This is a genomic window from Streptomyces sp. PA03-5A, from assembly GCF_033792725.1.
GTDB lineage: Bacteria > Actinomycetota > Actinomycetes > Streptomycetales > Streptomycetaceae > Actinacidiphila.
In genome coordinates this window covers 167,152-207,811 of the sequence record NZ_JARAVL010000015.1, presented here as the reverse complement: position 1 = coordinate 207,811, position 40,660 = coordinate 167,152, and the positions used below count along the sequence as shown (strand labels likewise).

At 74.2% G+C, this 40,660-nt stretch carries 38 protein-coding genes (1 of these 38 cut by a window edge); 15 read left to right on the top strand and 23 right to left on the bottom strand.

What is annotated here, in order from left to right; translation table 11 throughout:
* Positions 1–286 precede the first annotated feature (286 nt).
* Positions 287–949 carry a class F sortase gene (locus PV410_RS20655; protein ID WP_500326522.1) on the top strand — a complete coding sequence of 221 codons (663 nt, stop codon included), beginning with the start codon at positions 287–289 and terminating at the stop codon, positions 947–949.
* 30 nt (positions 950–979) lie between these two features.
* On the opposite strand, the gene PV410_RS20650 is transcribed toward PV410_RS20655, so the two are convergent.
* The gene (locus tag PV410_RS20650; RefSeq protein ID WP_500326520.1) at positions 980–1,768 is read right to left on the bottom strand and encodes a glycerophosphodiester phosphodiesterase family protein; all 789 of its coding nucleotides are present in this window, start codon (positions 1,766–1,768) and stop codon (positions 980–982) included.
* Positions 1,765–2,445 carry a membrane protein YczE gene (gene yczE, locus PV410_RS20645; protein ID WP_500326518.1) on the bottom strand — a complete coding sequence of 227 codons (681 nt, stop codon included), beginning with the start codon at positions 2,443–2,445 and terminating at the stop codon, positions 1,765–1,767. Before yczE ends, PV410_RS20650 begins: the two co-directional genes overlap by 4 nt.
* A gap of 98 nt (positions 2,446–2,543) precedes the next feature.
* Between yczE and yczR the strand changes: the two genes are divergently transcribed.
* Positions 2,544–4,034 carry a MocR-like transcription factor YczR gene (gene yczR, locus PV410_RS20640; protein ID WP_500326516.1) on the top strand — a complete coding sequence of 497 codons (1,491 nt, stop codon included), beginning with the start codon at positions 2,544–2,546 and terminating at the stop codon, positions 4,032–4,034.
* 87 nt (positions 4,035–4,121) lie between these two features.
* Here yczR and PV410_RS20635 read toward each other — a convergent pair whose 3' ends face one another.
* Entirely contained in the window at positions 4,122–4,508 is a 387-nt protein-coding gene (locus PV410_RS20635; RefSeq protein WP_499515581.1) for a hypothetical protein, read from the bottom strand.
* A 203-nt stretch (positions 4,509–4,711) separates the two neighbouring features.
* On the bottom strand, positions 4,712–6,031 hold the full coding sequence (locus PV410_RS20630) for a M28 family metallopeptidase (protein WP_500326515.1): 1,320 nt from the start codon (positions 6,029–6,031) through the stop codon (positions 4,712–4,714).
* 167 nt (positions 6,032–6,198) lie between these two features.
* Here PV410_RS20630 and PV410_RS20625 point away from each other — a divergent pair, with 167 nt between their 5' ends.
* On the top strand, positions 6,199–6,576 hold the full coding sequence (locus PV410_RS20625) for an RNA-binding S4 domain-containing protein (protein ID WP_499515583.1): 378 nt from the start codon (positions 6,199–6,201) through the stop codon (positions 6,574–6,576).
* 17 nt (positions 6,577–6,593) lie between these two features.
* Here the strand turns inward: PV410_RS20625 and PV410_RS20620 are convergent, their stop codons facing one another.
* From PV410_RS20620 to PV410_RS20610, 3 genes are all read right to left on the bottom strand, one after another.
* Positions 6,594–7,070: a hypothetical protein gene (locus PV410_RS20620; RefSeq protein WP_500326513.1), complete on the bottom strand. Its 477-nt coding sequence runs from the start codon at positions 7,068–7,070 to the stop codon at positions 6,594–6,596.
* A 161-nt stretch (positions 7,071–7,231) separates the two neighbouring features.
* Positions 7,232–9,544 carry an ABC transporter permease gene (locus PV410_RS20615; protein ID WP_500326511.1) on the bottom strand — a complete coding sequence of 771 codons (2,313 nt, stop codon included), beginning with the start codon at positions 9,542–9,544 and terminating at the stop codon, positions 7,232–7,234.
* Positions 9,541–10,248 carry an ABC transporter ATP-binding protein gene (locus tag PV410_RS20610; RefSeq protein ID WP_499515586.1) on the bottom strand — a complete coding sequence of 236 codons (708 nt, stop codon included), beginning with the start codon at positions 10,246–10,248 and terminating at the stop codon, positions 9,541–9,543. The genes PV410_RS20615 and PV410_RS20610 overlap by 4 nt, the downstream gene beginning before the upstream one ends.
* Positions 10,249–10,379: 131 nt before the next feature.
* On the opposite strand from PV410_RS20610, the gene PV410_RS20605 reads away from it, so the two are divergent.
* Positions 10,380–11,291 carry a sensor histidine kinase gene (locus PV410_RS20605; RefSeq protein ID WP_500326509.1) on the top strand — a complete coding sequence of 304 codons (912 nt, stop codon included), beginning with the start codon at positions 10,380–10,382 and terminating at the stop codon, positions 11,289–11,291.
* Positions 11,288–12,001 carry a response regulator gene (locus PV410_RS20600; protein WP_500326507.1) on the top strand — a complete coding sequence of 238 codons (714 nt, stop codon included), beginning with the start codon at positions 11,288–11,290 and terminating at the stop codon, positions 11,999–12,001. Before PV410_RS20605 ends, PV410_RS20600 begins: the two co-directional genes overlap by 4 nt.
* 547 nt (positions 12,002–12,548) lie before the next feature.
* Here the strand turns inward: PV410_RS20600 and PV410_RS20595 are convergent.
* The gene (locus PV410_RS20595) at positions 12,549–12,992 is read right to left on the bottom strand and encodes a YchJ family protein (RefSeq protein WP_500326505.1); all 444 of its coding nucleotides are present in this window, start codon (positions 12,990–12,992) and stop codon (positions 12,549–12,551) included.
* Positions 12,993–13,106: 114 nt separating this feature from the next.
* Between PV410_RS20595 and PV410_RS20590 the strand changes: the two genes are divergently transcribed.
* Positions 13,107–13,985, top strand: a complete 879-nt coding sequence (locus PV410_RS20590; protein ID WP_500326503.1) for a DcsG N-terminal domain-containing protein — start codon at positions 13,107–13,109, stop codon at positions 13,983–13,985.
* Positions 13,986–13,988: 3 nt separating this feature from the next.
* Here the strand turns inward: PV410_RS20590 and PV410_RS20585 are convergent, their stop codons facing one another.
* The 6 genes from PV410_RS20585 to PV410_RS20560 form a co-directional block, all read right to left on the bottom strand.
* Complete coding sequence (locus PV410_RS20585; protein WP_500326502.1) at positions 13,989–14,750, bottom strand: uracil-DNA glycosylase; 762 nt, start codon at positions 14,748–14,750, stop codon at positions 13,989–13,991.
* A gap of 137 nt (positions 14,751–14,887) precedes the next feature.
* Complete coding sequence (locus tag PV410_RS20580; RefSeq protein ID WP_500326500.1) at positions 14,888–17,134, bottom strand: MMPL family transporter; 2,247 nt, start codon at positions 17,132–17,134, stop codon at positions 14,888–14,890.
* 49 nt (positions 17,135–17,183) lie between these two features.
* Positions 17,184–17,807: a TetR/AcrR family transcriptional regulator gene (locus PV410_RS20575; RefSeq protein ID WP_500326498.1), complete on the bottom strand. Its 624-nt coding sequence runs from the start codon at positions 17,805–17,807 to the stop codon at positions 17,184–17,186.
* Between the two features lie 136 nt (positions 17,808–17,943).
* On the bottom strand, positions 17,944–19,098 hold the full coding sequence (locus tag PV410_RS20570; RefSeq protein ID WP_500326496.1) for a spore photoproduct lyase family protein: 1,155 nt from the start codon (positions 19,096–19,098) through the stop codon (positions 17,944–17,946).
* Positions 19,099–19,209: 111 nt separating this feature from the next.
* Positions 19,210–20,004 (bottom strand): DUF3152 domain-containing protein, encoded by a 795-nt coding sequence (locus tag PV410_RS20565; protein ID WP_500326494.1) that lies wholly within the window; start codon positions 20,002–20,004, stop codon positions 19,210–19,212.
* A gap of 202 nt (positions 20,005–20,206) precedes the next feature.
* The gene (locus PV410_RS20560) at positions 20,207–20,917 is read right to left on the bottom strand and encodes a TetR/AcrR family transcriptional regulator (RefSeq protein ID WP_500326492.1); all 711 of its coding nucleotides are present in this window, start codon (positions 20,915–20,917) and stop codon (positions 20,207–20,209) included.
* Positions 20,918–21,033: 116 nt separating this feature from the next.
* Between PV410_RS20560 and PV410_RS20555 the strand changes: the two genes are divergently transcribed.
* Positions 21,034–22,254 (top strand): saccharopine dehydrogenase family protein, encoded by a 1,221-nt coding sequence (locus PV410_RS20555; RefSeq protein WP_500326490.1) that lies wholly within the window; start codon positions 21,034–21,036, stop codon positions 22,252–22,254.
* On the opposite strand, the gene tgmB is transcribed toward PV410_RS20555, so the two are convergent.
* The 5 genes from tgmB to PV410_RS20530 form a co-directional block, all read right to left on the bottom strand.
* Positions 22,221–23,177, bottom strand: coding sequence for an ATP-grasp ribosomal peptide maturase (gene tgmB, locus PV410_RS20550; RefSeq protein ID WP_500326489.1), 957 nt, complete (start codon positions 23,175–23,177; stop codon positions 22,221–22,223). The genes PV410_RS20555 and tgmB overlap by 34 nt on opposite strands.
* Before the next feature lie 14 nt (positions 23,178–23,191).
* Complete coding sequence (tgmA, locus tag PV410_RS20545; protein WP_018562451.1) at positions 23,192–23,383, bottom strand: putative ATP-grasp-modified RiPP; 192 nt, start codon at positions 23,381–23,383, stop codon at positions 23,192–23,194.
* A 243-nt stretch (positions 23,384–23,626) separates the two neighbouring features.
* Complete coding sequence (locus PV410_RS20540; protein WP_500326487.1) at positions 23,627–25,114, bottom strand: cryptochrome/photolyase family protein; 1,488 nt, start codon at positions 25,112–25,114, stop codon at positions 23,627–23,629.
* Between the two features lie 318 nt (positions 25,115–25,432).
* A complete protein-coding gene (locus PV410_RS20535) occupies positions 25,433–25,987 on the bottom strand; it encodes a GNAT family N-acetyltransferase (RefSeq protein WP_500326485.1) in 555 nt (184 codons plus the stop codon).
* Positions 25,984–26,889, bottom strand: coding sequence for an amidohydrolase family protein (locus PV410_RS20530; RefSeq protein ID WP_500326484.1), 906 nt, complete (start codon positions 26,887–26,889; stop codon positions 25,984–25,986). Before PV410_RS20530 ends, PV410_RS20535 begins: the two co-directional genes overlap by 4 nt.
* Before the next feature lie 140 nt (positions 26,890–27,029).
* On the opposite strand from PV410_RS20530, the gene PV410_RS20525 reads away from it, so the two are divergent.
* From PV410_RS20525 to PV410_RS20510, 4 genes are all read left to right on the top strand, one after another.
* The gene (locus tag PV410_RS20525; RefSeq protein WP_500326482.1) at positions 27,030–28,229 is read left to right on the top strand and encodes a CaiB/BaiF CoA transferase family protein; all 1,200 of its coding nucleotides are present in this window, start codon (positions 27,030–27,032) and stop codon (positions 28,227–28,229) included.
* A 30-nt stretch (positions 28,230–28,259) separates the two neighbouring features.
* Positions 28,260–29,402: an acyl-CoA dehydrogenase family protein gene (locus PV410_RS20520; RefSeq protein ID WP_500326480.1), complete on the top strand. Its 1,143-nt coding sequence runs from the start codon at positions 28,260–28,262 to the stop codon at positions 29,400–29,402.
* An 82-nt stretch (positions 29,403–29,484) separates the two neighbouring features.
* Positions 29,485–30,699, top strand: a complete 1,215-nt coding sequence (locus PV410_RS20515; RefSeq protein ID WP_500326479.1) for an acetyl-CoA C-acetyltransferase — start codon at positions 29,485–29,487, stop codon at positions 30,697–30,699.
* A gap of 37 nt (positions 30,700–30,736) precedes the next feature.
* A complete protein-coding gene (locus PV410_RS20510) occupies positions 30,737–32,920 on the top strand; it encodes a 3-hydroxyacyl-CoA dehydrogenase NAD-binding domain-containing protein (RefSeq protein ID WP_500326477.1) in 2,184 nt (727 codons plus the stop codon).
* A 53-nt stretch (positions 32,921–32,973) separates the two neighbouring features.
* On the opposite strand, the gene PV410_RS20505 is transcribed toward PV410_RS20510, so the two are convergent.
* The 3 genes from PV410_RS20505 to PV410_RS20495 form a co-directional block, all read right to left on the bottom strand.
* Positions 32,974–33,750 carry a MerR family transcriptional regulator gene (locus PV410_RS20505; RefSeq protein WP_499515605.1) on the bottom strand — a complete coding sequence of 259 codons (777 nt, stop codon included), beginning with the start codon at positions 33,748–33,750 and terminating at the stop codon, positions 32,974–32,976.
* 221 nt (positions 33,751–33,971) lie between these two features.
* Positions 33,972–35,558 carry a PP2C family protein-serine/threonine phosphatase gene (locus PV410_RS20500; RefSeq protein ID WP_500326474.1) on the bottom strand — a complete coding sequence of 529 codons (1,587 nt, stop codon included), beginning with the start codon at positions 35,556–35,558 and terminating at the stop codon, positions 33,972–33,974.
* Positions 35,559–35,788: 230 nt separating this feature from the next.
* Complete coding sequence (locus tag PV410_RS20495; RefSeq protein WP_500326472.1) at positions 35,789–36,946, bottom strand: PP2C family protein-serine/threonine phosphatase; 1,158 nt, start codon at positions 36,944–36,946, stop codon at positions 35,789–35,791.
* 136 nt (positions 36,947–37,082) lie between these two features.
* Between PV410_RS20495 and PV410_RS20490 the strand changes: the two genes are divergently transcribed.
* The 3 genes from PV410_RS20490 to PV410_RS20480 all read left to right on the top strand — a co-directional run bounded on the left by PV410_RS20490 (position 37,083) and on the right by PV410_RS20480 (position 39,571).
* Positions 37,083–37,577 (top strand): MarR family winged helix-turn-helix transcriptional regulator, encoded by a 495-nt coding sequence (locus PV410_RS20490; protein WP_500326470.1) that lies wholly within the window; start codon positions 37,083–37,085, stop codon positions 37,575–37,577.
* Between the two features lie 208 nt (positions 37,578–37,785).
* A complete protein-coding gene (locus tag PV410_RS20485) occupies positions 37,786–39,003 on the top strand; it encodes a PP2C family protein-serine/threonine phosphatase (protein WP_500326469.1) in 1,218 nt (405 codons plus the stop codon).
* A gap of 130 nt (positions 39,004–39,133) precedes the next feature.
* Positions 39,134–39,571 carry a response regulator gene (locus PV410_RS20480; RefSeq protein ID WP_499517013.1) on the top strand — a complete coding sequence of 146 codons (438 nt, stop codon included), beginning with the start codon at positions 39,134–39,136 and terminating at the stop codon, positions 39,569–39,571.
* Between the two features lie 30 nt (positions 39,572–39,601).
* Here PV410_RS20480 and PV410_RS20475 read toward each other — a convergent pair whose 3' ends face one another.
* Complete coding sequence (locus PV410_RS20475) at positions 39,602–40,429, bottom strand: DUF1206 domain-containing protein (RefSeq protein ID WP_500326467.1); 828 nt, start codon at positions 40,427–40,429, stop codon at positions 39,602–39,604.
* 169 nt (positions 40,430–40,598) lie between these two features.
* Between PV410_RS20475 and PV410_RS20470 the strand changes: the two genes are divergently transcribed.
* Positions 40,599–40,660: the 5' end (the start) of a GlsB/YeaQ/YmgE family stress response membrane protein gene (locus PV410_RS20470; protein ID WP_500326465.1), read on the top strand. The gene runs 202 nt beyond the window's last position; 62 of the gene's 264 nt are visible here — the first part of the coding sequence; it begins with the start codon at positions 40,599–40,601; its stop codon lies beyond the right edge, outside the window.

The window sequence follows — 40,660 nt, the reverse complement described above, 5'->3', positions numbered from 1 at the left end:
CCCCCCCCCGCCCCCCGCCCCGCCCGCCGCGCCGGCGGGACCGCCGCCCGCGAAGAAGCGGAGGGCGAAGGACACATCCACCGCGAAGGCACAGCCTCCGGCGAAGGGCCCCGCGAGGAACCCGGCTCCGGAGCCCGCGAAGCCGCCGGCGTCGGTTGCAGGGAAGCCTGCGGCCCGGCCCGCGGCCAAGGACGCCCGCCCGGCCGCCGGCGCGGCTCCGGCGCGGACCCGGCGTCGTCTCGTGCGCCGTCCCGGTCCTCCGCGCGGTGGCACCGCCGGGCGTACCGTGACCGGGCGTCCCGGGCAGCTGAAGCTCACGCGGCGCGGCCGCGGCGCGGTCGGGGTGCTCGTGTGCTCGGTCCTCGTCGCGGGCGTGGTGCTGACCTTCGAGGGCTTCGCCGGGATGGACGGCCCGCCCCAGCCGTCCGCCGCCTCGGCGGCGCAGTCCGACGCGGCGGCGATCAAGGCGCCGCCGCCCCTCCCGCCGGCCCAGCCGACACGCATCCGCATCCGCTCCGTGAGCATCGACGCGCCGATCATGAACGTGGGGCTGGACAGCCGTGGCGTGATCGCGGCCCCGCCGCTGGAGAAGGCGGGCGAGGCCGCCTGGTTCAAGGACTCGGTCAGCCCGGGGGCCCGGGGCTCCTCCGTCATCGTGGGGCACGTCGACAACGAGAGCGGGCCCGCGGTCTTCTACAGCCTGGGGGCGCTGAAGAAGGGCTCGACCATCGACGTCGTGCGGGACGACGGCACCACGGCGATCTTCACCATCTACGGCATCGAGGTGTTCACCAAGGCCGAGTTCCCCGCCAAGCGCGTCTACGGGGACACCAAGGACCCCGAGCTGCGCGTGATCACCTGCGGCGGCACCTACAGCAAGGACTCGGGGTACTCGGGCAACGTCGTGGTCTTCGCCCGCATGTCCAAGACGAAGCAGGCCAAGGTGTGACGGGTCCGGGCGGGCGGCGGGGACCGGTCGTCAGGTCCAGGCCCCGCGTTCGGTGTACACCGCGCGCAGGGCCTCCAGCCGGTCCGTCATGATCCCGTCCACGCCCAGGTCCAGCAGGGCGCGCATCCGGGCCTCGTCGTTGATCGTCCACACGTGCACCTGCAGGTCCAGTCCGTGCGCCGCCGCGAGGAACGCGGGGTCGACGACCCGGATGCCGTACGCCTGCTCGGGGACCTGCACGCACACCGCGCCGCGCCGCCGCGCCGCGGCGAGGAGCAGCCGTTGGGCGGCACGGCCCCCGCGCGAGAGCAGCCGTAGCTCCGCCACGCCCCGGGTGCCCAGCGAACTGGCCAGCCGCGGGCCGCCCAGCGCGCGGGCCCGGACCAGCCGGGCCTCGGAGAACGAGCCCACGCACACCCGGTCCCAGGCGTCCGCGCGGCGCACCGCCTCCACCAGGGGCTCGACCGCGGCGTCCGACTTGGTGTCCACGTTCCATCGGGCGTCCGGGAACTCCTCCAGCAGTTCCTCGAACAGCGGCACCGGCTCGCGGCCCGCCACGCGGGCCCGGCCCACCTGGCTCCAGGGGAGGTCCGCGATCCGCCCGCCGGTGTCGGTGACCCGGTCCAGGGACGGGTCGTGGAAGGCGACCAGCACGCCGTCCGAGGTCAGGTGGACGTCGGTCTCCAGGTAGCGGTAGCCGAGGTCGACGGCCCGCCGGAAGGCCCAGGCGGTGTTCTCCAGGCCGTCCGCCGTGCCTCCGCGGTGGGCGAAGGCGATCGGGGCCGGGCTGTCCAGGTACGGATGGCGTATGGCGCTCACTCCGGCAGTATGGCGCGCCCCTCCGGGGTGTCCGCCACCGGCCGCCCCCCGCGGGCGACGACCACCGATTCGTCCTCCGGCCGCGACCGCGGCAGCTCGAAGAGCCGCAGGAAGAGCTGGGCCAGCGGCCCGATCGACACCGCGTACACGACCGTGCCGATCCCGACGCTGCCGCCGAGCACGAAGCCGACCGCCAGCACGGTCACCTCGATCGCGGTGCGCACCAGGCGGATCGAGCGACCCGTGCGGCGGTGCAGGCCCGTCATCAGGCCGTCGCGGGGGCCGGGGCCGTACCGGGCGGTGATGTAGAGGCCGGTCGCCACGCCGTTGAGCACCACGCCCGCCACCAGCAGCGGGATCCGCACGCCGAGACCGTGCGGCTGGGGCAGAAGGGCGAGGGTCGCGTCCATCGACAGGCCGACGACGAAGACGTTGGAGACGGTGCCGAGGCCCGGCCGCTGCCGCAACGGCCACCACAGCAGCAGGACGAGCGCGCCCACCGCCACCGAGACCAGGCCGATGCTGACCCCGGTGTGCCGCGAGATGCCCTGGTGGAGGACGTCCCATGGGTCGAGACCCAGTGCGGCGCGCACCTGCAGGGCCGCGCTCGCGCCGTAGAGGGCCAGTCCTGCGTACAGGTGCAACAGGCGGCGTGCGGTTCTGGATTGGCCCTCCACGGGACCCCCCTATGGCCATGACGAGTGGATGCGCGACACTATGTGGCATGGTCCTGGGAGAAATCCATGGCCAATGTGCGGAAGGTGGACCGGAAACCATGTCGCAGTGGACCGCAACGGTAGGGGTCACTCATCTCGCGCGTCTGCTCGAGCCCCGTCCGGCGCAGCGCGCCACCGGCCGCCGTGTCCCCGCCTACCGGGGGCTCGCCGACGGCATCCGGGTCCTGGTCCTGGAGGGGCGCGTGCCCGTGGCCGCGCGGCTCCCCGCGGAACGCGAGCTGGCGCTCGCCCTGGCCGTCAGCCGTACCACCGTCGCCGCCGCGTACGAGGCGCTGCGCGCCGAGGGCTTCGCCCGGTCACGGCGCGGCGCCGGCACGTGGACCGCGGTCCCGGAGGGCCACGCCCTGCCGACCCGCGGTCTGGAGCCGCTGCCCCCGGACGCCGCGGGCACCGTCATCGACCTCGGCTGCGCGGCGCTGCCCGCACCCGAGCCGTGGCTGACGCGTGCGGTCGAGGGCGCCCTGGCCGACCTGCCGTCCTACTCGGCCACCCACGGCGATTTCCCCGCGGGGCTGCCCGTGCTGCGCGAGGCCATCGCGGCCCGCTACACCGCGCGCGGCATCCCCACCCTGCCCGAGCAGATCATGGTGACCACCGGCGCCATGGGTGCCATCGCGGCCGCCGTGCGCCGGCTGGGCGCCCCCGGTGAGCGTGTCGCCGTCGAGTCGCCGAGCTACGCCAACGTCCTGGAACTGCTGCGCGAGAACGGTGCCCGGCTCGTCCCGGTCGCCATGCGCGAAGGGCTCGGCGGCTGGGACCTCGACGCCTGGAAGCGCGTCCTGCGCGACGCGGCTCCCCGCATGGCCTACGTCATGCCCGACTTCCACAACCCCACCGGCACCCTCGTGCCCGACGACCAGCGCCGCGCCCTCGTCGAGGCCGCCCGCGCCGCCGGGACCGTCCTCGTCGCCGACGAGACCATGGCCGAGCTGCCGCTCGACGCCGCGGCCTCCGCGCCGCGCCCGATGGCCGCCTTCGACCGCGGCGGCAGCGTCATCACCGTCGGCTCCGCGAGCAAGGCCATCTGGGCCGGGCTGCGCATCGGCTGGGTACGCGCCGCGCCCGACGTCGTGCGCCGCCTCGTCAGCGCCCGCGCCTACCTCGACCTCGGCTCGCCCGTCGTCGACCAGCTCGCGGTGGCCTGGCTCCTGCGCACGGGGGCGTGGGACGACGCGGTCGCGGCCCGTCGCGAACGGGCCCGCGCCCACCGCGACGACCTGGTGGCGGCGCTGCGCGAGCGGCTGCCCGACTGGGAGTTCGCCGTCCCGTCCGGCGGCATGACCATGTGGGTGCGGACCGGCGACGTCTCCGGCTCACGCCTCGCCGTCGCGGGCGAGCGCCTCGGCGTCCGCGTCCCCTCGGGTCCGCGCTTCGGCGTCGACGGCGCCTTCGAGGGCTACGTCCGGCTGCCCTTCACCGTCGGGGGGCCCGTCGCGCGTGACGCCGTCGAGCGCCTGGCGGCGGCCGCGCAGACCGTCCGCGACGGAGGCGGCTCCGAGGGCGAGGGCGCTGGGCTCTTCGTGGCCTGAGGCGGCCTGACGTGGCCTGATGGGCCCCCGGACAGGAGCCGGGACGGCTCGCCTGGCGAGCCGTCCCGGTCGGGGACGCCGTCCGGCTCAGCGGCCGTCGGGGAGCTCCGTGAGGCGGAGACGGAGCTCGACCTCCTGGTCGCCGGAGACCGATCCCTGCTCCTCGAGGCGGAAGGAGTCGCCGAGCACCTTCTTGACCTCGCGTACGTGACGGGGCCCGCCGGAGAGGTCCGCGGTCAGGGAGCCGTCGAGGTGGACGGGGCCGAGTTCGTGGCCGTGGCTGCGGGTGTCGACGGAGGCGGCCCACACGGTCGGGTGGGAGGACCCGGGGCGGGGCTCCACGGCCTCGGTGAGCGACTCGCCGGGACGTGTCGGGAAGGCGGCCTCCAACGCGCCGAGCACGGCTCCGGCGTCCTGCCGCTCGCAGCCGGTGAGGAGGACGTCGACGTGGGAATTGGTGTGATGACTGCTCATCAGCGGTTCTCCTCTCGCAGGAGGCCCGGCACGGTGCGTCGGGCACCGCAAGCCGCGCCCCCCTTCAGCGTAGGACGGCGACCGGGTACGCGCAGCGGGCGCCCTGCGCACCCGGCGCGCAGAGCGAGGGCCGGGTCACGTTCCGTCGCGGCGCACGGGGGTGGCCCCCGCGCGAGGGCGGGGGCCACCACGGTCGCGGGCGCCTAGAAGGTCAGCTTCCAGCTGTTGATGTAGCCGGTGTCCTGGGAGGCCACGTCCTGCACGCGCAGCTTCCACGTGCCGCCTGCGACCTCGCTCGACGCGTTGACCGTGTACGTGGCGATGACGTTGTCAGCGGAGTCGCTGCTGCTGGAGTTCTTCAGCCGGTAGCTGCTCCCGTCCGGGGCGACCAGGTCCACGACGAGGTCGCCGCGCCAGGTGTGCCGGATGTCCACGCCGACCGCGAGGGCCGCCGGGGCGTTGCCGCTGACGCCGCTGACGGTGATCGAGGACGTCACGGCCGCGCCGTTGTCGGGGACGCTGACGTCCGCGGTGTTCTCGAAGACCGTGCCGGGCGGGGGAGCGGTGGCGGTGCCCAGGGTCCAGATCGCGTTGGCGATCGCGTCGCTGTTGTTGTCCAGCGCGGTGTCGTTGATGTTCGACGCCGTGTCGCAGGAGGAGTGGTAGCAGCGGTCGAAGGCCTGCCCGGCCGTGCCGCCCCACTTCTGCGCCTGTGCCGAGGTCTTGGTGTAGTCGGCGCCGGAGAACAGCCCGCCGACCGGGATGCCCGCGCTCTTGAAGGGCGCGTGGTCGGAGCGGCCGTCGCCCTCGGTCTCGATCTCGGTCGCGAGCCCCTTGGCGGTGAAGAAGTCCTTGAAGACCTTCTCCAGCGCGGCGTTGTCGTCGTAGACGAAGTAGCCGGGGTTGGGCGAGCCGATCATGTCGAAGTTCAGGTAGCCGTCGATCTTGGCCCGGTCGGTGCCGGCCAGGCCGTTGACGTACGCCTTGGAGCCGATCATGCCCAGTTCCTCGGCGCCCCACCAGCCGAACCGCAGGTGCTTCGTGGGCTGCAGGTTCTCGCGTGCGACGGCCAGGGCGGTCTCCAGGACGGCGGCGGAGCCGGAGCCGTTGTCGTTGATGCCGGGTCCCGCGGTGACCGAGTCGAGGTGCGCCCCCGCCATGATCACGTGGTTGGTGTCGCCGCCGGGCCAGTCGGCGACCAGGTTCCAGCCGGTGGCGCCGCTGGAGGTGAACTGCTGGAGCGTGGTGGTGTAGCCGGCGGCGTCCAGCTTGGCCTTCACGTAGTCGATCGAGGCCCGGTACCCGGCTCTGCCGTGGGCACGGTTGCCGCCGTTGGCGGTGGCGATCGACTGCAGCTGGCTCAGGTGCGCCTTGACGTTCGCCACCGGGATGTCGGGGGCTGCCGCGAGTGCGGCGGGCCGTGCGGAGGCGGGTGTCGCGGACGCGGGTGTCGCGGAGGCGGTGAGCAGGGCCGCGGCGAGCGCGGTGGCGGCCCCGGCCGCGACGATCTTGAATGCGGGCACAGGTCACTCCGGTGTGTGGGGGATGGAGTTGCGCGGGACTGTGCGGGCGTTACGGAGGCGTGCTTGACGTGTGCATGCCTGGGCGCATCCTGTGGGTCGCGGGGCCTTCCGTCAAGAGCGCATACCGGACGCCGCGTTCCGGGAACCGGGCGCGCTAGGGTCGTGACATGGCTGACGACGAAGGCCCCGTGCGGGTCGACGCCTGGATCTGGTCCGTCCGGCTCACCAAGACGCGCTCCATGGCCGCCACCGCGTGCCGTGCCGGGCACGTGCGGGTCAACGGCGAGCGCGTCAAGCCCGCGCACGCGGTCCGCCCCGGTGACGAGGTGCGGCTGCGCGGTGCGGGGCACGAGCGGATCGTCGTCGTCACTCGCCTGGTGCGGAAGCGGGTCGGCGCGGCCGTCGCGGCGGAGTGCTTCGTCGACAACAGCCCTCCGCCGCCCACCCCCGAGCAGGTGCCGGCCCCCGTCCTCCGCGACCGCGGCACGGGCCGGCCGACCAAGCGGGACCGGCGGGACATGGAGCGGCTGCGCGGCACGCGCTGAGACGGGACGATGGGCGGTCAGCCCGTGGCGGTGGCCGGCAGGCCGAGGGCGGTGAGGCGCGCGCGTGCCTCGTCGAGCTGCGGCCAGCCGTCCGTTCCGGCCGGCAGCGCCTCGCCGCAACACTGCTCCCGGGCGGCGCCCACGGGGTCACCGGCGAGGGCCAGCGCCTCGGCCAGGTGCAGCCGGCACGGCCCCTCCGCCACGGGATGGCGCAGACCGCTCAGCACCGTGAGGGCGGCCTCGAACTCCCGGACCGCCCCGGCGGGATCGCCCAGCAGGACGAGCAGGCCACCGAGGTCCCCGCGGGTGTAGGCGGTCCCCGGTGCGTTGCCCGGCTCCTCGAACAGGCGCAAGGCCGTACGGTGGCAGGCCGGCGCGGTCGCCGTGCCCCCCTCCTCGCGGGCCACCAGGCCCAGGCCGTGCAGGCCGTGCAGGCCGTACGCCTCGCCCAGCCGGTTGCCGGCGCGACCCCGCACGGTACCGGCGGCCGGCATCGCCGGACGGGCCACGGCCTCGGCCCGGGGTATGCCTCGGAGCCGCCAACGCCCGGTCCCTGGGCTCTCGTTCCGGGGCGGCGTCAGGAACCGCCGTCGCCGGGGCGCCTTGTGCGGCCGACGGGTGGGCGTGGCGCGCACGGGCGGCTCCGGCCGAGCCGTCACTCGTTGTGGAGGACCTGCGCGATGGTCAGGCGGGCCGCGCGGCGGGCGGGGAGGTAGGCGCCGAGGACCGCGATGGCGATGCCCGTCAGGGCGAGGGCGGTCAGGGCCGGGGGGTGCCAGACGTCCGTCATGTACGGGGGGAGGGTCAGGTCGACCGCGTCCACCATGCGCGGGATGACCTGCCGGTAGCCCCAGATGCCCAGCGGGACGCCGAGTGCGGAGCCGAGGGCGCCGAGGACGGCCATCGAGGTCGTCATCATCACCGTGACCTGCCGCGGGGTCATCCCGATGGACTTGAGCATGCCCAGGTCTCGGCGCCGGTCGCGGGTGTTGAGGACGACCGTGTTGAAGACGCCGAGCGACGCGACGACGGCCAGCATCGCGGTGAGCACCGAGGCGGAGCCGACGACGGTCTGGGTGATGGCGTTCGGGCCCGTTACGGTCGGGCTGACGCCCGGGTCGGCGGCCGCGGCCGCGCGGGCGTAGGCGGCCGGGTCGGTGCCGTCGCGGAGCTTGACGTGGTAGGCGATGGGCTTTTCCCCGGGGGCGAGCGCCGTGAACGTCGGCCAGTCGGCGACGAGCAGTTGGCCGTCGCTCTCCATGAACGCGCCGACGACCGTCACCTCCTCGCTCCGGTCGCCCTTCCGCAGCCGCACGGCGTCGCCGACGCGCAGGCCGGACTGCCGGAGCCAGGCCGTCCCCGCGACGACTTCTCCGGCCCGCCGCATCCAGCGGCCCTCGGTGAGCACGCTGCCCAGTTCGGGCCCGTCGCCGCGGCGGCCCTCGAGCATGGCCTCGCGCGTGGAACCGGCTACCGTCACGTCCACGTCCCCCCGGGCGGTGATCCCGGCGGCTCCGGGCAACGAGCCGAGCAGGGAGGTGAGTTCGGGGTCCGAGTGTTCCGGGTCGACGACCTCGCCGTGCCGCACGTTGCTCGCGTACACGGTGACCTGGTACGCGTCCCGGCCCGCGGTGCCGAACCGGGTCATCGTCGTGGCCAGGCCGGACGCGAACGTCACCGTGGTCACGCCCAGGACCACCGCGGCCACCGTGAGGGCGCTGCGGCCGGGCCGGGCGAACGGCAGCCCTATGCCCAGGCTCACCGAACGCGGCAGCCGGCTGCCGGCCAGGTGTCGCTGGACGCCCAGGGCGCGCCCCGTCCGCGGGGCGGTGCCCGCGCTGATCGCCCGCGCCGCGGAGAGCCGGTGCGCGCGCAGCGAGGGGGCCAGCGCGGCGAGGACGCAGACGGCCGGCATGCCGAGCAGGGCGAGCACGTTCACCCACGGCGCGATGCCGACGCTGTCGTGGAACACGCCCGCGTCGGGTCCGGTGAAAGTGAACTCGAAGAAGGGCCCCGCCAGCAGGTTCCCGGCGACCACACCGACGGCGCAGCCCAGGACCGCGGGCGCGGTCACCATCACCAGGTACACGGCGAGCACTTGTCCCGGTGTGAACCCCAGGGCCTTGAGGATGCCGATGTGCCGGAAGCCGGAGATGACGGCGCCGCTCACCACGTTGGCGACGATCAGCACGGACACCACGATGCCGAGGATGCCGAAGGCCATCAGGTACGGCGCGTACGCCCGCGCCGCCCCGCCGATCCGGTGCTTGAGCGTGAGGTACGACTCGGAACCGGCGAGCGCGCCCTGCGGGAGCCGTGCGGTCACCGTCCCGAGCTGCTCGCGGAGCCGGGCGTCCGACGAGGCGTCGGAGAAGCGCAGGAGCAGCTGCGTGGTGGCCGGGTGCAGCGCGTCGATCTGGGCGGGCGCCACCCAGGCGTCGGCGGTGCGGCTCAGGTCGAAGGCGAAGCCCACGATGGTGAGCGTGGGACCGGAGGGGACCCGGATGCGTTTGCCCAGGTCGTCGGCGGTCCAGTCCGGCTGACGGTTGAGGACCACCTCGCCGGGCGCCGTCGCCCAGCGGCCCGCCCAGAGGTCCAGCCGGTCCACCGCCCCGCCCGGCTCCGCCCGGCCGACGACGGTGACCTCGCCGAAGACCCCGTACGTGGCGGTGTCCCGCGGCAGCTCGACCGTGGCCTGCGGGAAGGGTCCGCCGACGGCCTCGACGCCGGGTTCCCCCACCGCCTGGGCCAGTTGGGCGTCCGAGGTCCTGGACCGGTCGAACGCGGCGACGACATGGGGTCCGTGCTGCTTGCCGAAGGCCTTGTCGAAGGGCGCGGAGGCCGCGTCGACCAGTCCGAGCGCGACGACGATCGCCCCCGTCGAGGTCAGGGTGACCAGCGCGATGACGAGGGTCTGGAGCCTGCGCCGCCGTACGGCCGCCCGCGCGGCCCGCCACACCGCCCTCATGCGGACGGCTCCAGGGTGTGCTGCCCGGTCACCCGGCCGTCGGCGAGGGTGACCAGGCGGCTGGCGCAGCGGCGCGCGAGGTGCTCGTCGTGCGTGACCAGGACGAGCGTCTGCCCGATCTGGTTGAGGTCGAGGAGCAGGTCCATCACCTGCTCGCCCGCGCGGCTGTCCAGGGCGCCGGTCGGCTCGTCGGCGAGCAGCAGGGCGGGCCGGTTCATCAAGGCGCGTGCCACGGCGACGCGTTGCCGTTCGCCGCCGCTCAGCACGGCCGGATAGGCGTTCGCGCGGTCCGCGATGCCGAGTTCCTCGAAGAGTTCCAGGGCGCGGCGCCGGGCCGGCCGGGCGGGGGTGCCGGTCAACTGGGCGGCGAGCGCGACGTTGTCCAGCGCGGACAGGTCGTCGACGAGGTTGAAGAACTGGAAGATCATGCCGATGCGCCGCCGCCGGTACAGGGCGAGGCCCCGCTCGCTCAACCGCCCCACGTCCTCGCCGTGCACCAGCACCGTGCCGGACGTGGGCCGGTCCAGGCCGGCGATCATGTTGAGCAGGGTGGACTTGCCGCACCCGGAGGGGCCCATCACCGCGACCGCCTCCCCGGCGCGGATCTCCAGCGTGACGCCGTTCAGGGCGGTCGTCTCGCCGTATTCCTTGCGTACGCCGTCGAGCCGTACGACGGTCTTCCCGCTGCTGTCCTCAGTGACCATGAACAGGACGCTAGGGGCGAGGCGCGGCCCGGACATCCCTCCCCGGATGGCACATTGCCGGGGATCTCATCCTGGGGATGCAGGAACCCTGCATCCAGGGGCTGATGCGTCCGGGGTGGTCGTCTGCGAAGGTGATCCCGTGGCGAGAGGGGGAGCCGGACGTGCTGGTCGTGGCGCTGGGGGTGGCGTGCTTCGCCGCCGTGTGCCTGGCGGTGGCCCTGGTGCGCACGCGGCGCCGCTGGCAGGCGGCCGTGGGGGAACGCGGCTGGCTGGTCGAGCGGGAGCGGGAGAGCGCGGCGCGCGCCGCGGTGGCGGCCGAACGGGACCGGATCGCGCGGGAGTTGCACGACATCGTCAGTCACAACGTCAGCCTCATGGTGGTCCAGGCCGGCGCGGCGCGTGAGGTGATGGGCACGATGCCGGACGAGGCCGCGGCGGCGCTCCGGGCGGTCGAGGACGCGGGGCGCGGCGCCATGACCGACCTCCGGCACCTGCTGGGACTGCTGGCGCCGTCCCCGGACGGCGTGGACGGCGAGGACACCGGGGGCGGGGAGCCTGCTCCGGGTGGGCCCGGCGACGAGGGCGTCGAGGCGCTGGCCCCGCAGCCCGGCCTGGACCGGCTGGGGGCGCTCGTCGACCGGGTCTCCTTCGCCGGGCTGCCCGTCGAGGTGCGCGTATCCGGCGAACCACGCCCCCTGCCGCAGGGCATCGACGTGACGGCGTACCGCATCGTCCAGGAGGCGCTGACCAACGCGCTCCGGCACGGCGACGGCGGGAAGGCGGAGGTGACGGTGCGGTACGCGGAGCGCGCGCTGCGCGTCGAGGTGCTCAACACCGGCCCCAGCGTGCTGGACGGAGCCGGGAGCACGCAGTCCGCGCAGTCCGTGGCGGCCCGCGCCGTGGCGCGCCGCCGTGCGGGCACCGGACGCGGTCTGCTGGGCCTGCGCGAACGGGTCGCGGTGTACGGCGGAGACCTGGACGCCCGGCGCCGCCTCGGCGGCGGTTACCGGGTCAGGGCGCGCATCCCGCTGGACCGGCCGTGACGGCGGCCGCGGACGGGGCGGCCCCCCGCGTGCTCATCGCCGACGACCAGACCCTCATCAGGACGGGCTTCCGGCTCATCCTCACCGCGCGCGGCATCACGGTGGTCGGCGAGGCCGCGGACGGCGCGGAGGCGGTCGCCGAGGCACACCGGCTGCGGCCGGACGTCGTGCTGATGGACATCCGCATGCCGGCCATGGACGGCCTGGAGGCCACGCGCCGCATCCTGGAGCGGACCCCGCAGTGCCGGGTGCTCATCCTGACCACCTTCGACCTGGACCGCTACGTCTACACGGCGCTGTCGTTGGGGGCGAGCGGCTTCCTGCTCAAGGACGTCACGCCGGAGCACCTGGCGGCGGCCGTACGGCTGGTCGGCACGGGGGACGCCCTGTTGGCGCCGTCGATCACTCGGAGGCTGGTGGAACGCTTCGCCTCCGGGTCCGCGGCCGCGCAGGACGGGCCTTCGGTCCACGCCGACCTCGCCGCCCTGACCCCTCGTGAGCTGGAGGTCCTCACGCTGCTGGGCCGCGGCCTGTCCAACCTCGAACTGGCCGCGGAACTGACGCTGAGCGAGGCGACGGTGAAGTCGCACGTCGCCCGCATCTTCGCGAAGCTCGCGCTGCGCGACCGGGCCCAAGCGGTGGTGCTGGCCTACGAGACGGGCTTGGTGCGGCCGCGCGGCCTGGATGCCGGGGGCTCCCCGGAGCGGTGACCCCGCGGCTTTCGGAGGGCCGGTGGGGCGCCTGGTCTGCGAGGTACGGATGCCGTCCCGCAGCCCGCGTGCGGGTCGGTGCTGCAGGATCGGGCTCAGGTGCCGGGCGTGGTCGGCGGGGTGAGTGCCCCGGAGCGACGCCGAGGGGTGCCCGGGACCGGTGACGGTGGTGTGTCGCCGGAGCGGTGAACCTCCGCGGCGTCGCGGTCCGCCGCACGGACGGGTTCCGGCACGGCGAGGTGCGGCGGAGACGGTGATGCCGCACGTCGACCGCCTGCTTGCCCCATCGGCTTGTGCGATCGCGTACCGGCAAGCGTGCCGGCCGACGGGACGGCGCGGGCGGCCTCGGCGCCGGGTACCGCCGAGCGGAAGCAGGCGATGGGGACGCCGCCGGGGCTCCCGGGCGATGAGCCCCGGCGGTCGGCGCGGGCTCCGCGGTGACGGCGCGTGCGCGTACCACGGTTCGGGCCTGCGGACGGGTCTGGTCAGGCCCCGGGGTCTTCGGTACCGAGGGTTCCCCGGGCGGTGCGTTCCCGCCGCGATGCGCTCAGGGCAGGGGCGCCACGTAGACCCAGGCGCCGTCATGGCGGACGAAGCGGCTGTTCTCCTGCATCGCGTCGTGCTCGCCACGCAGGCTGTAGTGCGCGCGGAAGGCGACGGTGCCCTCGCTGTGGAAGGCGCTGCCGTCGGTCGTGGCGAGGATCTCCAGCCGCTCCCAGCGCAGATGGTGGTCGAGGTCCAGGTCCGCGGGCCGGGTCTCCGGGTGCCAGGTGCGCAGTACGTACGCCGCGTCGTGCACCGCGTAGGCGCTGTAGCGGGAGCGCATCAGGGCCTCGGCGGTGGGGGCGGCGGCGTGGCCGGAGTGGTAGCGGCCGCAGCAGTCGCCGTACGTGGCGGGCAGCCCGCAGGGGCAGGGCGTTCCGGGGGAGTGCGGCACGGGACGGGAGTGGGGGCGCGGGGCGGAACGGCGGCCGGGGCGGGACTTGGGCATGCCGCCATTGTGCACGGCCGCTGCGGGCGTGCCCGCAGGCCCCGTGACCACCGGCGATTCCTCCCGGGTAGCCTGCGGGACGGCAAGATCTCCGCCCGACCCCGAGGAGCCCCCGTGCCGCAGCCGAGGATCGCCCTGGTGACCACCGCGCACCTTCCGGCGGGCGCCGTCGACCGCGACCTGCCCCTGCTGCGGGACGCCGTCGCGGCGGCGGGCGCCGAGGCCGTGATCGTGCACTGGGACGACCCGGACGTCGACTGGGCCGGGTTCGACCTGGTGGTCATACGGTCGACCTGGGACTACACGGTGCGCACCGAGGAGTTCCTGGCCTGGGCCGACCGCTGCGGCGCCGCCACCACCCTGTTCAACCCGCCCGCGGTCGTGCGCTGGAACTCCGACAAGCGCTACCTCGGCGAGCTGGCCTCACTCGGCGTGCCCGCGGTCGCCACCCGCTACCTCCCGCCGGGCGGCGGCACCGGCGGGCTGCCCGGCGACCGGGATTTCGTGGTCAAGCCCGCCGCGGGCGCGGGCGCCCGCTACGCCGCGCGCTACCGCCCCGGGCAGCACGAGGAGGCGCGGGCGCACGTGGCGCGGATGCACGAGGAGGGCCTCACCGCGATGGTCCAGCCCTACATGCCGCGGATCGACACCACCGGCGAGCGCGCCCTGGTCTTCCTCGGCGGCCGGTTCCTGCACGCCATCGCCAAGAACGCCGTGCTGTCCCCGGACACGCGCTACGACCAGCGCAAGGTCGCCCACCCCGGGGTGCGTCCCTGGACCCCGACCGAGGCGGAACTGGCCGCCGCGGAGCGGGCGCTGGCCGCCGTACCGGGTACGCCGGAGCTGCTCTACGCCCGGGTGGACCTCGTCGACGGCGAGGACGGCGCCCCGTGCGTGATGGAGCTGGAGCTCATCGAGCCCAACCTGTTCCTGACGGACCACCCGGACTCGTTGCCCGTGGTCGCCGGCGCGATCGTTGCGGCCGCGGGCTGAGTCTCAGCGGGTCACGGGCAGCCCGGCACGCGCGGCGGCCGTCGCGAGGACCTCGCGCAGCATGGCGGGGGTGAGCCGCCCGGTGAAGGTGTTCTGCTGGCTGACGTGGTAGCAGCCGAACAGGTGCAGCGGCGGCTCCCCTTCCGCGGGGGCCGCCAGTTCCACGTGCGCGCCGTGCCCGAACCGGGGGAGCGGCCGCGGCAGCCGGTACCCGGCGCCGCCGAGCACGGGCAGCAGCGCCTGCCAGCCGAACGCGCCGAGGACGACGATCGCGCGCAGCGTGGGCCGCAGCAGTTCCAGTTCGCGCACCAGCCACGGGCGGCAGGTCAGCCGCTCCTGCGTGGTGGGCTTGTTGGCGGGCGGCGCGCAGTGGACGGGCGAGGTCACCCGTACCCCGTACAGCTCCAGGCCGTCGCCGCGTTCCGTGGAGGTGGGCTGGGAGGCCAGGCCGACGGCGTGCAGCGCCTCGAACAGCACGTCGCCCGAGCGGTCGCCGGTGAACATCCGGCCGGTGCGGTTGCCGCCGTGCGCGGCGGGGGCCAGACCGACCAGGGCCAGCGCGGCGTCCGGCGGGCCGAAGCCCGGCACGGGACGGGCCCAGTACTCCCATCCGGCGTAGGCGCGGCGCCGGACCCGGGCGGTCTCCTCGCGCCAGGCGACCAGCCGCGGGCAGGCCCGGCAGCCGGTCAGCCGTTCGTCGAGCGCGGCCAGGTCCCCCGCACCGGGCGCGGACAGGGCGGGGAAGTCCGCCGATTCCTGCTGCACCGTGCGCCGTCCCTTCACGGCCCTACGGCGGTCGCAGGGCCCGCGTCCCACGCTACCCACCAGGCCCCCGGCCCCGCCGCGGGGGCGCGGCGGGGCCGGGGGAACGCGCCGGGAGGGCGCGGGGTCGGGGCGTCGGGTCAGGCGCGGGCCGGTTCAGGTTCCCCCGCCGCACCGGACGGTTCCGCCGCGTCCGCGGCGGGCACGGGGCGCAGCCCCTCGCCCTCGACGTCGACGTTCGGCAGGATCCGGTCCAGCCAGGACGGGAGCCACCAGGCCCGGCGGCCCAGCAGCGCGAGCACCGCGGGGACGATGGCCATCCGGACGACGAACGCGTCGAAGAAGACGGCGGTCGCCAGACCGAACCCGATCGATTTGATCATCGCCTCGCCGGAGCCGATGAACCCGGCGAAGACGGCGATCATGATGATCGCGGCGGCGGTGACCACCCGGGCACCGTGCCGGAACCCGGTGACGATGGCCTGACCGGGCCGCTCGCCGTGGACGTGGGCCTCGCGGATGCGGGTGACCAGGAAGACCTCGTAGTCCATGGCGAGGCCGAAGACCACCCCCACCAGGAAGATCGGCATCATCGACATGATCGGGCCGGTCTGCTCGACGCCCAGGAGAGAGGCGAGCCAGCCCCACTGGAAGACCGCGACGACCGCGCCGAGGGCGGCGGCGACCGAGAGCAGGAAGCCGAGGGCGGCCTTCAGCGGCACGAGCACCGAGCGGAACACGACGATCAGCAGCACGAAGGCGAGGCCGACGACGAGCGCCAGGTAGGGCAGCAGCGCGTCGGTGAGCTTCTGCGAGGTGTCGATGTTCAGCGCCGTGGTGCCGGTGACGGAGACCTTGGCACCGGTGCGCTCGGTGATCCCGTCCCCCGTGGTACGGATCGCCTTGACCAGGTCCTCGGTCTCGGCGCTGCTCGGCTTGGACGCGGGCACCACGTTGATGATCGCGGTGTCCCCGGCCTTGTTGAACGTCGCCGGGGTCACGGCCGCCACGTCGTCGAGGCCCTTGATGTCCGCGGTGGCCTCCCGGACCGCACCCCGGGGGTCGACGGCGCCCTTGACGTCGGCGACCACGACGAGCGGCCCGTTGAAACCGGGGCCGAAGCCCTCCGACAGCAGGTCGTACGCCCGGCGCTGGGTCGTCGAGACGGGCTGGGAGCCGTCGTCGCCGAGGCCGAGTTCGATCGACGCGGCGGGCACGGCCACCGCGCCGAGCGCCGCGACGCAGACGAGCAGGACGGCGACGGGCCGCCGGATGACGAACCGGGCCCAGCGGGTGCCCATGTTGGGCCGTTCCGTGCGGGCCCTGCGGTGGGCGTGGTGCGCGTTCCCGTCGCGGCGGCGGAACAGGCCTCCGGCGTCCGCCGGCCGGACGCGTCGGCCGGCGAAGCCGATGAGGGCGGGCACCAGGGTGAGGGCGATGAGGACGGCGATGACGACCGTGCCGGCGGCGGCCACGCCCATCTTCGTCAGCATCGGGATGTTGACGACCGACAGCCCCACCAGCGCGATCACGACGGTCAGCCCGGCGAAGACCACGGCGGACCCCGCGGTGCCCACGGCGCGGCCGGCCGCCTCCTCGCCCTGCCGCCCCTCGGCGAGCTCGGCACGGAAGCGGGACACGATGAACAGGGCGTAGTCGATGCCCACGGCCAGGCCGATCATCATCGCCAGGATCGAGGTGGTGGACCCCAGGTCGAGGGCGCTGGCGAGCGCGGTGATGGAGCTGACGCCGATCCCGACGCCGATCAGCGCCGTGACCAGGGGCAGCCCGGCGGAGACCAGCGAACCGAAGGTGATCACCAGGACGACGGCGGCGACGGCGATGCCGATCACCTCGGTGGACCCGGTCTCCGGGCTCGTCTGGAGCGCGTCACCGCCGATCTCCACCGTCAGCCCCTTGTCGCGGGCGTGCGCGGCGGCGGTCTCCAGTTCCTCGCGGGAGGAGTCCCGCAGCTCCATGCCGGGGACCTCGTACGCCACGCGGACGTAGGCGACGGTCCGGTCCTCGCTCACGGCCCCGGCCGTGTACGGGTCGTCGACGGAGGCGACCTCGGCGCCCTGCCGCAGCTCGTCCACGACCTGCCGGACGGCCTTCTTGTTGGCGCTCTGCGTCATCTTCCCGCCGACGGGGGCCTTGAAGACCACGCGGGCGGTCGCGCCGTCGGAGCCGGTGCCGGGGAAGCGCTGGTCGAGCAGGTCGAAGGCCTTCTGGGACTCGGTGCCGGGCACGGAGAAGGAGGAGCTGCCCGCGGCGGGCGCGTTGGCGGCGCCGACACCGGCGAGGGCGAGCAGCGCCACCCAGATCAGGACGACGAAGTGCCGTCGCCGGAAGGCGAACCGGCCGGTCCGGTGGAGGAATGTGGCCACGGGGGCGTACTCCCTGTCGGGTTCGTGGGTCGGTGGAGGAGGGGTGCCGTCAGGGAGCGGGCGCGGGGACGGGTCCGGGGCGGACGCCGAGCGCGGGCAGGATCACCGCGTCGAGGAAGGCCAGCAGGTACCTCTGGGTGGGCGGGACGCCCTCGAGCACGTGCCGGGTGGCGAAGGCGCCCAGCAGCATCTGCACGAGGTAGGGGATCGCCGGGTTGTCCGCGCTGATCTCCCCGCGGTCGACGGCGCGCCGCACCAGGGTGTCCAGGCCCGAGCGCTCCGGCTGGACCATGACCTCGCGCAGGGCGTGCAGCAGGTCGGGATGGGCGTGCAGGGCCATGGCCAGACCGCGCATGAGCGCGCAGTCGCGCTCCAGCCGCCGGTCGTCCTCGAGGGTCAGCAGGGCGCGCAGGTCGCGGCGGAGGCTCCCGGTGTCGAGGTCCCCGGCGCTGACGGGCTTCTCGTGCCGCAGTGCCATGGCGACCAACTCGGCCTTGCCGCCCCACTGGCGGTACAGGGTGGCCTTGCTGCAGTGGCAGCGAGCGGCGACGGCGTCCATGGTCAGGGCCTCGTAGCCGACCTCGCGGAGCAGGTCGAGGGTGCTCGTGTAGACCGCGGCCTCGCGTTCCGGGGTGAGGCGGCTGCCACGGCGGGCGGTGACCGGTGCCGGCATGGCCCTCTCCCTCCTAAACGAAACGGTTTCGTACTCGTCTGAGCATAGGGTTGGAGCTCATCGAAACGAAACGGTTTCGTACGTGGCTTGTGTCACGTCGTGGACGGGAACTCCCGCAGAACTTCCGGAGGAAGCCTCAGAAGGCGTAGCGGATGCGGAGCCACGGCGCGTGCTCCGCGGCGAGCGCCAGCAGCCGGCGTACGGACGCGGCCTTCTCCGCGGCGCGGTAGCGCACGTTCAGGTCCCCGTTCTGCGAGTGCTTCGGCTCCTGCAGCGCGGGGCGCCACAGCAGTTCCTCGGCCCGGGGGTGCCAGCCCAGGTTGACCTCGTGCAGCCCGGCGTTGTGGGTGAGCATGATCACCTCGGCCGCGGCCTGGGCCTTCACCGCCGCCGGAAGGACGTCGTCCAGGTGCCGGAACAGCTCCGCCCACGCGGTCTGCCAGCCGGGACGCACGACGACCGGCGACAGGTTGAGGTGCACCTCGTACCCGGCCTCCAGGAAGTCGCCCGCGGCGGCGATCCGTTCGGCCACCGGGCTGGTGCGGATGTCCAGCAGCCGGGAGTCCTCGGGCGGCATCAGCGAGAAGCGGATCCTCGTGCGTCCCCGGGGGTCGAGCCGCAGCAGGTCGGGGTTGACGAACTTGGTCGCGAAGGAGGCCTTCGCCGTGGGCCACCGCCGGAAGGCCGCTACGAGGTCGGCGGTGTTGTCGCTGATCAGGGCGTCCACCGAGCAGTCGCCGTTCTCGCCGACGTCGTACACCCACGCCCGCGGGTCGCACTGGTTCGGCGCGGGCTTGCGGCCCTGCTCCGCGACGTGCCGCGCGATGCGGCCGATGACGCGGTCGATGTTGGTGAAGGTGGTGACCGGGTTGGCGTAGCCCTTGCGGCGCGGGACGTAGCAGTAGGCGCAGGCCATGGCACAGCCGTTGGAGGCGCCGGGCGCGATCCAGTCGGCCGAGCGGCCGTTGGGGCGGACGGTGAGCGTCTTCTTCACCCCGAGGACCACGGTCCGCGTCTTCACCCGCACCCAGCGCGCGGCGTTGCCCTCGTTGCCGTGCAGGCCCGGGATCCGCCAGTGCGACGGCACCTCGACGACGACGGCGTCCGGGAAGCGGGCGAGGATCTCCCGCCCCCGCGGGGACGCGGCCGCCTCCGGCTCCGCGTAGACGGTGCGGACGTCCAGCAGACGTGCGGCGGCGGGGGAGTCGCGGAAGGACGCGCCGCCCGCCGCCGTGTGCCGCGGGGGCAGGACGTCGTCGAGCGGGAAGAGCCCCTCCGGTTCCGGTGCCACCGTCCCGACCCTACCCGGACGGGCGGGGCCGCCCGGGGAGCCGGCGTGCGGCGTCGCGGTCATCTGGCGGCCGGGCCGCGGGGCCCGGCCCGGGCGCGGCGCGGTCGCCCGTCACGGGACGGCGGGGCCGGTGATCATCTCGCCGTGCCGGTCGTACGGCCAGGCGTTGGCGACGCAGCCGTGCAGGCCCTTGATCTGCTGCATCATCGCCGGGGCGGGCCGCCCGGGACCAGGGCAGCCGCGGTGGCCGCGGCCGAGACGGTGGCCGACCTCGTGGTTGACGATCAGGGCGCGGTACTCGGCCGGACGGCCCTTGTAGTACGGGCTCAGCAGCACCCAGCGCTTGAGGTTGACCACGACGTCCTTGCCGCCGCTGCAGTTGACCTCGCCGCCGGTGTCCAGGCCGTACTTCGCGCACAGGGCGTCCGTGGTGTCCGGGGTGGCCAGCCGCACGAGGAAGTCGTACGGCGGCGCGGAGACCCGCCGGAAGGCGGCGCCGGCCGTCGTCCAGCCGCGCTTGTCGGCGAGTATGCGGTCGACCTGCGCGGCGACCGAGGCGGCGGAGAACCCGGTGCCGTCCTCGACCTCCACGCCGTACAGCAGCGGGGTGCCGTGCCCGATGGTCTGCCGGCTGCCGGGGGCCTTGGTGAACCTGCCGTCGCCGTGCTCCGGCACCCGGATCAGGGTCGGCGTCGCCGTCGGCGTCCGTGGGGGCGCCGAGGGCCGCAGGGCGGAGGCGGCCGGCCCGTGCCGGCCGGCCGCGGGGACCGCCCGCTCGTGAGCGTTCTGTAGGGCGGGCACCGCGCACAGCGCGCCGGCGCAGACCCCGAGGACCGCGAGGCACGGCACCAACAACCGCCACCGGGGCGTCGTCGCGGGGGCTCGGTCCGTCCGGCGGTGCTTCATACGTCGTACTCCATACGGCCGCGTGCGAACCGGCGGCGAGCGCCGGAGCTCACGCTCCTCTCACGGTTGTGCGGTCATGCCGGGCGGGCAGTGCGACGCCGGCGGAGGGCTCGACGGGCGCCCCGGCGAACCCGGACCCGCGCAGGTCACGGGCGGGTCCGGCCTTCAAGTATGCGCAGAGAGGTGAACGGCAGGTGAGCCCTCAGGCTTCCCGTGACGCCGTCAGCCGGGCCGCGGCGCTGTCCAGGAGCATGTCGAGGGCGGTGGGGTAGGCGCTGCGGTTCATGCGGTCGACCAGTAGGCCGGCGGTGGCCGCGATGTGCGGGTGGGTCCGCGCCGGGAGGCGCGCGTACGTCTCCCGCCACACGTCCCGGTCGGCGGACCGGGCGGCCTCGGGGAGGGCCAGGGTCGCCGCGTCCAGCGCGGCGAAGGCCAGGGCCTGGTCGATGAAGGCCTGGTAGATCGCGACCGCGGCGGGGTCGGGGAAACCGGCGGTGCGCAGGATGCCCAGGACGGTCTCGTCGGCAGCGGTCTCGTGGGCGCGGCCGGAGACCCGGCTGGCGGTGAGCACCGCCGCCTGCGGATGGGCGAGGTACGCGGTGTGGATGCGCAGCCCCAGGTCGCGCAGGTCGGCGCGCCAGGTGCCGGTGGACCGCCAGCCCTCCACGGCCCGGCCCATCAGGTCGTCCGCGATGGCCAGGGTGAGGTCGTCCATGCCGCGGAAGTAGCGGTACAGCGTGCTCGGGTCGGCGCCGAGCGCGGTGCCCAGCCGGCGCACGGTCAGCCCGGCGGAGCCGTGCTCGCGCAGCATCCGCAGCGCGGTGTCGACGATCAGCCGGTGCGAGAGCACGGCCCCGCTCCTGGTGGGGCGGCGGCGCCGCCGTGCCGCCTCCTGGACGACCTTCTTGGGCACGCGGCCCCTCCTTCCCGCCTGCGGCCTTATGCCAACGCCATTGACCATACGTCGCGCGGCGGCGTTTCATCCCTGGGCAGAGGCGCCTCCGCCTCGGAAACGGAGACTTGTCAGCCATGCGTGTACTGCTCGTGGGAGCCGGCGGGGTGGGCACCGCCATCACCCGGATCGCCGCCCGCCGCTCGTTCTTCGAGGCCATGGTCGTCGCCGACCGGGACCTCGCCCGCGCCGAGGCCGCCGTCGCGGCCGCGGACGACGGGACGGGCCGGTTCTCCGCCGCCCGCGTCGACGCCTCCGACGAGGCCGCGGTCACCGCGCTGCTCGCCGAGCGGCGCTGCGACGTCCTGCTCAACGCCACCGACCCGCGCTTCGTGATGCCCCTGTTCGGTGCCGCCCTCGCCGCCGGTGCCGACTACCTCGACATGGCGATGTCGCTGTCCCGCCCCCACCCCGAGCGCCCCCATCAGGAATGCGGGGTCAAGCTCGGCGACGAGCAGTTCGAGCGGGCCGCCGAGTGGGAGGGGGCCGGACGGCTGGCCCTGGTCGGGATGGGCGTGGAGCCGGGCCTGTCGGACGTCTTCGCCCGCTACGCCGCCGACGAGCTGTTCGACGCGATCGAGGAGATCGGGGTGCGCGACGGCGCGAACCTCACCGTCGACGGCTACGACTTCGCTCCGTCGTTCAGCATCTGGACCACCATCGAGGAGTGCCTCAACCCGCCGGTGGTCTACGAGGCCGGACGCGGCTGGTTCACGACCCCGCCCTTCAGCGAGCCCGAGGTCTTCGACTTCCCCGAGGGCATCGGCCCCGTCAGCTGCGTGAACGTCGAGCACGAGGAGGTGCTGCTGATGCCGCGCTGGGTCGACGCGGGGCGCGTCACCTTCAAGTACGGCCTGGGGGAGGAGTTCATCGGCACCCTCAGGACCCTCCATCAGCTGGGCCTGGACCGCACCGAACCCGTCGCGGTGGGCAGCGACCTGGGAGCGGCCCGGGTCAGCCCGCGGGACGTGGTGGCCGCCTGCCTGCCGGACCCGGCGACGCTGGGCGAGCGCATGCACGGCAAGACCTGCGCCGGGACGTGGGTCAAGGGGACGAAGGACGGCCGGGCGCGCGAGGTGTACCTGTACCACGTCGTCGACAACCAGTGGTCGATGCGCGAGTACGGCTCGCAGGCCGTCGTCTGGCAGACGGCCGTCAACCCCGTCGTGGCCCTGGAACTGATGGCCGCGGGCTCCTGGGCGGGCAGCGGGGTCCTCGGCCCGGAGGCCTTCGCGCCGCGTCCGTTCCTCGACCTGCTGACCTCCTACGGCGTCCCGTGGGGCGTACGGGAGTCCTGACAGCCGGCCAGCCAGTTGGCGATGGCCGCGGTGATGGGCTGCCCCGTCGCCAGCTCGACGAAGCCGAACTGCCCGCCCTGGTTGCACTCCAGGAACCACCAGGTCCCGTCGGTGTCCTCGGCGAAGTCGAAGGCGCCGTAGGCGAGTCCGGCCGCGGCCATGTACTCCCGCACCGAGCGCACGATGCGCGCCGGCGGCTCGACGGGCTCCCAGTCGGCGTCCTCGGGGCTGCCGAACCGGCCGTCGACCTGGTCGGGGCCGGACTTCTTGCGGGCCGCGAACAGCCCCGTCCCCACGCAGGTCAGCCGGATGTCGGCGGCCTTGGGTATGTACTGCTGCAGCAGCGTCGGGCCGGCGGCCACCGCGGAGAAGTCGGCGTCCGGGGCGACCAGCGTGGTCGGCAGCGCCATCGGCGGATCGCCCGGATGCGTGCCGGAGACCGACTTGACCACCAGCTGCGGATGCTGCTCGGCGAACTCCCTTGCCGCCTGCGGGAAGGTGGTGATGAGCGTGGCGGGGACCGCGAACCCGCAGTGGTGCGCGGTGAACAACTGCCACGGCTTGTAACGGGCCTGCGCCGCGGCGCCCGGGTGGTTCATCCACCGGGCCCGCACGCAGCGCAGCGCCCCGTACAGTGCTCCGCCGGCCTCGGCGGTCAGCCACGCGGACTGCTCCGCCGCGCCCGCGCCGGGTGTGCCGGGTCTTCGGATCCAGATCGAGCGCACGCTGTCCATGCTCACCATGCGCTCCTGGACCGACAGGTACCCGCGTACGTCACCGCGTACGTACTCGGCGGACATGGACACCTCGCCGGGCAGGTCCGCAGGGTCCAGGCGGACCACCGGCGTCCCGCGGTCGTGCAGCGCGGCCACCACCAGGTCGGCTGTCACGTCCTCGGGGGAGGTGAGGATCAGGACGGTCATCGGGTTCGGGGTGCTCAGTCGTCGAAGTGCGTCTTGGAGCCTGCGGTGGAGACGGTGGCGGCCGTGGCGAGCAGCAGCGCGCGGTCGGTGATGACGGGGCGTCCGTCGGGGAGCACGTTCAGCTGCAGGGCGGAATCGTAGGTGTACGGCGCTACGAATGTTTCGGGTGTGGCCGGCCGGGCATGAATCAGCGCGAACGGTCGCATGGCTTCTCCTCACTACTCCTGCGCGTCGGGCAGCAACCAGCTCCAGTGCCCAACTGCGGCCCTACGTATGAGACTCACGTGGGCCCCCGAACCGTTCCCTGTTACTGGTGTGACGCAGGTAACTATACGTGCCTGAAGTGCATTGAGTTCGCTACGCAGAGTGACGAAGTGACTCTCTTTCGTAGGTATCGCCAAGGGGCACCGGTGTTCGCGTACCCCCTGCACGGCGGAGGTTGCGCACCGTCACGGAGTTCGTCGTCCGCGCTCCTCCTCCAGGGCCAGTACCTCGGGCAGGTTCCCCAGCCGCTCCAGCCCCCGAACCGCCCTCGCCGTACGGTGGTTGGCGGCGAGCAGGTCCCGGTGCCGGTGCACGAAGGACCAGTAGCCGGTCGTGTACGGGCAGGCGCGCTCGCCCGTCCGTTCGGCGGGCCGGTAGGCGCAGCCGTCGCACAGGTCGCTCATGCGGTGGATGTAGGCGCCCGCCGAGGTGTACGGCTTGGTCGTCATCAGCCCGCCGTCCGCGTACTGGGACATCCCGACCACGTTCGGCGCCATCACCCAGTCGTGGCCGTCGACGAAGCAGCGGTGGAACCAGTCCGTCAACTCCGCCGGGTCCCAGCCGTGTTGGAGGGCGTGACTGCCCAGCACCATCAGCCGGGGGATGTGGTGGGTCCACCCCGTGTCGCGGACCTGGGCCAGCACCGTCGACAGGCAGCGCGCCCGCACCGCTTCCGCGTCCAGTTCCAGGAACCAGCGCGGCAGCCGCGTGTGGTGGCGCAGTTCGTTGCGGCGCCGGTAGCCGGCGCCGAAGTGCCAGTACAACTGCTGTACGTACTCGCGCCATCCGGCGACCTGCCGGACGAAGCCCTCCACGCTGTTCAGCGGCGCCTCACCGGACCGCAGGGCGCGCTCCGCCCGCTCGACGCACTCGGCGGGGTGCAACAGCCCCAGGTTCAGGGGGGCGGAGAGCAGGCTGTGGCTCATCACCGGGTCCCCGGCGAGCATGGCGTCCTCGTACCGCCCGAACTCCGGCAGCCGGTGCGCGACGAAGGCGCGGAGCGCCGACAGGGCCTCGCGCCGGGTCGCGGGGAACATGCGGGGGCCGTCGCGTCCCACGAAGCGGACCCGGCCCTCGCGCTCCCAGCGGTCCAGGTCGCGCCGGACCTCCTCGTCGATCTCGTCCTCGTGCGGCCGCCAGGGCGGCGGCACCCCGAGGTCGTCCCGGTCGCGCGGCGGCGGCTCCCGGTTGTCGTGGTCCAGGTTCCAGCGCCCGCCGGCCGGTTCGCCGCCGTCCATCAGCAGGTCGTGGGAGCGGCGCACCCAGCGGTAGAAGTCCTCCAGCAGCAGGCGTCCGCCGGAGCGGCCCTCCAGCCACCCGGCGAAGTCCTCACGCGGCACCAGGAACGCGCGGTCCGGCAGCACCTCGACCCGGTCCAGCGATTCCACCAGCCTCAGCGCGGCCCGGGAGCTCGGCCGGCACACGGTCACGCCTGCGTCGCCGACCGCCTCGCGCAGCCCCTCGCGGTAGGTCCCTGCCCGCACGTAGCGCACGCGGTCGCCGAGTTCCGCCGCCCGGTGCCGCATCGCGGACAGCAGGAGATGGGCCTTGGCCCGGTGCGAGCGGCGCCGGGCGAACGCCGAGCGCGCCTCGATCATCACCACGGGGACGCCGGGGTCGAGGAAGTGCGGCCCCAGCTGGTCGCCGAAGAGCCAGTGCGGACGTGGCGCCATGCGGGGTACCTCCGGTGGCGTGCGGCGGGACGTAGCGGGATGTTCCGGGCGGGGACATCCTTCATCACGCCGGCGGCCGACGGCTGCAATGGCGTCCGTGGCCGCCCGCCGGTGTCGTCGTTCCGGACTGCGGTGAGCGGGGAGCCCCTTCGCCCGTTCCCGATGAGCCTGCCCGAGGCGCCTGGGGCGCCCTGCATGCGGTACGGCCGTGACCGCCACCCTGCTGCCTCAGCCGTCCCGGCGCCGCGCCCCCTTCCGTCGGAGCGCCGCACGGGCCGCCGCACGGGCCCGGCGGCCCGGCAGCACCCGCCGAGTGGGTCAGCCCCGTGTCGCGTCGGATCGCGGGGTGACGTCGCGCTGCCAGCGGGTCTCGCCGTCCACGACGAGGGACGTGGCGGCCAGGCCCGCCGCCGCGGCGACCGCCCCGGACGCCCGGTGCCCGGGGTGGACGTGGGCGACGACGCGGTCCACGGGGAGCACGGCGAGCCAGGTGACGAGGGCGACGGCCGCCTCGGTGGCGATGCCCCGGCCCTGCCAGGGGGTGCCGACCACCCACGCGACCTCCGCGACCGTGCCGTCCGGCGTGTCCCACGCCACCGTCGCCTGCACGGTGCCCGCGAGGCGGTCGTCCGCGCGGAGCCGGACCACCCAGTTCCACCAGGACACGCTCGGGTCCCCGGAGCCGGCGACCAGGCGGGCGTAGCGGGCGCGCAGGCCCGGTGCGTCGTACGGAGCGCCACCGGTGAACTCGTGGAGCCGGGGGTCGCCGAGCACGGCGGCCATCTCCTCGGCGTGCTCGACCCGCAGCGGTTCGAGGACCAGCCGCGCCGTGGTGAGCGCTTCGGGGCCGCCGGGCCGCAGGGGCGGCGTCACCCGGCGAGCCCGAACAGCCGGACGGCGTTGCCGTGCAGGACGCCCCGCGTCCACGCGTCGCCCAGCTCCAGCCGCGTCAGCGCCTCCAGGGCGTGCGGGTACGCGTACGGGATGTTGGGGAAGTCGCTGCCGAACAGGACGCGCTCCCCGAGGTCGGCCAGCCGCTTGCGCTCCGGGGGCGGGAAGGGCGCCGCGGCCTCGCTGAAGTCCGTGAAGGCCATCGTCGTGTCCAGGTGCACGCCCTCGTACCGCCCGGCGAGGTCCAGGAACGCCCCGTACTCGGGCATCCCCATGTGGGCGACGACCAGCCGCAGCCGGGGGTGCCGGGCCAGCAGCCGCGCGATCGGGCCGGGACCGGTGTGGCGGCCGGGGACGGGGCCCGACCCGCAGTGGGTGACGACGGGGACGCCGCTGTCCGCGAGCAGCCCCCAGACGGGGTCGAGCAGCGGGTCGTTGGGGTCGAAGGCCCCGACCTGGACGTGGCACTTGAAGACCCGGGCGCCCGCCTCCAGCGCCTGCCGGACGTAGCCCGGCGCCTGCGGCTCCGGGAAGAAGGTCGCCGTGTGCAGGCAGTCGGGCGTCCGGGCGGCGAAGCCGGCGGCCCAGGAGTTCAGCCAGGCGGCCATCGCAGGCTTGTGCGGGTAGAGCATCGAGGTGAAGGCGCGCACCCCGAACGCCCGGAGCGTGGCCACCCGCGCGTCCTCGTCGGTGCGGTACGCGATGGGCCACGGCCGGCCCGTGAGCGGGCCGGCGGAGTCGAAGTACGCCCAGACCTTGGCCAGCACGCGGTCCGGCATGAAGTGCGTGTGCACGTCCACGATCCCCGGCAGGCCCAGGCCCTGCCAGAGCTCCCTCACCCGTACGGCGTCGTCCGGCGGCGCCACGTCCGTCACCTGTGCCACTGTGCCTCCTCCATGGCGGTGATCCTCACACGAACCGCGGCCCGCCGGGGCTGCCGCCCTTGTCAACGGCATCGCGCATCCATAGCATCGCCAGTGTTACAGCAATACTGTCATGCTCGTTGCGAAGCCGGAGGCCCCCGATGACCGAGGCGGGAACGCGACCCGGGGAAGCGGCCTCCGCCGGCGGGCCGCTCGCCGGTGTGCGCGTGGTGGAGCTGGCCGGCATCGGGCCGGCCCCGTTCGCCGCCATGCTGCTCGGCGACCTCGGCGCCGACGTCGTCCGCGTCGACCGGCCCGGTGGCTCACGGCTCGGCATCGACCCGGCGCACGACGTCACCAACCGCAACAAACGCTCCGTGGTCGCCGACCTCAAGAGCGAGGAGGGCGCCCGGCTGGTCCTGGACCTCGCCGCCCGCGCCGACATCCTGCTGGAGGGCAACCGCCCCGGCGTCGCCGAACGCCTCGGCGTCGGTCCCGCCGACTGCCACGCCCGCAACCCCCGCCTCGTCTACGGCCGGATGACCGGCTGGGGCCAGGACGGGCCGCTCGCCCCGCGCGCCGGGCACGACATCGGCTACATCGCCGTCGCCGGGGCCCTCGGGATGATCGGCTCCGGCGACGGACCGCCCGCCATCCCGGCCAACCTGCTCGGCGACTACGCGGGCGGCTCCCTCTACCTCGTCACCGGCGTCCTCGCGGCCCTGCACCACGCCCGCGCCACCGGCACCGGACAGGTCGTCGACGCGGCCATCGTCGACGGCGTCGCCCACCTCGGCGCGATGATCCGCGGCATGGTCGCCGCCGGCGGCTGGCAGGACCGGCGCGGCGCCAACCTGCTGGACGGCGGCTGCCCCTACTACGCCGTCTACGAGACCGCCGACGGCGGCTGGATGGCCGTCGGCGCCCTGGAACCCGCCTTCTACGCGGAGTTCGCCCGGCTGCTCGACCTCCCCCAGGACGCGCCGGACCGGGGCGACCTCGGACGCTGGGACGAGCTGCGCGCCGTGATCGCGGCCCGCTTCAAGTCCCGTACCCGCCAGGAGTGGACGGAGGTCTTCGAGGACAGCGACGCCTGCACGGCGCCGGTGCTGTCGCTGGCGGAGGCCGCGGCCCACCCCCACCTGGCCGCCCGCGGCACCTTCGCCGACGCCGGCGGCACCACCCAGCCCGCTCCCGCCCCGCGCTTCTCCGCCACCCCCGGCGTGCTGCGCCGGCCGCCCGCGATGCCCGGCGCGCACACGGCCGAGGTCGCCCGCGACTGGGACCTGCCGGCGCCCGCCCCAGGGGCCGCGCCGCCCAGCACCACCCTCGTCGAGCAGGCCGGGGACCGGCTCCCGTAGCCGGGCCACCGGCGGAAGGCAGGCACAAGCATGCAGCGCGACCTCTTCACGGCCGAGCACGAGGCGTTCCGGGAGACCGTGCGGACCTTCCTCGCCAAGGAGGTGCTGCCGCACCACGAGCGCTGGGAGAAGGCCGGCATCGTCGACCGCGAGGCCTGGCTCGCCGCCGGCCGCCAGGGCCTGCTCGGCCCGGCCGTCCCCGAGGAGTACGGCGGCGGGGGCAGCGACGACTTCCGCTACGCGGTCGTGCTGGCGGAGGAGTTCGCCCGCGCCGGGGCACACGGGCTCGCCCTCGGCCTGCACAACGACGTCATCGGCCCGTACCTGACCGGACTGGCCACCGAGGAGCAGAAACGGCGCTGGCTGCCCGGCTTCTGCAGCGGCGAGACCATCACGGCCATCGCCATGACCGAGCCCGGTGCGGGCTCCGACCTGCAGGGCATCCGCACCACCGCCACCGACGCGGGCGACGCCTACGTCCTCAACGGCTCCAAGACCTTCATCTCCAACGGGATCCTCGCCGACCTCGTCGTGGTCGTCGCGCGCACCACCCCCGAAGGCGGTGCGCGCGGGCTGAGCCTCCTCGTCGTGGAGCGCGGCATGCCCGGCTTCGAACGCGGCCGCAACCTGGACAAGATCGGCCAGAAGGCCCAGGACACCGCCGAGCTCTTCTTCCACGACGTACGGGTGCCCAAGGAGAACCTGCTCGGCACCGAGAACCAGGCCTTCTTCCACCTGATGGCCAACCTCGCCCAGGAGCGGCTCACGATCGCCGTCGCCGCGGCGGCCGCCGCCGAGCACCTGCTGGACCTCACCACCACCTACGTCAAGGAGCGCGAGGCCTTCGGCCGGCCGCTCGCCCGGCTCCAGCACATACGGTTCGAGATCGCCGAGATGGCCACCGAATGCGCCGTCACGCGCACCTTCGTCGACCGCTGCATCGGCGAGCACGCGGCGGGCCGCCTCGACGCGGTGCACGCGTCGATGGCCAAATGGTGGGCGACGGAACTGCAGAAGCGGGTCACCGACCGCTGTCTGCAACTGCACGGCGGCTACGGCTACATGAGCGAGTTCCCGATCGCCAAGGCCTTCACCGACGGACGCATCCAGACCATCTACGGCGGCACCACGGAGATCATGAAGGAGATCATCGGCCGTTCGCTGCTCGGCTGATCCGGCCCCATCCCCGCCCGTCACCCCCACCGGCATCCCCACCCGCATCCCCACCGACACCCTCATCGAAAGGCACCCGACGTTGAGCACCGACGCCTACGTCTACGAGGCCATCCGCACCCCGCGCGGGCGCGGAAAGGCCAACGGCTCCCTGCACGGCACCAAGCCCATCGACCTGGTCACCGGGCTCATCGACGAACTGCGCCGCCGCCTGCCGGGCCTCGACCCGGCCGCGATCGACGACATCGTGCTCGGCGTCGTGACCCCGATCGGCGACCAGGGCTCCGACATCGCCAAGACCGCCGCCATCGCCGCCGGGCTGCCCGAGACCGTGGCGGGCGTTCAGGAGAACCGCTTCTGCGCCTCCGGACTGGAGGCCGTCAACATGGCCGCCGCCAAGGTGCGTTCCGGCTGGGAGGACCTGGTGCTCGCGGGCGGCGTCGAGTCGATGTCCCGCGTCCCCATGGGCTCCGACGGCGGGGCCTGGGCCATGGACCCCATGACCAGCTACACCACGGGCTTCGTGCCCCAGGGCGTCGGCGCCGACCTCATCGCCACCATCGAGGGCTTCAGCCGCCACGACGTCGACTCCTACGCCGCCGAGTCGCAGGCGCGCGCCGTCGAGGCCTGGAAGGAGGGGCGTTTCGACCGCTCCGTCGTCCCCGTCGTCGACCGCAACGGCCTGGTCGTCCTCGACCGCGACGAGCACATCCGGCCCGGCACCACCGCGGAGAGCCTGGCCGGGCTGAAGCCCTCCTTCGCCACGATCGGCGAGGCCGGCGGGTTCGACGCCGTCGCGCTGCAGAAGTACCACTGGGTCGAGAAGATCGACCACGTCCACCACGCGGGCAACTCCTCCGGCATCGTGGACGGCGCCGCCCTGGTCGCCATCGGCAACCGCGAGACGGGCGAGCGCTTCGGCCTGGCCCCGCGCGCCCGCATCGTCTCCGCCGCGGTCTCCGGCTCCGACCCCACCATCATGCTCACCGGCCCCGCCCCCGCCTGCCGCAAGGCGCTCGCCAAGGCCGGGCTGACCGTCGACGACATCGACCTCGTCGAGATCAACGAGGCCTTCGCCGCCGTCGTCCTGCGCTTCATGCGCGAGATGGGCCTGAGCCACGACAAGGTCAACGTCAACGGCGGCGCCATCGCGCTCGGCCACCCGCTCGGCGCCACCGGCGCCATGATCCTGGGCACCCTGATCGACGAACTGGAGCGCCGCGACCAGCGGTACGGACTCGCCACGCTGTGCGTCGGCGGCGGCATGGGCATCGCCACCGTCGTCGAGCGTCTCTGACCTCCTGTCCCGCACCCCGCAACGGAGCCGACCGAACATGACCGCTCTTCCGACGAACACCACCATCCGCTGGGAACAGGACGGGACCGGGGTCGTCACCCTCGTCCTCGACGACCCGAACCAGTCCGCCAACACCATGAACCAGGCCTTCAGGGAGTCCCTGCGGGTCGTCGCCGACCGCCTGGAGGCGGAACGCGACTCGGTCCGCGGCGTCATCGTCACCTCCGCCAAGAAGACCTTCTTCGCCGGCGGCGACCTCAAGGACATGATCAAGGCGGGTCCCGAGGACGCCCCGCAGATCTTCGAGGCCGGCATGGGCATCAAGCGCGACCTGCGCCGCATCGAGACCCTCGGCAAGCCCGTGGTCGCCGCCGTCAACGGCGCGGCCCTCGGCGGCGGTTACGAGATCGCGCTGGCCTGCCACCACCGCGTCGCGCTCGACGCCCGCGGATCGAAGATCGGCCTGCCCGAGGCGACCCTCGGCCTGCTCCCCGGCGGCGGCGGGGTGGTCCGCACGGTGCGGCTGCTGGGCATCACCGACGCGCTGCTGAAGGTGCTGCTGCAGGGCAACCAGTACGACCCGCGGCGGGCGCTGGAGAACGGGCTGGTGCACGAGGTCGCCACGGACCACGACGACATGCTCGCCAAGGCGCACGCCTTCATCGACGCCCACCCCGCGTCCGCGCAGCCGTGGGACGCCAAGGGCTACCGCATCCCCGGCGGCACCCCCAGCACCCCCGCGTTCGCGGCCAACCTGCCCGCCTTCCCGGCCAACCTGAGGAAGCAGCTCGCCGGCGCCCCCTACCCGGCGCAGCGCAACATCCTGGCCGCGGCCGTCGAGGGCGCCCAGGTCGACATCGACACCGCCTTCACGATCGAGGCCCGTTACTTCACCGAGCTGGTGACCGGCCAGGTCGCGAAGAACATGATCCAGGCCTTCTTCTTCGACATGCAGGCCGTCAACTCCGGTGCCAGCCGCCCCAAGGACGTCCCGGCCCGGAAGGTCACCAAGGTGGCCGTGCTCGGCGCCGGCATGATGGGCGCGGGCATCGCCTACTCCTGCGCCAAGGCGGGCATCGAGGTCGTCCTGAAGGACGTCACCGCCGAGGCCGCCGAGCGCGGCAAGGCGTACTCCGCGGGACTGCTCGACAAGGCCCTGGCCAGGGGCCGCACCACCCAGGAGAAGCGGGACGAGCTGCTCGCCCGGATCCACCCCACCGCAGACCCGCAGGACCTGGCGGGCTGCGACGCCGTGATCGAGGCGGTCTTCGAGGACCCGGCCCTGAAGCACAAGGTCTTCCAGGAGATCGAGGGCGTGGTCGCCCCCGACGCCCTGCTGTGCTCCAACACCTCCACCCTGCCCATCACGCTGCTCGCCGAGGGCGTGCAGCGCCGCGGGGACTTCATCGGCCTGCACTTCTTCTCGCCGGTCGACAAGATGCCGCTGGTCGAGATCATCAAGGGCGCCCGCTCCGGCGACGAGGCCGTCGCCCGGGCCTTCGACCTGGTCCGGCAGATCCGCAAGACCCCGATCGTCGTCAACGACTCGCGCGGCTTCTTCACCTCGCGCGTCATCGGGCACTTCATCAACGAGGGCGTCGCCATGGTCGGCGAGGGCGTCGACCCCGCGACCGTGGAGCAGGCCGCCGCCCAGGCGGGCTACCCGGCCAAGGTGCTGTCCCTGATGGACGAGCTGACGCTCACGCTGCCCCGCAAGATCCGCGAGGAGTCACGGCGCGCGGTGGAGGAGGCCGGCGGCACCTGGCAGCCGCACCCGGCCGACGCCGTCATCGACCGCATGGTCGAGGAGTTCGGCCGCCCCGGGCGCAGCGGGGGCGCCGGCTTCTACGACTACGCGGACGGCAGGCGGGCGGGCCTGTGGCCCGGACTGCGCGAGCACTTCACCAAACCGGAGGCGGCGGCCGTCCCCTTCGAGGACCTCAAGGAGCGCATGCTCTTCGCCGAGGCGCTGGACACCGTCCGCTGCCTGGAGGAGGGCGTCCTCACCTCCGTCGCCGACGCCAACATCGGCTCCATCCTGGGCATCGGCTTCCCCGCCTGGACCGGTGGCGTCCTGCAGTACGTCAACGGCTACCCCGGTGGCCCGGCCGGCTTCCTCGCCCGCGCCGAGGAGTTGAGGGCCGCCTACGGCGAGCGCTTCGCGGCGCCGGAGCTGCTGGTGCGCAAGGCCGGGCGGGGCGAGACCTTCACCGACGGCTGACCCGTACGACGGTGCCGCGGCCCCCGCACCCGGGGGACCGCGGCACCGTCGTCTCAGTCCTCTCCGCGCCCCCGGTCGCCGAGCCCGGCGGCCGTGGCCCGCAGTTCCTCGGCGAGCGACCGCTGGAAGGCGGTGACCAGGGCCTGGACGACCATCGGCTGCAGGTCGTCGGTGAGCCTGCGCATCCGGGCCCGCTCCTCCGGCGCCGGGCGTCCGGCCACGTACGGCTGCCACACCTCCTGCTGGAAGAGCCGGTGCAGCTCGTGGGCGACCGCGCGGGCGTGCTTGAGCACGATCTCCCGGGTGGCGAGCAGCGTCTCCAGCGGGATCGGCACGTCCAGCAGGCGCACGCCCAGGTGCAGCAGGGCCGGGTTCACCAGCAGCACACCGGGGTCCCCGGTGGGGTGCAGGACGCCCATGGCCGCGAGCCGGTCCAGGTCATGGCCGCTCAGCGGCCGCCCCGCCCGCTGCTCCAGCCTGTCGCGGGCCAGCTCCTCCGCTGCGTCCGGCATCCATGTCGCCACCAGCGCCCGGTGCAGTGCGAGGTCCTCGGGGGTGATGTCGGCCGGCAGCTGGTCCAGGTAGCGGCCGATCGCGGCCAGCGTCAGCCCCTGTCGCTGCAGTTCCTCGATCAGCGCCAGACGGGCGAGGTGGTCCGGCCCGTACAGACCGACGCGCCGGGTGCCCAGTTCCGGCGGCGGCAGCAGGCCCTTGGCGCTGTAGAAGCGGATCGTGCGGACCGTCGTACCGGACCGTGCCGCGAGCTCGTCCACCGTCAGGCGCGGCTCCTCGGCCGCCGGCGCGGTCTGCCGGGCGGGGGACTGCGTCATGCGCCGGATCTCGCTCTCTGCCTCGCCGCGCTGGTCATGACACCAGTATGACCGGTCACGGTGCGCAGCCGGGGCCGCGCCGGCGTCCGCGGCGGGCCCGGGAGGGCCGCCGCACACGGCATGCCGCGCCCGTCGAGGGATCCGACCGTCGACGAACGCCCGGGACCACCGCGGCCATCGGCGGGTGCAGCATCCGGCCGGCGGCGCTGGTCGCGCGGGACTCAGGACCCCGCGGGGCGGCGGGAGCCGGGGTCCGCGTCGCCATCGGTGCCGCGCGGGGCGGCCATGCCGACCAGCGCGATGTCGTCGTGGGGGCGGTCGGCGAGCCATTCGGTGGTGCGCATCTCCACGTGCTCGACCAGGGCCTCCACGGGCATGCCGACACACCCGGCCATGGTCGTCTTCAGGCGCTCCGAGCCGAAGAACTCACGGCCCGTCACCCCGCCGCGGGCCTCGGTGACGCCGTCCGAGTAGAGCAGGCAGCTCTCCCCGGGCTGCAGCACCGTGGTGAAGGTCGTCGCCCGTACGTCGGGCACCGCGCCGATCAGCGTGCCGGTCGTGTCGGCCTCCTCCACCTCGCCGGAGGCCCGCAGGATGAGCGGGGCCGGGTGGCCGCCCGCGGTGAGCCGCAGCCGCACCTGGCCGTGGCCGAGCGGGGTGACACCCGCCAGCACCATGGTCGCGAACCGCGTGTGCGCGGTGTTGAGGAGCGCGTCGTTGAGCAGCGTCAGCAGCCGCACGTGGTCGGTCTCGACCAGGCGCAGGGCACTGAGGGTGTTGCGGATCTTGCCGGTGAGGACGGCGGCCTCCAGGCCCTTGCCGCACACGTCCCCCAGGACCACGGTGCTCTCGCCGTCGGAGTCCAGCGCCGGGTAGGCGTCGTAGAAGTCCCCGCCGATGCGCAGCGCCTCGCGGGCCGGCCGGTAGGAGCCCGCGACCTCGGTGCCCCTGAGGGGCTTCAGCCGCGGCGGCAGCAGGTCCTCCTGGAGCAGGGCGGCGCTGCGCGCCTGCTCGGTGTAGAGGACGCAGGCGCAGATCGCGGCGCCGGCCCGGGCGGCGAAGACCCGGGCGAAGGTCTCCTCCTCGACCGTGAACGGCCCGCCGAGGCGCCGCATCAGGATGAGCGCCCCCGCCGGGACCCCGTTGCCCGGCAGCGGGGTCACCAGCAGCGACACCGGGGTGCCGAAGTCCTCGGGGACCACCCAGTCCGGGGTCTGCGCGGGGTCGATCCAGCGGGACGGCACCGGGGGGAACCCGGCCAGCGCCTCCGCCAGCCCCGGCACCTCGGCGGGATCGGCGGACGGTGCGCACTCCTCCACGCCGGGGCGGCCCGCGACGGCCCGGGTCAGCCGCAGCCGCCGGTCGGGCGGGGTGACGACCACCGCGGCGTCGGCGAGCCGCGAGGCGGCCAGTTCGGCCGTGGCGGCCAGGCACTTGCGCGGGTCGAGCGAGGAGAGCAGCCGGGCGGACGCCTCGGCCAGGAACGCCGTCCGTTCCTGGGCCAGCCGTAGTTCGCGGTCGGCGCTGCGGGCGTCCGTCACGTCGGTGAGGTACCAGGCGTGGTGCCCGCCCGGGAGGTCGGCGCGGCGTGCCGTGACCTGCCGGCTCCCCACGCCGCCGTGGGCGGTGGACGCCCCGGAGGCGTCCGCCGTCGTCAGCCACGCGGGCGCGGTAGCGGCGAGCGGGCGGCCGGGCACCGCGTGCGGGGCCCAGGAGGTGACCACGGCGTTCACGGCACGGATCACCCCGGCGCGGTCGCACACCACGACGGCGGTCTCGGTCAGGGACTCGATCAGCGCGCGCAGCACCCGTTGCCCGATCCGAGCGGAGGTGCCTGACCCCTGCTCTCGGGCCACTGGTGAGCGCGGAGGCGGGAGAGACGTCACGATGCGGTAGGAGCATGGCCGGGGCCGTCTGGGACCGTCGGGCTCGCTCCGGTCACCCTCTCGTACCTGGACGAAGGTTGGCTGGGCAAACAGTTGCCCTTCGGCAAGAGTCTTCCCCATCGCCCGTCACCGGGCAAGCTCCTCCCAGCGGTTCACCGCCAGTCCAGGCATACGATCAGCGCGTCGTCCTCTGCCTCCGGCAGGACGCGGTGACCCGGCAGTTCGGCCAGGATCGCCCCGGGGACGTCCGCGGCCGGAAGCAGCCGGGTGGCCAGGGCCGCGCGGGCCAGGGCCCGTTCGCCGTACGTCTCGCCGCCCGGGGAGGCGGTCGCGTACACGCCGTCGCTCACCACCAGGAGCCGGTCGCCGGAGCGCACCTCGAACGGCTGCGGCACGTACGGGGTGTCCTCGAACATGCCCAGGGGGAACTGCGCCTCGAAGCCGATCGTCTCCACCGCCGAGCCGCGCAGCCGGTACACGCGCGGCGATCCGGCCTCGACGACCTCGGCCGCGCCGGTCGCCAGGTCGAAGCGCATCAGCAGGACCGAAACGTACCGTTCGCCCCGGTAGCGGGCGTAGACGGCCTGGTCCGCGAGCGCCGCCTGGTCGGCGAGGGGGACGCCGGCACGCCGGGCGTTGCGCAGTGCGTTCACGGTGAGGCTGGTCAGCAGGGCGGCCTCGATGCCCTCTCCCATGCCGTTGGTGACGGTCAGCGTGAGGTCCCGCGCGGAGGCCGACCAGTCGAAGTTGTCTCCGTGGATGTCGTACGCGGGCTCCAGCTGGGCGCCGAGGGCGTACTCGGGGCGGGCGCACGCCCGTCCGGGCAGCAGCTCCCACTGCACCTCCGCGGCGAGGGTCAGCCGCTCCCGGCGGCGGGCGCGCAGGTAGCGGTCGGTGTCCCGGTCGGCGACGAGGAGGTGGTGGCCGAGGACCTCCGCGATCTCCGCGAGGTCCCGGACCTCCTCCGGCGCGGGTTCGCCGGGGAGGCCGACCCTCAGCACGCCGATCCGGTCACCGCGCACGCTCACCGGCAGGTGGAGGCGCACGCCGTCCTCGCCCGCCGGCTCGGCGAACGGTTCCTGGGCGCCGAAGCACCGGCCTTCGGGCGTTCCCGCGACGGGTACGGCGGCCTCAGCGGGTTCGGGCGCGGAGACCGGCTGGAGCACCGCCAGGCCGTAGTCGGCGAGCAGGATCTCCACGGAGCGGGCCGCGCAGTGCGTGCGGAGGACCTCCGCCAGGGCGGCGGGCAGGGCGTGCGGCGGCGCGGCGCGCAGGGCGCGTTCGGCGGCGAGCGGGGCGTGTCGGTTCACCGGGGTGCGACGGTCCTTCTTGGTCCGGGGGCGGGTCGGTTAGCGTGGTGGCGCGCCGTTCGGCGCGCCTTGTCCTGTCTTCGTCTACCCGCTCGCCCGCGGTACCCCGCGGGCGGCGCGCCGTGAGGAGGTGCCCTTGCCCGCAACCGCCGGATCGCAGCGGGACGCCGCCGTGGCCGCGGCGTCGTCCGTGGTCGAGGCACTGGAGGTGCTGTGGGGCCGCGGCCGGGAGGCGGGCGACCCACCCGTACCGCCCTCGCAACTGCGCGTGCTGTTCGCGCTGGAGGGCAACGAGGGGATCAACCTGAGGACGCTGTGCGACGTCCTGGGCGCCGCGCCGCCCGCGGTGAGCCGGCTCTGCGACCGGCTGCAGGCGGTGGGGTACCTCACCCGGGACACCAGCCCCACCTCGCGCCGGGAGGTGTGCCTGTGGCTGACGCCGCGCGGTGCCGCCTTCCTCGCCCAGCTGCGGGAACGCCGGGAGCAGGAACTGGCGACGGTCGTGGCGGCGATGCCCGAGCGTGCCCGGCGCGCGCTGCTGGAGGGGCTGACCGCGTTCCGCTCCGCCGCCGAGGCGACGGGGCTCGGTGCCGTACGGCCGCTCCCCGGCGACCGCAGCCACACCGCGTAGCCGTCCGGCCCGCGCTCCCCGCCGTGCGTCCGGCGCCGGTGACGTTGGCCGGCGGGGCGCTCTCCGTGCAATTGTTGTGTTCGACTACTGTTGCCAAACGGCAATGATCGAAGATGATCGGCACTGTCCCAAAGGGCATCCGGCCAGGGTGCCGGTCGCGTACGATCCCATCGCCCCACCTGGGGCACCGCAGGGGTGGGGAGACGATGTGGAAGGCAACACGCTGACGCCCCCCGAGGGCGTCATCCCCAGACAGGGCGACGGCCGGCGCAGCCGGCTGTCCGTCCTCCTCGTCGAGGACGACGCGGGGGACGCGCTGCTCGTCGAGGAACTGGTCGCCGACAGCGGGGTGCCCGTCGAACTGCGCTGGGTGCGCACGCTGGCCGAGGCCGGCACCGAACTCGCCGCCCGCCCCGCCGACTGCGTCCTGCTCGACCTGCACCTGCCCGACGGCCAGGGCCTCGACGCCCTCGGCCGGGCGCTGTCGCTCACCGACCGCGCCGCCGTCGTCGTGCTGACCGGTCTCGCCGAGGAACGGACCGGCCTCGCCGCGCTCTCCGCCGGGGCGCAGGACTACCTGGTCAAGGGGCGCGTCGAGGGCGAACTCCTCGGCCGCGCGCTGCGCTACGCCGTCGAACGCAAGCAGGCCGAACGCGCGGCGCTCGCCCTGCGGGCCAGCCAGATGCGGGCCCAGGAGAACGCCCGCCTGGAGCGCGGACTGCTCCCGCTGCCCATGCTGCGCACCAAGGACGTCACCGTCACGCCCCGTTACCGCCCCGGCCGGGCCGACTCCCTGCTCGGCGGGGACTTCTACGACGTCGTGGAGACCACCGAGGGCGTCGTCCACACCCTCATCGGGGACGTCTCCGGGCACGGGCCCGACGAGGCCGCGCTCGGCGTCGGACTGCGCATCGCCTGGCGCACCCTGGTCCTGACCGGGGTCGAAGGCGCCCGGCAACTCGCCCTGCTGGAACAGGTGCTGGTGGCCGAACGCGCCGCCCCCGAGATCTTCGCCACCGCCACCATCCTCACCCTCGCCCCCGACCGCCGTACCGCCCGGGTGTGGCGGGCCGGCCACCACGGACTGCTCAACCTGACCCCGGAGGGCACCGTCGAGTACACCGAGCCGCCCCGCGGGCCCGCGCTGGGCGTGGTGCCCGGCGCGGGGGAGTGGCCCGAGGGCCGCCTGGAACTGCGACCCGGCCAGTCGCTGATGCTCTTCACGGACGGGCTGTTCGAGGGCCGCACCGATCAGGGCCGGCTCGGTGAGGAGGGGCTGCTCGCACTGGCCAGACAGCACGCCACCCTGCCCGCCTCGGAGTTCGTCGACACCCTGATCGCGCGCGCCGAGGCCCTGGCCGCCGACCACGGCGGCCTGGACGACGACCTGGCCGTGGTCCACCTCACCTGGAGCCCCTCGCCGTGACCGCCGCCCGCGCGCGGCCGGCCGGGCCGGATGCGGCTCGACCCGGGCACCCGGAGGGCACCCGCATCCGCTTCACCCTGCCGGCGGCCGCCGAGCGGGGACCCGCACCGCAGGAAGGATCCGCGTGAACCTGCAGGAACCGGAACCGATCATCGTGCTGCTCGTCGAGGACGACCCCGGCGACGAGCTGATGACCCGCGAGGCGTTCCAGGAGAACAAGGTCCGCAACGTCCTGCACGTCGTACGGGACGGCGAGGAGGCACTGGACTTCCTCAACCGGCGCGGCGCCCACGCCGGCGCACCGCGCCCCGGCCTGATCCTCCTCGACCTCAACCTGCCCCGCTTCGACGGCCGTCAGGTGCTCGCCGAGATCAAGGCCGACGCCGACCTGTGCACCATCCCGGTCGTCGTCCTCACCACCTCCGAGGCCGAGGAGGACATCCTGCGCAGCTACGCGCTGCACGCCAACGCGTACGTGACCAAGCCGGTGGACTTCGACCGGTTCATCGAGGTGGTCCGGCAGATCGACGACTTCTTCGTGACGGTGGTCAAGCTCCCGGGCCGCTGAACCGCGCCCGGCGCCTGCGGACCGCGCCGCTCAGACCCTCCGCCAGCGGGCCATCGCCCAGGAGAACACCCCGAACAGCCCCAGGCCCACCGCGACCACGGCCAGCAGCCACGGCCCGGCGGGGGTGTCCCGGAACGTGCGCAGCGTGTCGTCCAGCCCCTTCGCCCGGTCCGGGTCGAAGCGCACCGCCGCGACGACGACGAAGCAGCCCGCGGCGGCGAACACCACGCCCCGGCTGGCCCCTCCGGCCACCCCGAGGAAGTCGACCACCTTGCGGACCCGCGGCGACATCGCGCCCGTCCGCAGGTGCTTGCGGAACTTCCGCATCAGCGCCCGCACCGCGATCCATACCCCGGCTCCCAGCAGGACCAGGCCCGCCGCCCCCACCAGCCAGCGGCCCATGGGCCAGCCCAGGGCGTGTGCGGTGGCGTCCTTGGAGGTCTCGTCGCTCGACCCGCCCGCGGAGGAGCCGCCCACCGCGAAGGTCACCACGGAGTACGTCACGAAGGCGTAGAAGACCGCGCGGGCCGCGGACATCAGCCGCTTGCCGGCCTTGTCCCCGTCCGGTCCCGCCGCGCCGAACGCGGCCTCCGACAAGCGCCACAGCGTCATCCCGGCGAAGCCCACCGCCAGGGCCCACACCAGGAACCCGCCGAAGGGCTGCGCCGCCAGCCGGGCGACCGCGCCGCCCCGGTCGGCCTGTTCCGAGGACCCGTCGAAGGCCACCTGCAGGGCCAGCACGCCCAGCAGCGTGTAGATGACCCCGCGCGCCGCGAGGCCCGCCCGCGCCCCGGCGCGGATCGCCTTCTTCCCCTGCGTCCCGGGCCGTACCGCGCCCGTACCCACCGTCGTGCCCACACCGGCCTCCCTGCCCCAAGTGCTCCGGTCCACCGGGTGCCCCGTCGTGGGCGGAACACACCCGGCGACGCCGGGGTGCGCGGCTGCGTGGAGCGCCCGGCCGGGGGTATCCGCGTGGTGCGAACACACTTCCGGCCAGGGGCCGGACGAGGTTGGGGTTGAGGTGGAGATGGAGATCTCGAGCATCATCAGTGCCATCGTGATCGGTCTGGTCATCGGTGTGCTGGGGCG

What these genes read in the sequence shown, in the direction of transcription:
- yczR (WP_500326516.1), top strand. Translation starts at nt 2,544, where the DNA reads ATGTCGCAGTGGACCGCAACGGTAGGGGTCACTCATCTCGCGCGTCTG.
- PV410_RS20635 (WP_499515581.1), bottom strand. Translation starts at nt 4,508, where the DNA reads ATGAGCAGTCATCACACCAATTCCCACGTCGACGTCCTCCTCACCGGC.
- PV410_RS20625 (WP_499515583.1), top strand. Translation starts at nt 6,199, where the DNA reads ATGGCTGACGACGAAGGCCCCGTGCGGGTCGACGCCTGGATCTGGTCC.
- PV410_RS20620 (WP_500326513.1), bottom strand. Translation starts at nt 7,070, where the DNA reads ATGCCGGCCGCCGGTACCGTGCGGGGTCGCGCCGGCAACCGGCTGGGC.
- PV410_RS20615 (WP_500326511.1), bottom strand. Translation starts at nt 9,544, where the DNA reads ATGAGGGCGGTGTGGCGGGCCGCGCGGGCGGCCGTACGGCGGCGCAGG.
- PV410_RS20610 (WP_499515586.1), bottom strand. Translation starts at nt 10,248, where the DNA reads ATGGTCACTGAGGACAGCAGCGGGAAGACCGTCGTACGGCTCGACGGC.
- PV410_RS20595 (WP_500326505.1), bottom strand. Translation starts at nt 12,992, where the DNA reads ATGCCCAAGTCCCGCCCCGGCCGCCGTTCCGCCCCGCGCCCCCACTCC.
- PV410_RS20575 (WP_500326498.1), bottom strand. Translation starts at nt 17,807, where the DNA reads ATGCCGGCACCGGTCACCGCCCGCCGTGGCAGCCGCCTCACCCCGGAA.
- PV410_RS20565 (WP_500326494.1), bottom strand. Translation starts at nt 20,004, where the DNA reads ATGAAGCACCGCCGGACGGACCGAGCCCCCGCGACGACGCCCCGGTGG.
- PV410_RS20555 (WP_500326490.1), top strand. Translation starts at nt 21,034, where the DNA reads ATGCGTGTACTGCTCGTGGGAGCCGGCGGGGTGGGCACCGCCATCACC.
- tgmB (WP_500326489.1), bottom strand. Translation starts at nt 23,177, where the DNA reads ATGACCGTCCTGATCCTCACCTCCCCCGAGGACGTGACAGCCGACCTG.
- tgmA (WP_018562451.1), bottom strand. Translation starts at nt 23,383, where the DNA reads ATGCGACCGTTCGCGCTGATTCATGCCCGGCCGGCCACACCCGAAACA.
- PV410_RS20540 (WP_500326487.1), bottom strand. Translation starts at nt 25,114, where the DNA reads ATGGCGCCACGTCCGCACTGGCTCTTCGGCGACCAGCTGGGGCCGCAC.
- PV410_RS20525 (WP_500326482.1), top strand. Translation starts at nt 27,030, where the DNA reads ATGACCGAGGCGGGAACGCGACCCGGGGAAGCGGCCTCCGCCGGCGGG.
- PV410_RS20520 (WP_500326480.1), top strand. Translation starts at nt 28,260, where the DNA reads ATGCAGCGCGACCTCTTCACGGCCGAGCACGAGGCGTTCCGGGAGACC.
- PV410_RS20510 (WP_500326477.1), top strand. Translation starts at nt 30,737, where the DNA reads ATGACCGCTCTTCCGACGAACACCACCATCCGCTGGGAACAGGACGGG.
- PV410_RS20505 (WP_499515605.1), bottom strand. Translation starts at nt 33,750, where the DNA reads ATGACGCAGTCCCCCGCCCGGCAGACCGCGCCGGCGGCCGAGGAGCCG.